The following is a 42,683-nucleotide window of genomic DNA, read 5'->3' as shown; positions in this document are numbered from 1 at the left end:
CGCAACGCCCGATCCGACGCCCACTGGCGACGCGCACCAACCGGCACGCCACGCATCTGCTTCTTACCGCGCCCCATCGCAAACCTCCGTGGTCGAGGTGTTGCGACGATCAGTTGAATTCGCCTTGGGCGCCCCTGTCCGAGTGGAAGATCACGTCGTCGACTCGGCCGCCGCGGGCGGCGACCGCGGCGTCGAGGGCGTCGATGATCAGGTCGGTGCGCATGTGGATGTTGATCGACCAGCCGATCAGCCGTCGGGTGGCGATGTCGATGACCGTGGCCAGATACAACCAGCCGGCACCGACGCGCAGGTAGGTGATGTCGCCGCACCACCGCTGGTCCGGTGCGGTGGCGGTGAAGTCCCGGCCGATCAGGTCCGGCGCCGGCGGGACGGCAGGATCCGGGATCGTGGTCCGCTTGCGGCGGCGCAGGTGCCGACCCACGACATCCCGTTGCCGCATGATCCGCTCGACCCGTTTGCGGTTGACCCGCACACCCCGCTCGTGCAGCTCGACGGTCACCCGAGGGGATCCGTAGGTGCCACCGGAGTCGGCGTGAATCCTGGTGATCTGCTCGGCGAGGGCATCCTCGTCGGCGGCGCGAGCCTGCCGGGCCGGCTCGCTTGCCGTCCAGCGGTAGAACCCGGAGCGGGACACCGCCAAGACCCGGCACAGCCGCTTGACGCCGAACGCGGCACGGTGGGCGGAGATGAACCGGAAGCGGCTGGTCACCGATCCATCTCCTTCGCGAAATAGGCGGCTGCCTTGCGCAGGATCTCCTTCTCCTGCCGCAACTCCGCGTTCTCACGCCGCAGGCGGGCGATCTCGGCGTCCTTGTCGGCCACCGACAACCCGTCCCCACCCGAGACGGGCCCAGCGGCCTTGGTCTGGCGATCGGCGGCGCGGACCCAATTCCGCAGCGTCTCGTGACTCATCCCCAGCTCACGCGCCACCTGATTGATCGGCCGCCCCGACGAGCGAACCAGATCGACCGCGTCACGCCGGAACTCTTCCGTGTACTTCGATGGACGCCCCAACGGGGACACCCCTTCCTCTGGACCAACATCCAGTCTCAGGGTGTCCACATCTCAGGGGGAAGCCCACCACTTCGTGGTGGCCGATTTCGACGGGCCGATGGCGGTGCTCGACGCCCTCGCGTACGTGAAGGCGGCACGGGCCAGTGCGGTGCCCGCCGCGTTGGAGATTTCCCAGGCGGGTCGCGGCGCCCATGTGTGGGTCTTCCTCACCGGCGCTGTTCCCGCGGCCACCGCGCGGACCGTCGGCACCGTCCTGTTGCGTGAGGCGATGGTGCTGCGCGGATCGATGGACCTCCGCTCGTACGACCGGCTGTTCCCCAACCAGGACGTGCTGCCCGAGGGTGGCTTCGGCAACCTCATCGCCGCACCGCTACAGGGCCGCCGCCGCAAGGACGGACTCACCACCTTCCTCGACCTCGGCACCCTCGAGCCCCACGCAGACCAGTGGGCATTCCTGTCGACGCTGGACCGACTCACCCCCGGCGACGCCGAACACATCGCCCGGCAAGCCAAACAAGCCGTCACCGGTGCCGACATCGCCACAATGAGCCGGTCCGCCGCGACCCAGGTCCATCCTCCGCTACCTCCGGTGGTCCACGCGGAGGCCGGTGCCGGGCTGAGCATCGACGCCAGACAGCTCACCCCCGCCGCACTGGCGACGTTCAAACACGCCGCCGCCATGGCCAACCCGAAGTTCTACGAGCTGCAGCGACTCCGCAAATCCACCTGGGACACCCCACGCTTCATCCAGGGCTACGACCTCACCCTCGACGACCGCCTGATCCTCCCGCGGGGCCTGCGGCACACCATCGCCACCATCGTCGAACACGCCGGGTCACGGCTGGCCGTCACGGACGTACGAAACTCCGGGACCGAGATCGACACCGCGTTCACCGCCGAACTCACCGGCAAGCAAGCCAACGCGGTCGGCGCGCTTCTCGCCCACGACGACGGAATCCTGGTCGCCCCACCCGGCTCCGGCAAGACCGTCATGGCCTGCGCCGTGATCGCCGAACGCAACACCTCCACCCTCGTCCTCGTCGACCGCAAAGCCCTCGCCGACCAGTGGCGCACCCGCATCCAACAGTTCCTCGGCATCAAGCCCGGCCAACTCGGCGGCGGCCGACGCAAGCTCACCGGCACGGTAGACATCGCGCTGCTGCCCTCCCTCGCCCGGCACGACGACATCGCCACCCTGACCCAGGGGTACCGGCACGTCATCGTCGACGAATGCCACCACCTCGGCGCCGCAGCCTACGAGTACTCGGTTAAACGGATCGCCGCGCAGTTCTGGCTCGGCCTCACCGCCACCCCCACCCGACGCGACGGCCTCGGCCAACTCGTCACCTGGCAACTCGGACCCGTCCGCCACACCCTGACCGACGAGGAACACGGCACCCTCGCGGCCGCGATGCACACCGACGCCGGGCCCTCGTCGAACGCTGTTCATCCACGAGACCACCTTCCAGCCCGGCGACGTCGACCTGGACGCGCCCGGCGCACTCGCCGAGGTCCACCGAAGGCTGGCCCTCGACGAGCCCCGCAACACCCAGATCGCCGATGACGTCGCCGCAGCCCTGACCCGTGGCTGCAACTGTCTCGTCCTGACCCGACGGGTCGCCCAGGTCGAGGCACTCACCGCTCTGCTCGCCGCACGCGGACACCAGCCGCTCGTACTCCAAGGCGCAATGAGCACCCGCGAACGGCGAACCATCGTCGACCGGCTCGACGGCGCCAAGACCGGCGACGGCCTACTCGTCATCGGCACCACACCGTTCATCGGTGAAGGCTTCGACGCCCCCGCCCTCGACACCCTCTTCCTCGCCGGCCCGATCTCCTACGACGGCCTACTCGTCCAATGCGCCGGCCGCGTCATCCGCGCCGCGCCCGGCAAGGACCTCGCCGAGGTCCACGACTACCACGACCCGGCCGCACCCATCCTCGCCGCCTCACTCCCCCGCCGCATGCCCGGATACCGGGCACTCGGCTTCACGAGAACATGAGTGCATCCGATCGCGATCACCATGGCTGGTCCGCCAGTCACAGAGATACCACCAAGGCCAAGCGCGCTTGGCCTAGCGTAGTAGGCTGACAGGTATGGGTCGGTTCTCCGAGGATGAGCTGCAGGCGGTTGTCTCCCGGTACGAGGCGACGCGAGCGCAGGCGTTGACCGAGCGGGACGAGCAGCTGCGGGCGTTTCACGCGGCCGGCTGGCGGCCGGTGGATCTGCAGCGGGTCACCGGGTATAGCCGGGAGACGATCCGGCAGGCACTACGACCGGAAGTCCGGCAGGCGACCAACCTCAACCGGCGCAGGACATCCCCCCAACCGCCGGCGGACTACCGACCCTACGGCGACCGGAAGCCCTACGTGGTGGCCGAAACCCTTGCCGCGCTGCACGGTCCCACCGACGGCACGGTGACGCTTCCGCGCCATCTTGACTGGTCCGGGCACGCCGAGTACGACCTGAACCGGCCCGCACGCCTGGCCAGCATGTACAAGGTGGTGCTCACCGAAGCCAGCACGGTCGAGGACCTCAATGCCTGGCTCGACGCCGACCTCCTCCGGCGACTCTGGCCTACCCTCTGGCTGCCACCCCAACTCCGCCAGCGCTGGGAGGAAGCCTTCCCCGAACTCGCCGCCACCCGTAGCGACGCGGTGTAGCGGTGGACCCCTTCCACGAACGCCTCGCCCGTACCGGGCTCGGCGCGGCCGATCGATACGGCTTCGCGCTGGCCGGCGGTTACGCGGTCCAGGCCGCCGGGCTTCTGGAGCGGCCCAGCGAGGACGTCGACCTGTTCACCGCTTGGGACCGCCGGCAGGAGTTCACCGCCGCAGTCGCCGCCGTCGTGCACGCCTACCGAGACGACGGCCTGACCGTCGAGACCGAGCGGCAGTACGACACCTTCGCCCGACTGGCCGTCACCGACGGTGTGCGGACCTCCAAGGTCGAACTCGGCGTGGACTGGCGCGCCAACGAACCGATCCTCATGGCGATCGGACCGGTACTGCACCCCGACGACGCAGTCGCGAACAAGATGAGCGCACTCTACGGACGAGCGTTCGCCCGCGACTTTGTCGACATCGACGCCACACTCCGATCCGGCCGCTACACCCGCGAGAACCTACTCGCCCTCGCGCAGCGCGCCGACCGGGGCCTCGACCCACGCATCTTCGCCGACGCCCTCGAACAAGCCGCCCAACTCGATCCCGACGACTTCGCCCAGTACGGCGTCACCGGGCCAGCGCTGGACAATCTCCGAAGCCGATTCGCGGAGTGGCGCCGCGAACTGCTCGACGACGAGGAAGGGTGACTCGGTCCCGACTCGCGGCAACGTTAAGCTGCACCCGCAGGACCCACAACGTTCCAGCTGATCTTCGGCAAGCGATCGCAGCGAGCCCGCGAAGCGACCGGTACGCAACGGGGGACGGCAGGAAAGCCACAGGTCGTCGGCCCGTGGACGCCGGCAGACCGTCGGGTTAGGAAACCGTTGCTCTATCCCCTGAGCTACGAGGGCGCGAGCGCCCAGTCTAGCGACCTGGGGTTCGCCTCAAGTGGCAGGGCGCGGTCGCCCGCGTTGGCATCGGTTCACCCGGGTTGGCAGCGGCTCCCCAAGCGTCCGCACGTGGCCGATGAGCGGCACGTTGCGCCGCCTCTGCGAGGTTCAGGGGCGTGCGTCGAATTGGGCGCGTGCTTCGAAGACCCGCTCCATGTGCGTCTCTGCCCAGGTCTTGATCGCGATCATGACCGGAAACAGTTCATGGCCGAGCGGAGTGAGTTCGTAGTCGACGCGGACCGGTACCGAGGCCGTGACCGTGCGGGTGACCAGGCCGTCGCGCTCCAGCGTGCGCAGGGTCTGGGTGAGCATCTTCTGGCTGACGCCGGCGATGCGGGCGGCGAGTTCGCTGTGCCGCTGCGGGCCGTTGGCGAGGGCCGGGATCACCAGTGCGACCCACTTGTCGGTAAGCCTGCTCAACAGCTGGCGGGTCGGGCACTGTTCCAGGAACGCGTCGTAGTCACGTTTGGCCTGCTCGCGGCGTTGTGCGGCGGTCGTCGTCGCCATCCTGCCCTCCACCCGGTGCCCTAGGCACTTCACGGTACCTACTTCCGGACACCGCCCGCTGATTCCTACGGTCTTGGTGATCACGAGAGCCCACCAGGGAGACAGCGATGCGCGCAGTCAGGTATGCACAGTTCGGCGGGCCGGAGGTCCTGCACGTGGCCGACGTGCCGGTGCCCGAGCCGGGGCCGGGGCAGGTACGGGTGCGGGTCGCTGCGTCCGTCGTCCACCCGGTCGACCTGATGATCCGCTCCGGTCGGTTCCCGGCCCCGCTGCCGACCGGTCTGCCGTACACGCCCGGCTGGGATGTGGCCGGCACCGTCGACGCGGTCGACCCGGCAGTCGAGCAGTTCACGATCGGTGACCAGGTCATCGGCTTCTCGCCATGGCTGCAAACCACGGTCGGTGCCCACGCGGAGTACGTGATGCTCGACGCGGCCTGGCTGACCACCGCACCCGCTGGCGTCCCCGCCACCGAGGCGGCGACCCTGCCGACCAACGGCCTCGCCGCCGCCCAGGCCCTCGACCTGCTCGCGCTCCCGGCGGGTTCGACTGTGCTCGTCACCGGCGCCGCCGGGCAGGTCGGCGGCTTCGTCCTGGCGCTGGCCCGCGCGGCCGGTCTGCACGCCACGGGACTCGCCGGAACCGACGACCGTGCGTTCGTGGAGTCGCTGGGCGCGGCATTCCTGTCGCGCTCCGACGGCCCAAAAGGGACGTTCGATGCGGTCGTCGACCTGGCGGTGATCGGCCCCTCGCTGCTGGGCCTCGTCCGCGACGGCGGCGGCTACGTGGCCGCGTCGCCTCCGCTTCGCCCGGAGCCGGTGCGGAGCATCCGGACCGTCGCGCTGCAGGTACAACCGGACGGATCGCGGCTGGGTAAACTGGTCAAACTCGTTACCAGCGGCGACATCCCGCTTCGGGTCGCCGGCGTGTACCCCTTCGCCGACGCCGCGGCCGCTCACGACCGGCTGGCCCAGGGCGGCGTCCGCGGCGGCGTGGTGATCGTCCCATGACCCCCCATGCTTCCTACAGCGTCCACGCGGCCACCGCCGCGTTAATGGTGGCGATCAGCGTGCTCCTGCTCGTCGCGTGACCACGGGTCACGCCGCTTGGGCCGAAGATCGCACTCACTGAAGGGAACAGCTTCTCCATGCTCAGCTTCGAGATCCACCCGATCGGTACGGTCCGGAACGAACGGACGGATGCCCAGGACAGCGACCACTGGGGCGCCGTCCGCAGCACGATCACCATCGACGAGCGCTTCGGCGACGCGTGCCTGCAAGGGCTGGAGGGCTTCTCCCACGTCGAGGTCCTCTTCATCTTCGACCAGTTCTCAGAGCGCGACGACTACCGCGAACCCCGCCCGAACCGCGGCCGCGCCGACCTCCCGCCCGTCGGCGTCTTCGCCAGTCGCGGTCCCCGCCGGCCGAACCGGATCGGGGTGACGTGCTGCCGGGTCGAATCCGTGCGCGGTCGCGAACTGACGGTGGTCGGCCTCGACGCGGTGTCGGGCACCCCCGTCATCGACCTGAAGCCGACGATGACCGAGTTCCTGCCGGTGAACGTCCAGCAGCCGGAGTGGGTCAGCCAGCTGATGTCGGAGTACTTCCAGCCTTAGGGCATGCCACCACCGGGCCGCTGGTGCCTCAGGACGCCCCGGACCCGACGCCTCGTGCCGCTTCGATGATGGACTGGGCGACCTCGCCGGGCTGGGACACCGCCATTGCGTGGGAGGCGCCCACGATCTCCCGGACGCCGCGGGCACCGGCGCGTTCGGCCATGAAACGGTGCGCGGCGACCGGGATGTTGCGGTCCGCGTCACCGAACACGAACCAGGTGGGCAACGACCGCCACGGCGGAGCAGCCGTCGCCAGGCCGTCACCGAGCGCCTGCTCGGTCACCGGCCGCTGGGTCCGGGCCATCAGCGCGGCCAAGTCGCCGGGTACGTCGGCGGCGAACTGCGCGTGGTAGGCGTTCTGGCCGATCGCCACCTCGTTGCCGCCGGTGGCCACCGGATAGGAGACGAGGGTGTCGGCGAGCGTGCTGCCGGGGAACTTGCCGGACAGCGTCAGCGCCGACTCACCGGTGTCCGGGCAGAACGCGTTGACGTAGACCAGGGCACGCACCGCCGGGTCGTCCGATGCCGCCTCCGTGATCACCATGCCGCCGTAGGAATGGCCGACGAGCACAACCGGACCGCCGATCCCTCGTACCACGTCCCGCACGTAGGCGGCGTCCCCGGCGACGCCGCGTAGCGGGTTCGCAGCGGCCACGACGGAGTAGGCGGAGCCGAGCCGCTCGATCACACCGTTCCAGCTCGCCGACTCGGCGAACGCGCCGTGGACGAGGACGAGAGTGAGCTCCTGATCCGACACGACGACCAACTCCTTGCTTCGGACGACGTTGGGTGCGTACTGCGCTGGACCTGTACCGGGTGGGCTGATTACCCACGGTGCGACGGTGAAACGGCTGGTGGGGCTACTCGGTGGGTAGCCCTTGTCCGGCCTCAGCCTGGGCTTCGAGCGTTGCGTCGTACTACGGAGCTACCCGACGGTGCTACCGGGAGGTGACGCGGAAGCCGGGCGGTGAGCCCTACCGTCGCGCTCATGAAGAAGGCTCTCGTCGTCATCGGCACGGTGTTCGGTCTCTACCTCATCGCACGGGCGCTCGCCGAGCCGTTCGTGATCGACTTCGGTGACCCGGCCAGTTATCGCGACGACTGGGGTGGGCCCAGCCTGGGCGGGGTGCTGGCAGTCCACTGCGGACCGGGCGTGATCTCCGCCGTGCTGATCGGCCGGGCCGTCCGAACCCGCGTGCGGGCACGCCGCGGCCGGGCCGACGCGCGGGCGGCAGTTCACCGCGACTGACGCAACGGCGGCGGAGCGGTCGCCGACCGCTCCGCCGCGCTGCCGTGGTGCTGCCGCGGCGGTGCGAGGTCCACGTTTCAGGGGCCCGTCAGTGCCGCCACGATCGCCTTGACCACGCCCTGCCAGTGACGGCGCTGCTGCTCGCGTTCGGCGGCGTCGGCCAGCCGCTCCTGGTGGACCGTCAGCCGCGCCCGCCCCTCGCCCGCGGACGTGACCGCCAGTTGCAGCGTCGTGTCGTGTGTCCAGTCGGGCGGCTGCCAGGTGAGCCGGACCCGGTCCAGCTCGCGGAAGCTGCGGGTCTCGCCGCGCACACCGGCCGCGGTCTGGTAGCCCGCGCCGCGCTCCGACAGCACCGTGACGCCGTCGCCCAGCCAGATCGCGAGGCCCGCGGGCGAGGTGATGAAGGTCCAGACATCCTCGACCGGGCGGTCGATCGTCCTGGACACCCCGATCTGCCAGCCGGCGTCGCGGGTGCGCCCCACCTCGGCCCGCCGCCATCCGGCGCTCACCGGGTCACCGCCGCGACCGCGCTGACCTCGACCAGCGCTCCCGGCACGGCCAGCCCGGCGACCCGCGCGACCACAACCGGCGGCGCGGCCCCCGCCAGCTCGGCCGCCGCCACCGGATAGGCCGCGGCGAGGTCGACGCCGTCGACCAGCAGGATCGTCATCATCACCAGATCGTGGACCGTCGCTCCGGCGGCGGCCAGCGCGACGTGCAGGTTGCTCATCGTCTGGCGGACCTGGGCAGCCACGTCGCCATCGACGAGCCTGCCGTCGCCGTCGACGCCGTTCTGGCCACCGACGTAGACCGTCGTCGCACCGGGTGGCACGACAGCGACGTGGCTGAAGGCGGGCGACTGGACGAGTCCGGCGGGGCGGAGCAGCGACTTCTCTGTCATGCGGTCCAGCTTGCCCCGCCACCCGGACGGATAGTGTCAGGGTATGCGGTGGATCCTCGTCAGATGAGCACCACCAACCGCCGTCTCGAAACGCTCGCCCTACTTCAGGCGCACCCGGGCATCTCCGCCACCCAGCTCGCGGCCCGGCTCGGCGTCACCGAGCGGACCGCGCGGCGCGACGTCGCGCACCTGCGTGAGTTGGGCTACCAGATCGATGCCGAGGCCGGCCGGACCGGCGGCTACCGGATCGCGCCCGGCCGCACGATGCCACCACTGCTGCTCGACGCGGACGAGGTGACCGCCGTCGCCCTCGGCCTGCGCGCGGCGGTCGCCGTCGAAGGGTTCGACGCCGCCGCGACCACCGCCCTGGCCAAACTCACCCAGGTCGTGCCGGCTCGCTGGCGTACCCGGCTCAGCGCGCTCGCCGACGTGCAGACGCCGCCGGAGCGGTCCCGCCGCCGCGCCGGGCGCGACGTGCTGGTCCCGGTCGCGCTCGCCTGCCGGGCCGGTGAGGCCATCCGGGTCCGGCACCGCCGCCACGACAGCGCGCGGGCCGCCCCGGTCGAGGTGCAGCCGCACCGGCTCGTCACGCTGTACCGTCACTGGTACCTCGTCGCCTCCCCGCGAGACACCGGGCGCTGGCTGACCTACGCCCTCGACCGGATCGACCACGTCCAGCCGCTCGGCACCCGGTTCCCGGCGCCCGAGCCGCCCGCCGACGCCGCCGCTTTTGTCGCCGACACGCTCGCCCACGGGCCCTGGCGCCACCGGATCCGGGTACGGGTGCACACGTCGGCCGATCTCGTCCGCGACCTGGTCGACCCGAGCGTCGCCACCGTTGTCGACGACGGTGACGAGTGCGAACTCCACCTCGGCACCGACGACCTCGACTGGGCCGCTCGCTGGCTCACCTACCTCAACCTGGACCTCGACGTCGTCGAACCGGCCGCCCTCACCGACCGGTTGCGCGCCCTCGGCCGCTGGCTGCTGGACCGGTACTGAGCGCCCGCGCCGGCGGGCCCACCGGCGACCGCGAGGGCACGGGCGCCGGCCTGGCCACGGTGACGGATCATGGACGGATGTTCAGGCGTATCCGGGAGCAGGCCCGGGAGAACCGCAGGCAGTCGGCGAAGTTCTCGAAGTCGAAGAACCCGGACGGCTGCTGCGACTGCTGCGACCTGGGACTGTTCTCCACACTGCTGACCGTCGGCTCGCTCGCCGCGGCGGCGACCCGGGCACCGGTGCTGGACCGGGCGGGGGTGGCGGCGATCCAGGGCTACCGGAAATGGCTGTCGCCGCACTGGCCCGGGCGGTGCCGGTTCACGCCGACCTGCGGGGCGTACGGGTTGACGGCGGTGCAGCGGTACGGGTTGGCGGTGGGTGGCCGGCTGGCCGCCGACCGGGTCCGTCGGTGCCGGCCCGGGGTGCCGGGCGGCACCCACGACCCGGTGCGCTGAGGCCGCGCGAGGCCGCGCCACGGGCCGTGACCCGGGTGGTCACTCGGCGACGACGAGCGCCTGCGGGGCGGCCTGCTTCATCCGGGTACGCAGCCACTTCAGCTGGATCGCGGTCTCCCCCTCGCACCGCTTGACCACTGCGAGCAGGTCCTCGTCCCGGGCGCCGTAGGCGGCCTGGCCGACGACCGTCCAGCAGATGTCGCACTGGGCGGCCAGCAGGTAGAGGTCCTGGAGATCCCGCAGCAGGCCGATGCCGCCGGTACGGGTGCCGGTGAACAACTCGGAGTGCAGCCGGTCCGGCTCCGCCGGCGCCTCCGCCGAGTAGCGCTCGGCGAACGGCTTCAGGCGTTCGGCGTGCTCGTCGCAGCGCTGCGCCTGCTGCTGGCACAGGTGCTCTACGTCAGGCTCGTCGGAGTGCGCGGCGGCGACCTGGCGGAACGCGTCCGCGAGGTTTATCTGGGCACGGTGCAGCAGACCGAGGTAGTGGGCGAGGTGCACGGTCACTCCTTCCCGCTGGTGGCCTCGGCGGCCGGCCCGCCGACGGTCACCGGCACGTCGGTGCCGGGCACCGGCTCGCTGCCGCCGACCGCGGGCGCCGGTGACGGTACGCCGTCGCCGTCGGCCAGCTTGGCCACCGCGACCGCGGCGACCTTGAACAGCGGCTGCTTGGAGATCGGATCCCAGGCGGTGATGGTCAGCTCGTTCGCGGCCCGCGGGGTGCGCTCACCCGGATCCTGGTCGAAGTATCCGTAGTGGAACGGCAGGAACACCACCCCGGGCCGGATGCCACAGAGCCGGGCCCGGGCCTGCACGGCGCCCCGCGGTGAGGCGATGCCGACCAGGTCACCCTCGGCGATGCCGAGCCGCTCGGCGTCGGCCGGGTTGAGTTCCACCCACACCTCCGGCGCGGCGGCGTCGAGCTGCGCGGCCCGGCCGGTCTTGGTCCGGGTGTGGAACTGGTAGACCGTCCGGCCGGTGGTGAGCAGCAGCGGGTGCTCGTCGTCGGGCACCTCGGGCGAGGGCTGGTAGTCGACGGCGGGCAGGAACGCCCGCCCGTTCGGCTCCGTGGCCCGGTACTCCGACTCGGTGAACTCGGCGCCGGTGGACAGGTCCTGCCCGTAGGTCTCGCAGTAGTCGGGATCGGTGTTGAACACCCCGTCGGTGTAGAGCCGCTCGGTGCCGTCGGGATGCTCCTCGGTGCACGGCCACTGGACGCCGGACCCGCCGCGCAACTTGTCGTAGCTGATGCCGGTGTAGTCGCACGGCCGCCCGCGGGAGCACTCCTTCCAGGCCTCGAAGACCTCCTCCGGCCCGGCCCACGGGATCAGCGGGCCCCCGTCGCGGTCGCGGAAGTCCATCCGGCGGGCGTAGTCCAGGAAGATGTCCAGGTCCGGGCGGGCCTCGCCGGGCGGGTCGACCGCCTTCTCGCTGAGGTGCACGGTCCGGTCGACGCTGGTGAACGTGCCGGTCTTCTCCCCCCACGTCGCGGCGGGCAGCACCACGTCGGCGAGTTCCGCGGTCTCGGTCAGGAAGAGATCCTGCACCACCACGAACAGCTCCGGCCGGGCCAGGATGCGCCGGATCCGCGCCAGGTCGGGCAGGGAGACCGCCGGGTTGGTGGCGCTGATCCAGAGCAGCTTGATCGAGCCCTGCTCGGCGTACCGGAAGATCTGCATGGCGTGCGTCGGCGGCGCCCAGTGCGGGATGGTGTCGACGTCCACGTTCCACAGCCGGGCCAGCTCCGCGATGTGCTGTTCGTTGTTCCAGTTGCGCAGGCCGGGAAGGTCGCCGTCGGCGCCGGTCTCCCGGGTGTTCTGCGCGGTCGGCTGGCCGTTCATCTGGTAGATCCCGGCCCCCGGCCGGCCGATCATGCCCCGGATCAGGTGCAGGTTGTTCACCTGGCAGGCCGCGGCGGTGGCCTGGTTGGACTGGTAGAAGCCCTGCAGCACGGTGGAGAGCAGCCGCTGCGCCGAGCCGAGCAGTTCCGCGGCGCGTTCCACGTCGGCGGCCGGCACGTCACAGATCTCCGCCACCCGGCGGGGCAGGTAGCCGTCGACGATCCGGCACAGCTCGTCGAAGCCGAGGGTGTGCGCGTCGACGTAGTCCCGGTCGTACCAGCCGCGCCGGATGATCTCGCGGAGCAGGCCGTTCATCAGGGCCATGTTGGTGCCGTTGCGGACGGCCAGGTGCAGGTCGGCCTCCCGGGCCACCGGGGTGGCGCGGGGGTCGACCGCGAGCATCGCCGGCGGGTTGGGCCCGCGCCGCCGGTCGAGCATCCGCATCCAGAGCACCGTCTGGGTCTCCGCGACGTTGTGCCCCCAGAGCGCGATCGCGTCGCAGTGGTCCACGTCGGTGTACGAGCCGGGCTGCCCGTCGGTGCCGAAACTGGCCTTCAGCGCGGCCGCGGCCGTCGCGGTGCACAGCCGGGTGTTGCCGTCCATGTGCGGCGTGCCGAGGCCGGCCTTGCCGATCACGCCGAGCGCGTAGTACTCCTCCAGGAACAGTTGCCCCGAGGTGTAGAAGCCGAAGTGCCCCCAGCCGCCGGGGCCGTCGAGGAGTTCCTTCGAGCGGGCGACGATCCGGCCCAACGCGGTGTCCCAGTCGGTCTCCACCAGCCGGTTCCCGTCGCGCACCAGCGGCCGGGTGAGCCGGTCGGGGCTGTTGTTCGCCTGCCAGCCGTAGAGGTCCTTCGGGTCCAGCCGGCCCCGGTTGACCCGGTCCACCGCCCGGCCGCGCACCCCGACGATCCGGCCGTCGGCGACTGCGATGTCCAGCGCGTCGCCGTTGGAGTGCAGCACCGACGCCGACTGGACCCACCGGTCCACGTCCGCGTCGGTCAGGTCACCGTCGAGGAACCGGTCCACCCGCACCGGCCACGCCGCTGCCGGCCCGTACGGGGTCCTCGGCCCCCACGGATCGGCGATCCGGTCAACCACTGTCCGCTCCCTCCCGCCGGGCCGCCCAGATCGGCATGCCCCGGCCCGTCGCCCGGTTGTACGCCCAGTCCACGGCGGTCGGCGACGGCGCTACCCGCGAAGGCGTGGGCGGGGTTCCCGTCCCGGTCGGCGGCGCCCGCGTCATGAACCCGATCGTCACACCCCTGCCCCGCCCACCGGGTCTGAAACCGGTGGTACCCGCCGGAACGGGACGCCCCGCCCGGCCGGCCACGGACGCGACCGGTCGGGCCGGGCCCGGTTTGTGCCGGCCGGGCCCGGGAAGGCAGCGGGTTCGGACGGCGTGGGGACCACCCTCGCGCCGGGTTACAGGGAGGTTGACATGGCTGACCGGAGCCGACTCCACGACCTGCGCCAGCAAGCCCACGACAAGGGCATCCAGGGCAACTCGAAGATGACCGAGGGCCAGTTGCGCCAGGCCATGAAGAAGGTCGACAAGGGCGCCTCGCCGCAGGCCGCCAAGCGGGAGGCCCGGGGCTGACCCCAGCAGCGCCGGCGCCAGCACCCAGCACGGGTGCTGGCGCCGTGTCATGCCGGGACGCGCCCGGCGCGCGGGCGGCTCAGCTCATGGTGGCCAGCAGGTCCCGGCACGCCTGCTCGCAGGCCCGGCAGGCGTCCGCGCAGACGCGGCAGTGCTCGTGCGTGTCGGCGTGCCGGGCGCACTCGTCGCCGCAGGCTCTGCACGCGGTGGCGCAGGCCTCCAGCAGGCTGCGGCTGAGGTTCGCGTCGTAGCCGGTGTGCCGGGACAGCACCCGGGACGTGGTGGTGCAGATGTCCGCGCAGTCCAGGTCGGTCCGTACGCACTTGGTCAGTTCGGCGACCATGTCCTCGCTCAGGCAGGCGTCCGCGCAGGCGGTGCACGCCTGGGCACAGGCGTTGAGGGTGTCGATGGCGGCGGCCAGCTTGGCCCGGTCCAGGTTGATCGACTTCGGGTACGTCTCCAGCATCGACATGGTGATCGTGGACACGGTCGTCTCCTCTCGGTGGCCGTACTCCTGAGCCCCTACCCGCCGGGCCGGTCGGCATGCCGCGCACCGTCCCCGCTTCGGGCGCGGCCCGGCTGCCGGTACCGTCCGCGCTACTTGCTGTCGCGCAACGGTCGCGCCTGCGGAGAACCCCCGTATCCTGCCCGTATGCGGCCTGGGCAGGCGGACGGCGCCGAGCTGACGGACGGCGCGCCGGTGGGGGACCGGTCGGTGCCCCTGTGGGCGCACGCGTTCACCGCCGCGACCGCCACCGAGGTCCGCCACGCGCTGGTCCGGCACGTCGCGGACGCCGGCCTCGCCGGCGACGACGCCGAGGACTTCGTCCTGGCCGTGCACGAACTGGTGACCAACGCGGTACGGCACGGCGGCGGCTCTGGCCGGATCGAGCTGCTCCGTCAGGAGGACGTGCTGGTGTGCGAGGTGCACGACCACGGCACCGGCACGGACGCCGACGCGGTGCGGCTGCCCGCGGCGGACGTTCCCGGCGGGCGCGGCCTGTGGCTGGCCCGTGAGCTGACCGGCGGGCTCATGCTGACCCGCCGCCCGGACGGCCTGACCGCCACCGTGAGCGTCTGCCTGACCGGCCCTGACTCCGCGCATCCGGGCACGCCGGCCAGCGCGGACTGAGCACAGCCGGCGCTGACCGCACGCCCGAGGATTGGCGTACCGGCCGGCGGGTAGGCGCCGCCGTGACCGACTGGGGAAGCGTGTTCCGCCCGGACACGCCGCTGCTGGAGATCGTCGCCCGGGGCAGCGTGATGTACCTGTCGCTGTTCGTCCTGCTGAGGGTGATCCTGAAGCGGGAGAGCGGCACCACCGGCGTCACCAACCTGCTGGTCATCGTGCTGCTCGCCGACGCCGCGCAGAACGGCATGGCGGACGACTACCGGTCCGTCACCGACGGGGTGCTCCTGGTCGCGGTGATCATCGGCTGGTCGTACCTGCTGGACGTGCTCGCCTACTGGTGGCCGGCCGCGGCCCGGGTGATCCGGCCGAACTCACTGGTGCTCGTCCAGGACGGCCGGATCCTGCGCCGCAACCTGCGCCGGGAGTTCATCACCGACGAGGAACTCCACTCCGAGTTGCGGGAGCAGGGCATCGCCGACCTCAGCGAGGTACGCGAGGTCCGGATGGAACCGGACGGCCAGTTCAGCGTCATCCCGGCCGGCGGGGACAAGCCGCGGAAGAAGTCCCGGCGGGGCCCGACGGGGTGAGGCGGGACCCGGGCGCCCCGACCACCGCGCCGGAGCCGACGCGGGTCGAACGCCGGGTCAACCCGCGCGGGCACCCGGAGCGCCGCGCCGGAGCCGACGCGGGCCGGACGCCGGTCAGCCCGCGCGGCGGGCGCGCTCCTCGGCCACCAGTTCCCGGGTGGCCGGCACCACCTCGGCCGCGAACCGCTCGGTCGTGGCGGGGTCGTCGGTGGCGAGGATGAACGCGCTGACGCCGTGGTCGAGGGTCAGTCCGGCGAGGTCCTCCGCCCACTGCTCGGGTGGTCCGTCCAGCAGGGCCCGGCCGGTGTCGGCGAACCGCCCGGCGATGTTCAGCAGCCGGCGTACCGCCGAGGGCTGGCGACCGGCGGCGAGGGCGGCCTCGTCGATGACCCGGTTCGACTCGGCCAGGTCGGCCAACCCACCCGGCAGGTACGCCAGGCTCGGCAGCCAGCCGTCCGCCACCCGCCCGGTCAGCCGCAGCATCCGCGGCTTGTACGCGCCCAGCCAGACGTCGATCCGGTGGGCCGGCGCCGGACCCCGCTTGGCACCGTTGACCTGGTAGTACTCCCCCTTGACCCGGACCGCGCCGGGCTGCTCGGCCGCCCAGGTCGCGCGGATGACCTCGATCGCCTCGGCCAGCGCGCCGATCGCTTCGCCGGGGGCGAGTCGACGGCCACCCATGGCCTCGATGGCCTCCCAGAACGCGCCCGCCCCGATGCCGAGCTCGAACCGGCCACCGCTGAGCAGGTCGAGGCTCGCCGCGCTGCGGGCGAGCACCGCTGGCTGGCGCAGCGGCAGGTTGATCACGTTGCCGCTGAGACGGACCCGCTCGGTCCGCGCGGCCACGTAGCTCAGCAGGGTCCAGGTGTCGTGGAACCGGGACTGGTACGGGTGGTCCTGGAAGGTGACCAGGTCGAGCCCGGCGCGGTCGGCCAGCACGGCGAGGTCGACGGCCTGCCGGGCGGGCTGTGCGGTGGGCGTGACGAAGGTGCCGAACATCAACTCGTGCCCGTAGTCGGTCATGACGCCATCCTCGCTCGCCGCCCGGGCCGCCGGGTCGGCATGCCGCCCCCGCCGACGGGCTCGGCGAGGCCCGGGGCCGGCTGGTCGACCGCACCCGGCGGCCCCGCGCGCCCCGTGGCCCGGGTTTCGCCCGGCTGGCACCGGGAAGTCGGTCAGGACGGGACGCTCGGGGCGCTGGGAGGGATCAGATGCGGATCGGGCACCACGGTGCGGGATCGGCCGCGGGGCGCCGGCACGGCGGTACGGCGTGAACGGCCCGGTCGGCGGCGAGCCGGTCGGCGAGCTGGAACTGGTGCACACGTTCACCGGGCCGATGCCGACCGGGGTGACCGTCTCGCACACCGGCCGGGTCTTCGTGAACTTCCCGAAGTGGGGCGACGAGGTGGCGGCCACGGTGGTGGAGCTGCGCGGCGGCCGGGAGGTGCCCTTCCCCGACCAGCGGTGGAACAGCCCGAGCGGGAACGCCGACGCCGAGGCGTTCGTCTCGGTGCAGAGCGTCGTGGTCGACCCGGCCGACCGGCTCTGGGTGCTCGACACCGGCAGCCCGATGTTCCAGCCGACCGAACCGGGCGGGCCGAAGCTGGTCCGGGTGGACCTGGCCACCGACACGGTCGCCCAGGTGATCACGTTCCCGACGGATGTGGCGCTGACCACCACCTACCTCAACGACGTGCGGTTCGACCTGCGCCGCGGGGACGGTGGCGTCGCCTACGTCACCGACTCGTCGGACTCCGGTCCGAACGGGATCATCGTGGTGGACCTGGCCAGCGGCGCGTCCTGGCGGCGGCTGCACGACCACCCCTCCACCAAGGCCGAACCGCTGGCCACGTTCCGCCCGGTGGTCGAGGGCCGGCCCTTCCTGCAACGGCCGCCGGACGGCCCGCCCAGCCCGGTGGCGATGGGCTCGGACGGCATCGCCATCTCGGCCGACGGCACCCGGCTGTACTACTGCCCGCTGGCGTCGCGCCGCTGGTACAGCGTGGCGACGGACGCCCTGACCGACCGGACGGTGGCCGAGGCCGAGGTGGCCGCGACGGTGGTCGACGAGGGGGACAAGGGCGGCGGCTCGGACGGCCTGGAGACCGACGACGCCGGCCGGTTCTACCTCACCTCGTACGAGCACAACGCCGTGCTGCGCCGCCGCCCGGACGGCGAGTTCGAGACCCTGGTGCACGATCCCCGGCTGCTCTGGCCGGACACCATGTCGGTGGCCGGCGACGGGTACCTGTACGTGACCGCCAACCAACTGCACCGCCAGCCGACCTACCAGCGGGGCCAGGACCTGCGCCGCAGGCCGTACGCACTGTTCCGCACCCGGATCGACGCCGGACCGGTCCGGCTGCGGTGACCGTCACGGCGCGGACCAGGCCGGCCACCCGTGCGCCCTGCCCGCGCGCCGGTGGCGATCGCCGCCGGTCGGCCTACACTGGGCCGCGTGGGACGACCAGCATGATCGATGAGCAGCGGCCGGACGGGGCGTACGGTCACCTGTGCTGGGCCTACGACGATCCGACCACCTTCCGCAGGCACGCCGAGGCGTACCTCACCGCGGGCCTGACGGCCGGCGAACGGGTCTGGTACGTCACCCCGGACGAGCCGGAGGCGGTGCTGGCCCGGCTGCGCCGGGTCGGCGTGCTCGCCGACGCGCTGCGCCGCGGCGCCGCCGAGGTGGTCCCGCTCGACTCGACCTACGCCGGTGACCGGACCGTGGACCCGGCGGCGCAGGTGGCCGCGTACGCCGCCGCCACCGACCGGGCCCTGGCCGCCGGTCACACCGGGTTGCGGGTCGTCGCCGAGGCCACCGGGTTGGTGCGCACCCCGGCCCAGCTCGACGCGTTCGCCCGTTACGAGCACCAGGTCGACCGCTACATGCGGACCCGGCCGTTCCGCGCGATGTGCGCCTACCACCGGCCCGAGCTGGGCGCCCGGACGGTCGCCGAGCTGGCCAGCCTGCACCCCGAAAGCAACGTCGAGGACCTGCTGTTCCGGCTGTACGCGGTCGCCCCGGGCGAGGGGCACGCCGCGCTCGCCGGTGAGCTCGACCCGTCCCAGCACAAGCTGTTCGGCACCGCCCTGGCGCGGGCCGATCTGCGCCCGACCGAGGGCGAGCTGGTGCTGCGCGCGACCGGCCTGCGGTTCCTCGACCACCGCTCGCTGGTGCACCTCGACGAGTACGCGCACCGCCGCTCCGCCACCGCGGTGCTGCGGACCAGCCGCCCCGCCGTGGCCCGGCTGGTCGGCCTGCTGGACCTGCCGAGCCTGCGGGTGGAGGTGACCCGATGAGGACCGGAGCCGCCGCCGGCCATCAGGGCTACTACCACGAGGCCGTCCGCTACGACAGCGACGACGAGCTGCTCGCCGTTCTGCTGCCCTTCCTGATCGGCGGCGCCGAGGCGGGCGAGCCGACCTTCGTCGCGCTGGGCGAGCGCACCGGCGGGCTGGTCCGGTCGGCGTTGCCCCCGGGACTGAAGGTGGAGTTCCTGCCCGGCGGCGACGTGTACGCCCGGCCGACCGCCGCGATCCGGTCCTACCGGCGGCTGCTGGCCGAGCAGGTGGCCGACGGCGCCAACCAGATCCGGATCGTCGGCGAGCTGCCGCCGGTGGCGTTCGGCCCGACCTGGGACTGGTGGGCCCGGTACGAGGCGGCGATCAACCACGCGTACGACGAGTTCCCGCTGTGGAGCATGTGCGCGTACGACAGCCGGATCACCCCGGCGGCGGTGCTGGCCGACGTGGCCCGGACCCACCCCCGGTTCGCCACCCCGGACGGCCGGCACGTGCCCAGTCCGGCGTACGCCCCACCGGCCGACTACCTGCTGGAGAACCACCCGGTGGTGCCGGATCCGCTCCAGGCGGCACCGCCGGCGGTCGAGCTGACCGACCCGACGGCGGCCCAGGCCCGCGCCGCCGTGCACGCCGTCGACCGGGGCCTGCTGCCGGTCGACGACGTCGAGGACCTGGTGGTCGCGGTGAGCGAGACGGTCACCAACGCGCAGCGGTACGGCGTTCCGCCGGTCCGGGTCCGCCTCTGGCCCGGCGACGACCGGATCGTGGTGACGGTCAGCGACGGCGGCGTCGGGCCCCGGGACCCCTTCGCCGGCCTGCTACCGGTCGGCGACGGCGACCCGGGCGGCCTCGGCCTGTGGATCACCTACCAGTCCTGCAACCACGTGACCATGCGGCGTGGCGCGGACGGCTTCACGCTGCGGCTGACCGCCGGCAACCCGCACCACGGCGGCTGACCGCCGCCGGCACCATGCGGCCCGGCGGCCCGGTCAGTTGCCCTGGCGTGACTGGCAGGGCACGCAGAACCGGGCCCAGGGCAGGATCTCCAGGCGGGCCACCGGGATCTCGCCCGCGCACCGCTCGCAGAGGCCGTAGCTGCCCTCGGACATCCGCTGCAGCGCCTGCGCCGTGTCCGCGACCCCCTGCCGGGCGGTCTCCATCAGGCCGCGCAGCGTGTCGGGGTCGTGGCCGCCCTGCTCCGGCTGCCGGCTGTGGATGGTGAGTTCTGCGAGCTGGTCGGTGTAGCTCTGGAACTGCCGCTCCAGGAGGTCACGCAGGGCCTCGGTGCGGTTGCTGACGGTGTCCGTCATGGTCGTGTCTTCCTTTCGGTGGTGCACGGGATCCCCGGGATCGCCGGGGTGGATGCGGGGCGGCCGCCGCGTCGGCGGCCTGCGGGGTGAGATCGGATGCGACGGGACCGGCGACGTCGGGCCGGGGACGGAACTGCGCGTCGGCCGCCGCGGCTACAGCGCGGCGGCCGGGAAGGGCTGGTCGGTCCGGCGGAGCGTCAGGTCCCGGATCGGCGAGGCGATCCCGTGAACCCGGTCGGCGGACAACCGCCCGGACCGGCGATCACGCGCTTCCGGCGGCCAGCGGCCGGGACCGACGGCCGACCGGGTGGCGAAGGTGGCACAGCCACCACGCTGGTCGTCATCACCGCCTCCTCGCCGGTCGGGAACACCTCGGACCTCCAGAGTCGGCCGAAATCGACGGCCGGACAGTGCCCACCGCCGGCCAACAACCGGCCCTCAGATTGCCGGCCGTCGGACAGGTCGTCGCCCGCTGAACCGCCGGTCACCGATGGTCCCCGGCGTCGGTCCGGCGGCGGGGCCGCCCCGACCGCGCCCGGCCGGCTCAGGACGCGGGGCCGGGCAGCGGCTGCGCCGGCCAGTCCAGCGCCCGGGCGCCGAAGACCGCCGCCTGGAGGGTGAACCGGTCGCTGGGGTCGGTCGGGTCGTGCCCGGTCAGCGACCGGACCCGGGCCAGCCGGTAGGTCACCGTACGGACCGACACGTGCAGCCGGCGGGCCGCCTCGGTGGACACCCCACCGGTGGCGAAGTACGCGTCGAGGGTGTCCAGCAGCGGCTCCGCGCCGCCCCGGCTGCGACTCAGCGGGCTGAGCACCGCCCGTACCAGGTCGACCATGGCCGGCTGGTCGCGCAGCAGGACCCGGTAGATGAGCAGGTCGTGGGCGTCGACGACGGCGGTGTCGGCGTGCAGCCGCTGCGCCATGGTCAGCGCCTCCCGGGCCTCCTCGTAGGAGCGGGCGATGCCGTACAGCCCGGGGTGCGGCCGGCCGACCGCCACCTGCCAGGGCCGGCCCCGCGGCAGCCGGTCCAGTTCGGCGTGCATCAACCGGCCGAGATCGGCGACCGGAGCGCCCCCGACCGCCCGGTCGGCGGCCACCGAGTCGGCCGGGGCGATCACCACGAGCAGCCCCTCCTTGGTGGCGACCAGCACGTCCCGGTCGCCCAGCCGGTCGAAGATGACCGCCTCCAGGGCGCTGATCGCGGCGTCCGTGTCGGGCAGCCGGCGGCGCGGCGCGGCCAGCGCCACCTGGTGCACCCGCGCCAGGTCCAGCCCGAACGGCTCGGCGCGCTCCACCAGTCCGCCGAGGTCGGAGTCGCCGCGCAGCAGGTCGTCGACGAGTTCCCGGCGCAGCGCCTCCTCCCGGCGGACCAGTTCCCGGCGGGCCACCGCGAAGCCCTCGGCCAGGGTGGCCACCGCGGCGTCGACGACGTGCAGCACCGCCTCGGCCGCCGCCCGTACCACCTCGCTGTCGGTGGCGCGCGCCAACTGCGGCGACTGCTGCCACAGCCGGCGCGCCGCGGACAGGTACAGCTGCACCGCGCGACCCGCCGACACGCCCTGTTCGGCGGCCCGCCGGCCCAGCGCGCCGACCGCGTCGAGTTCACCGCGCCGGGGCCGGCGGCCGGTCACGGCGGCCTCCGCCAGCAGCGGCAGGTAGTCGCCGAGCAGCTCGACCGGCACCCCGCCGGCGTCCGCGCTGGCACCCCGCGCGACCTCCGCCAGCCAGGCGTCGTCGTGACCCGCGCCGGTCCACCGTCCCGGGCCGGGCCGCCGGACTGCGCCGGTCATCCACCGACTCCCTCGGACCTGGTCTCGGCGCCCACCGCCGATCCGGGACACCCTAACCCGACGGCCACCCCGCCCGGGCTCAGCGCCGGGACAGCCGGCCGGCGAGCGTGGCCCGCAGCTCGTCCATCCCCGCGCCGGTGAGCGCGGAAACCGCTACCGCGCCCTGGTGCACCCGCAGCAACGCGTCCAGCCACTCGACCGGCGTCACGTCGATCTTGTTGAGCACCAGCAGCTCCGGCACGTCACCGGCGCCGATCTCGTACAGCACCCCGTGCACCGTGGTGATCTGGTCCAGCGCGTCCGGCGCCGACGCGTCCACCACGTGCAGGGCCAGGTCGGCCCGGCTGACCTCGTCCAACGTCGAGCGGAACGCGTCGACCAGCTGATGCGGCAGGTGCCGGACGAAACCGACAGTGTCGGTGACGGTGAACAGCACGTCGTCGGCGCGTACCCGGCGCACCGTCGGGTCGAGGGTGGCGAACAGCACGTCCTGCACCTGGGCATCGGCCCCGGTGAGCCGGTTGAGCAGGGCCGACTTGCCGGCGTTGGTGTAGCCGGTGATGGCCACCGACGGCACCTGGTTGCGGGCCCGCCGCTCCCGGTTCCGCTCCCGGCGACGGGTCAGCTCCGAGGCGCTGCGGCGCAGCCGGGTGGCGCGCTGACGCAGCCGGCGCCGCTGGGTCTCCAGCCGCATCTCACCGGGACCGCGCACACCCATGCCCGCGCCGCCGGCCATCCGGCCACCACCGACCCGGGACATCGAGCGCCCGTCACCACGCAGCCGGGGCAGCTGGTACGCGATCTGCGCCAGTTCCACCTGCAGCCGGCCCTCGCTGGTGCGGGCGTGCTCGGCGAAGATGTCCAGGATCAGCGCGGTCCGGTCGACCACCCGCACCCCGACCCGCTCCTCCAGGTTGCGCACCTGGCCGGGGGTCAGCTCGCCGTCGGCGATCACCAGCTCGGCCCCGGTACGCTCGGCCAGGGCGGCCAGCTCGTCGACCTTGCCGGAGCCCACGAAGGTGGCCGGATCGGGACGTGGCCGGTTCTGCACCACCTCGTCGACCACGGCCAGCCCGTCGGTGTCCGCAAGCCGCCGCAGCTCGGTCAGCGAGACCTCGGTACCGGGGCCGGTGTCGCCCGCCTCGTCCTCCCGGTGCACCGCGACGAGCACCGCCGTCGGCCGCCGCGCCGTCGTGCCAGCGCCGTTGCCCAGCAACCACGAACCCGCCATCGCGCACCTCGCCTCGCTCCCGTCGGCCACCGATCTACCCGGGAGCGGGCGAAGCATGCCGGAGCCGGCGGGGCGCCGGTACCGCCGGTGTCGCCGGTCACGACCGACGGACGCCGGCCCCGCGCGGCGGTACGTTCGGCGGGCGGGCGACGGTCATTTCCTTCGCACCCGGAGCACAGCGACGAGGAGGGGCGCGGCCGTGCCGGACGCCGAGGAACTGATCACCGACGCGGTGGCGGCGGCGCGCGGCACCGACGTACGCCTCGCCGAACGGCAGCTGGACCGGCTGGTGGTCGGCGCCGGCGCCCCGGACGTCGACGCGGTGCTGCTGCGCCGCCTGGTCCGCCGGTTCGGGCTGCTCGCGGCGCGCGGCTGGCAGCCAGTCGACCTGGCCCGGATCGCCGCCCGCCGGCTCGGCGCCCGGCCGGCCCGGCTGGCGGTGGACGTGCTCGCCGCCCGCCGGCGCGACCAGACCGGCCCGGTACCCGGCTGGTGGGACGCCCAGCTCGCCGAGCTGGGGGCGCGGGTGTGGTGGCCGGCGGACGGCCGTTACCTGCCCGACTGGGCCGGCCGGGAGGGGCTGGACCGGATCACCGCGCTCCGCGAGGCGGTGGACGTGCTGGCGCTGGCCGAGGGGCTGCCGCCGATCGCTGTGCTCCGCCCGCCGCCCGGGGTGGCCACCGCCCCGGCGGCTCCGGCCAGTGGTCGCGGCGACGCCGCCTCCCGGATGCTGGAGCGGGTCCGCGCGCTGCTGGCCAAGGCCGAGTCGACCACCTTCCCGGCGGAGGCCGAGGCGTTGACCGGCAAGGCCCAGGAGCTGATCGCCCGGCACAGCGTCGACCAGGCGCTGCTCGCCGCCGGCTCCGACCGCGACGACCTGCCCGGCGGCGTACGGCTGAGCACCGACCCCCCGTACGCGGGCGCGAAGGCGCTGCTGGTGCAGGAGGTGGCGGCGGCCAACCGGTGCGAGGCGGTCTGGTCCGACGATCTGGGCTTCACCACCGTGCTGGGCTGGCCGGCCGACCTGGAGGCGGTCGAGCTGCTCTACACCTCGCTGCTCGTCCAGGCCACCGCCGCGATGCTGCGCGGCCGGGGTGAGCGCCGGACCCGCACCTCAGGCCGGCGGACCCGCGGCTACGACGAGTCCTTCCTGAACGCCTTCGCCCTGCGGATCGGCGAGCGGCTGCGGGCCGCCACCGAGGACGCGGACCGGCGGGCCGCCGAGACGGCCGGGCCGGACCGGCTGCTGCCGGTGCTCGCCGCCCGCTCCGAGGCGGTGCGGGAACGCCTCGACACCCTCTTCCCCGGGGTCACCCGGCACCGGCTCACCGTCCGCGACGCCGAGGGTTGGCACTCGGGCACCTCCGCCGCCGACCGGGCGTCGCTCAACCCGGGCCGGCCGGCCGGGCCCACCCGGCAGGTACGCGGCCGCCGCCGCTGACGCCGGAAAATTTTCTCCCCGCGGCTGTCGGGTACGGGGGGTCGGCTCCGACCTACCCGCGAGAAGCGCCACGATGGGCGCGACATCGACGCGAGGAGCACCCGATGAAGTACATGCTGCTGATCTGGAACCGCCCCGGGTTCGCCGAGTCGCTCTCCGAGTCGGAGCGCACCGCGCTCTTCGGCGAGGTCGACGAGATCATGAAGGAGCTGACCGAGTCCGGTGAGCTGGTCGGCGGCCAGGCACTGGCCGACCCGTCGCAGACCCGTACCGTCCGGCTCGGTGGCGGCCAACCGGAGGTCACCGACGGCCCGTTCATGGAGAGCAAGGAGCAGTTCGCCGGCTACCTGATGGTGGACTGCGACAGCTTCGAGCGGGCCGTCGAGATCGCCCGGCGCTGGCCGGACGTGCGGCTGGGCGGCGCGCTGGAGGTCCGGCCGGTGATGGACGAGGCCGGGACGGAGATGTGACGGACCGGGCCGTCGAGGACCTGCTGCGCACCGTCGCGCCGCAGGTCCTCGGCCTGCTCGTGCGCCGGCACGGCCAGTTCGACCGGTGCGAGGACGCCGTCCAGGAGGCCCTGCTCGCCGCCGCCACCCAGTGGCCCGAGCAGGGCGTGCCGGACAATCCGCGGGCCTGGTTGCTGACCGTCGCCACCCGGCGGCTCACCGACGAGTGGCGCAGCGAGCGGGCCCGCCGGGAGCGGGAGGTCGCGGTGGCGATCCGCGAGCCGGCGTACGCGGCGGTGGCCCCGCCAGCCGACGCGGAGCCGCCGGCCGAGGACGACACGCTGACGCTGCTCTTCCTCTGCTGCCACCCGGCGCTGGCCCGCTCGGCCCAGGTGGCGTTGACGCTGCGCGCCGTCGGCGGCCTGACCACGGCGCAGATCGCCCGGGCCCACCTGGTGCCCGAGGCGACCATGAGCCAGCGCATCCGGCGGGCCAAGCAGCGGGTCGAGGCCGCCGGGGCGACGTTTGCCATGCCGTCGGCCGCCGAGCGGGACGAGCGGCTGCGCACCGTGCTCCAGGTGCTCTATCTGATCTTCAACGAGGGCTACACCGCCTCCAGCGGCCCGGACCTGCACCGGGCCGAGCTGACCAGCGAGGCGATCCGGCTCACCCGCATCCTGCACCGGCTGCTGCCCGACGACGGCGAGGTGACCGGACTGCTGGCGCTGATGCTGCTCACCGACGCGCACCGGGCGGCGCGTACCGGGCCGGACGGGGAACTGGTCCCGCTCGCCGAGCAGGACCGCGGCCGGTGGGACCGGGCGGCCATCGAGGAGGGGATCGCCCTGGTCACCGCGGCGCTGACCTGGTCACCGCCGGGGCCGTACCAGGTGCAGGCGGCGATCGCCGCGGTGCACGCCGAGGCACCGTCGGCCGAGCGGACCGACTGGCGACAGATCCTGGCGCTCTACCGGCTGCTGGCCCGGCTGGCGCCGAACCCGATGATCACCCTGAACCAGGCGGTGGCGGTGGCCATGGTGGACGGTCCCCGGGCCGGACTGGCGCTGCTCGCCCCGCTGGACGCCGACGAGCGCACCGCCGGGCACCACCGGCTCGCCGCCGTCCGCGCTCACCTGCTGGAACTGGCCGGCGAGCCGGCCGCCGCGCGGGAGGCGTACCGGGCGGCGGCGCGGGCGACCACCAGTCGCCCGGAACAGCGCTACCTGGAGCTGCGCGCGGCCCGGCTGGCCGCCCCGCCCAACCCGACGAAGTAGCGACCGTGAGCACGGTGACCTGCCACATCTCGATGTCCCTGGACGGCTACGTGGCGGGACCTGAGCAGAGCCTCCACGACCCGCTCGGCAAGGGCGGCATGCGGCTGCACGACTGGGCCTTCCCCGCCGACGGCGAGCGGTCCGAGGTGGACGCCCGGGTGCTCGACGAGGTGACCCGCGACGTCGGGGCGTACGTGATGGGGCGGCGGATGTTCGGCGGCGGTGACGGGCCGTGGGACGAGTCCTGGCGCGGCTGGTGGGGCGAGGATCCCCCGTTCCACACCCCGGTGTTCGTGCTGACCCACCACCCGCGGGACCCGCTGCCGATGGCCGGCGGGACGGAGTTCCGGTTCGTCACCGACGGCATCCACTCGGCGCTGGCGCAGGCCCGGGCGGCGGCCGGCGACCGGGAGGTGGCTATCGCCGGCGGCGCGAGCACCGTGCGGCAGTACCTCGCCGCGGGCCTGCTCGACTCGCTCCACCTGCACATCGTGCCGATCGTGCTGGGCGCCGGCGAACGGATCTTCGACGGCGTGGGCGACCCCCGGCTGGAGCAGGTGGCCGTGGTCGCCGGCCCCACGGTCACCCACGTCCGCTACCGGGTGCTGCGCTGACCTCGCCGGCCGAGGATCCCCCCCAGCCACCACCCCGCCTGTCGGGACCACCCTTCCACGACCTGGAACCACAAGAGATCTTGGTAGGAAATGGCCCCTATAGGGGCGACTTCCTACCAAGATCTCGTGGGCCGGGCGCGGAACCGCCGGGCCGGTGGGAGCCGGCCCGGCGGTCACGGGCGTACGTGAGCTCAGCTCTTGAACGCGTCCTTGACCTTCTCGCCGGCCTGCTTCAGGTTGGCGGCCGCCTGGTCGTTGCGGCCCTCGGCCTCGAGCCGCTCGTTGTCGGTGGCCCGGCCGGCACCCTCCTTGAGCTTGCCGGCGGCGTCCTCGGTCGCGTTGTTGATCTTGTCCTCGACACCCATGTCAAACCTCCGCTCAGCGTTCCGGTACGTCCCGGATGTACCCCGTGACCCGGTCCGCCAACCGCCGGCGCCGGTCAGCCGACCGGCCGGAAGCCGCGCAGCCGGAGGCTGTTGGCCACCACGAAGACCGAGGAGAAGGCCATCGCGGCACCGGCGATCATCGGGTTGAGCAGCCCGGCGGCGGCCAGCGGCAGGGCTGCCACGTTGTAGGCGAAGGCCCAGAACAGGTTGCCCTTGATGATGCCGAGGGTGCGCCGGGAGAGCCGGATCGCGTCGACCGCGGCGGTCAGGTCGCCGCGCACCAGGGTCAGGTCGCTCGCCTCGATCGCGACGTCCGTGCCGGTCCCCATGGCCAGGCCCAGGTCGGCCCGGGCCAGGGCGGCGGCGTCGTTGACCCCGTCGCCGACCATCGCCACGACCTTTCCCTCGGCCTGGAGCCGGGCGACCACGTCCACCTTGTCGGCCGGCAGCACCTCGGCGATCACCTCGTCGATGCCCACCTCGGCGGCCACCGCCCGGGCCACGGTGGCGTTGTCGCCGGTCAGCAGCACCGGGGTCAGACCGAGCGCGCGCAGCCCGGCGACGGCCGCCCGGCTGGTCGGCTTGACCACGTCGGCCACCGCGAGGACGCCGCGGGCCTGCCCGTCCCAGCCGGCCAGCACGGCCGTCCGGCCGGCGGCCTCCGCCGTGGTCGCCGCCCGCTCGACCTCCTCCGGTACGTCGTACCCGCGCTCGCGCAGCAGCCGGAGCCGGCCGACCAGCACCTCGCGGCCCTCGACCGTGCCGGTCACGCCGAGCCCTTCGACGTTGGCGAAGCCGGTCACCGGGGGCAGCGCCCCGGCCTCGGCGGCACCGGTGGCGACCGCCCGGGCGATCGGGTGCTCGGAGGCGGCCTCCAGGGCGCCGGCCAGCCGGAGCAGTTCCGCCCGCTCCTCGCCGGCCGCCGGCAGCACGTCGACCAGGGTCATCCGGCCGGTGGTGACCGTGCCGGTCTTGTCCAGCACCACGGTGTCCACCTGCCGGGTGGACTCCAGCACCTCCGGACCCTTGATCAGGATGCCGAGCTGGGCACCCCGACCGGTGCCGACCAGCAGCGCGGTCGGCGTGGCCAGGCCGAGCGCGCACGGGCAGGCGATGATGAGCACGGCCACCGCCGCGGTGAACGCGGCGGTCGGGCCGGCTCCGGTGCCGAGCCACCAGCCCAGCGTGCCGGCGGCCAGCGCGATCACCACCGGGACGAAGAACCCGGAGATCCGGTCGGCCAGCCGCTGCACTGCCGCCTTGCCGGTCTGCGCCTCCTCCACCAGCCGGGCCATCTGCGCCAGCTGGGTGTCGCCGCCGATCCGGGTCGCGGTGACCACCAGTCGTCCGCCCGCGTTGATGGTGGCGCCGACCACGGTGTCGCCCGGGCCGACCTCGACCGGCACCGACTCGCCGGTCAGCATGCTGGCGTCGACGGCCGAGGTGCCCTCGTCGACCACACCGTCGGTGGCGATCTTCTCGCCGGGGCGGACCACGAACCGGTCCCCCACCGCGAGCTGGTCGACCGGGATCCGGGTCTCGGTGCCGCCGCGCAGCACCGCGACGTCCCGGGCGCCGAGCTCCAGCAGGGCGCGCAGGGCGGCGCCGGCGGTCCGCTTGGAGCGGGCCTCGAAGTAGCGGCCGGCGAGGATGAACACGGTCACCCCGGCCGCCGCCTCCAGGTAGATGTTGCCGGCGCCGTCGGTACGGCTGATGTCGAAGCTGAACGGGTGGGTCATCCCCGGCGTGCCGGCGGTGCCGAGGAACAGCGCCCAGACCGACCACCCGAACGCGGCCAGGGTGCCGAGCGAGACCAGGGTGTCCATGGTCGCCGCACCGTGCCGCAGGTTGATCCAGGCCGCCCGGTGGAACGGCAGGCCGCCGTAGACCACGACCGGGGCGGCCAGGGTCAGTGACAGCCACTGCCAGTAGTCGAACTGCCAGGCCGGCACCATGGCCAGCACGATCACCGGGACGGTCAGCACGACCGAGACCCAGAGCCGGGTACGCAGGGCGCGCAGCTCGTCCACCGGCTCGGCGGCCGGTTCCGTACCCGCCGGTGCGGGCGGGGGCGGCACAACGGCGGTGTAGCCGGTCTTCTCCACCGTGGCGATCAGGTCCGCCGGGCTGACCTCGTCCACGTACTGGACGGTGGCCTTCTCGGTGGCGTAGTTGACAGTGGCGGTGACGCCGTCCATCCGGTTCAGCTTCTTCTCGATGCGGGCGGCGCAGGAGGCGCAGGTCATCCCGCCGATCGCCAGCTCGATCCGGTTCGGTGCCATCGGTAGCGGCTTGCTCGTGGTGGTCATCACGGTCCCGTCAGTCGTGCCCGTGGCCGGGGGTGCCGTGGTCGGCACCGGCGGTCGGTGCGGGGGTGCTCGTGCCGGAGGGCGCCGGGACGGCCGGCGGGCCGCCGGCCGGGGCGCCGGGGTTCCCGGCGACGACGGTGAACTCGGCGGTGTGCACCGTCCCGCCGTGCTTGAAGTCCAGGTAGAGCCGGTAGGCGCCGGCCGAGGGCACCTCGGCGAAGAAGGTCACCTCGGGGCCGGACCGGGTCCGCCCGTCGCCGGGCGCGCCGTCCGGGTGCACGTGCAGGTACGCCAGGTCGCCCTGGCGCAACGCCACCAGGTGCCCGTACGCGCCCAGGTAGGGCTCCAGGTCGGTGACCGGGGCGCCGTCGCGGCTCACGGTCAGGGTCAGCTCGGCGGTGCGGCCGGGCTGCGGGGTGCCGGCGAGGGTGACGGTGTAGCCGTCGACAGTGGTGCTGGTCGCCGGCGCCGGCAGCGGCACCTCGGTCAGCGCGCCCGGGACGGTCACGTCCACGCCGAGCGTCAGCGGCTCGGCGCCGGTGGGCGTGAAGTCGGCGAACGCCCGCCAGACGCCCGGGCCGGCCAGCGGCGAGGCGACCCGCCAGGTGCCGTCCGGCGCCATCTCGGGGTGCACGTGCCGGAAGCCGGAGAGGTCGCGGCGGGCCACGATCAGGTGCATCCGCTTGTCGTGCGCCACGTCGTAGGCGGTGACCGGCGAGCCGTCCGGGCCGGTGACCCGGAAGGCGAACTCGTCCGCCGGGGCGGCCACCCGTTGCAGGGTGTAGCCGCGGTCGGAGACCAGCAGGCCACCGGGGAGGTGCTCCGCCGGCCCGGCCGGGTCGGCGTGGCCGCCCCCGTCGGCGGCCGCGTGGCCACCGCCGCTGTCGTCGTGACTGGTCTCGGCGGCGGGGGCGACGGGACCGGCCACCTGGCCGATCCCGTACGCCGCGCCGAACACCGCCGCGAGGCCGAGGGCGAAGCCGCTCAGCTTCGTCGCCGTGTTCATCGTGGTTACCTCGGTTTCCTGGGCCGGCGACCGGTCACGCGCCGACGAGGTCGTAACCGGCCTCGTCGACCGCGGCGCGCACGGTGTCGGTGTCCAACGGCTGCTCACTGGTGACGGTGACCTGGCCGGTGGCCAGGTCGACCTGGACGTCGGTGACGCCCGGCACGGCGCCCACCTCGGCGCTGACCGAGCTGACGCAGTGCCCGCAGGTCATGCCCTGCACCTGGTACGTCGTGGTGACCATCGGAGTTCTCCTCTCGCCACCTCCACCATATACCCCTGGGGGGTAAGACGGAGGCAGACTGCTGCCATTGCTCTGTTACCGATACCCGGTGGGGGTACCCGGACAACAAGGACCGTACCATACCCCCCAGGGGTAGGCTATCCTTGTCCCCATGACCTCACCCACGCCCGTCCGGGGCTACACCGCCAGCAAGGACCAGCTCCTCGCACGGCTCCGCCGCGTCGAGGGGCAGGTGCGCGGCATCGAGAAAATGGTCGACGAGGACCGCTACTGCATCGACGTGCTCACCCAGATCTCCGCCATCCAGGCGGCGCTCGACAAGGTCGCCCTCGGCCTGCTCGACGGGCACGCCCGGCACTGCATGCACGAGGGCGCCGCCGAGGGCCGCGCCGACGAGATGGCCACCGAGATGATGGCCGCCGTCGGCCGCCTCATGAAGCGCGGCTGACCCGTCCCGCCGCCGGCGCCCATGAAGCACGGCTGACCCGGGTGCCGCCGGCCGGCCGGAGCCCGGGCCCGGCCACCGGAACGGCGCGCGGGCCCGGGCGTCGGCGTCAGAGCCGGGCCAGGATCTCCCGCATCGTGGTGATCTCGGCCCGCTGAGCAGTGATGATCTCCTGGGCGAGCTTCTTCGCGTCCGGGTTCGCGCCCTCGGCGAGCTCGTCCTCGGCCATCGTGATCGCACCCTCGTGGTGGGCGATCATCATGGTCAGGAACTGCCGGTCGAATTCCCGACCGGACACGGCCGCCAACCGCGCCATGTCGGCCGCGGACATCATGCCGGGCATGCCGTGGTCCATGTGTGGCATCTTCCCGCCCGGGGACGGCATCGGCCGGCCCCAGGCGGCCAGCCACCCGCTCATGGTGGCGATCTCCGGCGCCTGGGCCGCCTTGATCTGCCCGGCGAGCCGCTTGACCGCCGGGTCGGCGGCCCGGGTGGCGGCCAGGTCGGCCATCTCCACGGCCTGCTGGTGGTGCGGGATCATCATCTGGGCGAACATGACGTCGGCCGGGCCGAACGCGGACGCGTCGGCGGACGCGCCGCTGGCGGTGGATCGGGGCTGGTCGTGCCCCATCCCGGAGGGCGAGTGGTCCCCGGCACAGCCGGTCAGGGCGAGTACGACGGTGGCGGCGCCGGCCAGGGCGGCCCGGCGCGCGATGGTAGGAGTGAACACGGTTCGACCCTTCGGATTCGGTGTCTACGCAGCAGGGCGGGGACGCGGAACCGGAACCGTTCCGCGCCGGGCTCGCCTATCTGCGCAGCACCGCGACCGTGCTGAGCCGTAGTCCGATCGGCTCTGGTGGCGGGGCCCGCGGCGGAGAGGTGGATCGGTGCGCTCGCCGCCCACCCGGCCCCGCAGACCGCCAACCGGTGAACAGCAGCACCGCGACCAGCAACGACACCGCGAGGGTGCCGAGCACGGCCAGGCAGACCGCCCAGCCGGGCATTTCCTCGCCCCCGGCACCGCCGGACGGCAGCAGCCGGTCGGTCTGGCAGCCGTCCGGACAGCCACCGGCGTCCGTGGCGGCGACGACCGTACGCCCGGTCGCGTGGACCGCGCCGAGCCCCACGGTGGCGGTCCCGCCGGCTCCGGCGGCGACTGCCGCGTGGCCCGCGGCGGCCTCGGGTCCGTCGGCCAGCGGGCCGATGCGGGCGGCTGAGTCGTGGTCAGCGGCGGCTGAGCCGTGGCCGGCGGCACCGGCGCCGTGATCGGCGTGCCTGTCGTGGCCGAGGGTGTGCATGGCGGCCAGCCCGAAGAGCGTCACGAACAGCAGGAGCCGGGTCCACCGCCCGAGCGACACCGCCGCCATCGTCCGCACGGCTACCACGCTAGCCCGCCGCGCGATCCGCCGCGGCGGCACCGGCCGGTTCGCTTCCGGGGCCGACCGGCCCCGTCGGGCCGAGTTGGACCCGGCGCAGCAGTTGGGCGTTGAGCGCCACCACGATGGTCGAGGCGGACATCAGCACGGCCGCGAGCGCCGGGCTCAGCGCCAGCCCCGCCCAGGCCAGCACCCCGGCGGCCAGCGGCAGCGCGACCACGTTGTAGCCGGCCGCCCAGGCCAGGTTCTGCAGCATCTTCCGGTACGACGCGCGAGAGAGCCGGATCACGCCGGTCACCCCGCGCGGGTCGGACGAGGCGAGCACCACCCCGGCCGACTCGATCGCCACGTCGGTGCCCGCGCCGATCGCGATCCCGACGTCGGCCCGAGCCAGCGCCGGGGCGTCGTTCACCCCGTCACCGACCATCGCCACGGTCAGCCCGCGCCGCTGCAACTCGGTCACCTTGCCGTCCTTGTCGGCCGGCAGCACCTCGGCGAAGACCTCGTCGACGCCGGGAGTGAAGCCGAGGTCGGCGGCGACCGCCTCGGCGACCGGCCGGGCGTCCCCGGTGATCATGGCGATGGTCCGGACGCCCTGGGCGCGCAGCTCGGCGATCGCCTCCCGCGCCTCGGGGCGCACCTCGTCGGTGAGGGCGAAGGCGCCCAGCGCGGTGTCCGGCAACCGCACCAGGTACAGCACCGCCGCACCCCGGGCCGACCAGCGGTCGGTCGCCGTCGCCAGCTCGTCCGGCAGCCGTACGCCCAGCTCGCGCAGCAGTGCCGGGCCGCCCACGGCGTACTCCCGCCCGGCGACGGTGGCCTGGACGCCGCGGCCCGGCAGCGAGCGGAACCCGGTGGCCGGGGCCGGACCGCCGCGTGGGCCGGCGGCGGCGACGATCGCCCGGGCCAGCGGGTGCTCGCTGTCGGACTCCACCCCGGCGGCGACCCGCAGCAGGTCGTCGGGGTCGGAGCCGGCCGCCGCCGCCCGATCGGTGACCGCGTGTTCGCCCCGGGTCAGCGTGCCGGTCTTGTCGAACAGCACCGCGTCGACGGTGCGCATCCGCTCCAGCGCCAGCCGGTCCTTGACCAGGATGCCGGAGCTCGCGGCGAGCCCGGTGGAGAGCGCGATCACCAGCGGAATGGCCAGGCCCAGCGCGTGCGGGCAGGCGATCACCAGCACCGTGACGGTCCGGACCACCGCCTCGTCCCGGTCGCCGAGCGCGGTCCAGACCAGCACGGTGAGCACGGCGGTGGCGGTGGCGACGTAGAACAGCCCGGCGGCGAACCGGTCGGCCAGCACCTGGGCCCGTCCGCTGGACTGCTGGGCCTGGGCGACCATGCGCTGGATGCCGGCGAGCGTGGTCTCCTCGCCGAGCGCCTCGACGCGGACCCGCACCGCCGAGTCGGTGGCCACCGTGCCGGCCACCACCCGGTCGCCGACCGAGCGTGGCACCGGCCGGGACTCGCCGGTGATCATCGACTCGTCCAGCTCGGCGGCGCCGTCCACCACCCGGCCGTCCGCCGGCACCCGGCCGCCCGGCCGGACCAGCACCACGTCGGCGACCCGCAACTCGGCCACCGCAACCCGCTCCAGCCCGCCGTCCCCGGTGACCCGCTCGGCGTCGTCGGGCAGCAGCGCGGCCAGCGCGGCCAGGGCGCCGCGGGCCTGCCCGATCGCCTTCATCTCCTGCCAGTGCCCGAGCAGCATGATGGTGACCAGGGCGGCCAGCTCCCACCAGAAGTCCAGGTCGAAGGCGCCCAGACTGGTGGCCAGCGAGGCGGCGTAGGCGACCGTGATCGCCATGGCGACCAGCAGCATCATCCCCGGCGCGCGGTCGCGCACCTCGCGCACGGCACCGACCAGGAACGGCCAGCCGCCCCACCAGAAGACCACCGAGCCGAGCACCGGCCCCACCCAGGACCGGCCCGGGAACTCCAGCGGGTAGCCCAGCCAGTCCATCACCATGTGGCTGGTGGCCACCACCGGCAGGGTGAGCAGCAGGCAGAGCCAGAACCGGCGGCGGAACATCTCCGGGTCGTGCCCGGCGTGCTTGTCGTGCCCACCGTGCCCACCGTGCCCGCCGTGCCCGCCGTGCTCGGCGCGCCCGCCGCCCCGCTGGGGCCGGCCGTGGCCGGCGCGCGGCGCGCCGTCGTGGCGGGGCGGGGTCTGCTCGGCCATGCCTCCAACATCCCCGACCGGGGCCGCCCGCGCGGGCCAACCGGCGGGTCCGGTGCCCGACACCACCCCGCGCGACCAGCGACCGGATGCCGGGATGGCTACGATTCGGCACGATGGCCCTTCGGATCTCGCACCATCCGACCCGCCGCCGGGCACCGGCGCCGCCGACCGCACGGGGCCGGCCGGCCGCCGGGCCGACGGTACGTGGTCGCGTCGCCACCCTCGGGCGATCCCACCCACGATTCCGGCCGGCCCGACGGCGGCACTGAACCGACCGGCCCGCCGACACGTACCACGCCCCGGATTCGTTGGGAGACACTCAATGGGCGCCGACCACAACCGTCCCGCTCCGTCCGCCCCGCCCGGGGTGCGGCGGATCCTCGTCGCGACGGTGGTCCCGCTCGTCGTGGTCACGGTGGTCGCCGCCCTGCTGCTCTGGCCCCGCGACTCCCCCGGGGTCGACCAGGGCACCGATCCGCCCCGCTACCACGGCACCGTCACCCGCGTGGTGACCGAGGCCTGCCCGCCGACCCCGGAGACGCCGGAGGGCGGCAGCGCCGCGGGGCCGTGCGGCACGGTCACCGTCAAGGTGGCTGACGGCCCGGACACCGGCCGCGAGGTGCAGACGCCGGTGCCGAGCGGCCCCGGCGCCCCGGCCGTCGCGGTGGGTGACGAGATCATCCTGGTCGAGCTGACCGACCCGGCCGACCCGACGGCGAGCAGCTACAACATCGCCGAGCACCAGCGCGGCAAGCCGCTGGTCTGGCTGGTGCTGCTCTTCGCCGCCGCCATCGTGGCGTTCGGCCGGTGGCGCGGGCTGGCCGCGCTGGCGGGCCTGGCCGCCAGCTTCGCCATCCTGCTCGCCTTCGTGCTGCCCGGGATCAGCGCCGGCGGGTCGCCGCTGCTGATCGCGATCGTCGGCGCCGCGCTCATCATGTTCGTGGTGCTGTACCTGACCCACGGGGTGACCGCGCAGACCTCGGTGGCGGTGCTCGGCACGCTCGGCAGCCTGGTGCTCACCGGGGTCCTGGGCACCCTCGCCACCGCCGCCACCCACCTCACCGGGTACGGCTCCGAGGACGCGACCACGCTGTCGATGTTCCAGGCCGACGTGGACCTGCACGGGCTGCTGCTGGCCGGGATCATCATCGGCTCGCTCGGCGTGCTCGACGACGTCACGGTGACCCAGGCCGCCACGGTCACCGAACTGGCGCACGCCAACCCGGGCCTGTCCCGGCTCCAGCTCTACCGCGCGGCGACCCGGGTCGGCCGGGCGCACATCGCCTCGACGGTGAACACCATCGTGCTGGCGTACGCGGGCGCGTCGCTGCCGCTGCTGCTCCTGCTCACCGCGGACTCCCGGTCGGTGACCCAGATCCTGACCAGCGAGTTCCTCGCCCAGGAGATCGTCCGCAGCGCGGTCGCCACCCTCGGGCTGATCGCCGCCGTGCCGCTGACCACCGCGCTCGCCGCGCTGGTGACCACGGCCGGCCGCGCCACCGCGCGTACCGGCGACGGCGACGGCGGCGATGGCGGCGGTGCCGGTGACGAGCCGTCGCGTACCCGGGAAGGTTCCCGGCCGGTCCCGGACCGGGCCGAGGCGCTGCGGGCGCTGACCGCACCGCGTGCCGGAAACACGTCCTCCGCCACCTCCACCGGGTGGCCCGATCCGGACAGGAGCACGGACGCCACATGGTGAGACTCCGTAGCGTGACCGTCCAGGCCGGCGAGCTTGATAAACGCGTCACTGGTCACCCTCCGCCGTTACGAAATAACGCATTTAGTCGGCTTCGGGACGTAGATCCACCGGTGGACTCTCGGGTAACCTCGCTGCCGGTCACCGCCGAAGGCGCGCAGCGGCGCCTGCGGTGCCGCCGCCCAATCGCCGCCAGGCGAGCCGGGGACCCAGGTACGTGGGGTGAGTCCGCGACAGCGGTAGGGGCCACTTCCGCCCCGAACCCGTCAGCTAACCCGGTCGGCGGTCGACGGAAGGGAACACTGTGACGGCACCCCTACGCCGCTGGTTGACACCTGTGGTGGCCGTGTTCGCCGCCTTGGCCGTCCTTGCCGGGCCCCTCCCGGCGTCGGCCGCACCCGCCACCCCCAAGCCCTCGGGGCACGAGGACGGCGACTCGAAGCTGATCACGGATGTGATCGAGTCGACCAACCGGAACTACTCGCAGGCGAAGTCCCGGCTGGAGAAGTCCAAGAAGCGCCAGCTGGAACTCGCGCTGGAGGTCGACCGGGCCCAGGCCGAGCTGAACGCGCTCGCCCCGCAGGTCAGCCAGCTCGCCACCCAGTCGTACCGGACGGGACGCATCGGCGCCGTGGCCATGCTGCTGGAGGCCAACAACCCGGACACGTTCGTCAAGCGGGCCACCGCCCTGGACGAGCTGAACATGGTCAACGCCAAGAAGCTCGCCGAGATCAACGAGGTGAAGACCCGCGCCGAGCAGGCGAAGCTGGCGCTCGAGGCGGAGATCCGCGAGCAGCAGAAGCAGACCAACCTGATGGCCAAGAACAAGCGCGACGCGGAGAAGGCGCTGGCGCTGGTCGGCGGGCTGGGCTTCACCGGCGGCCTGGTGTCGGCCACCTCGCCGGTCGCCCGGATCGCCCCGGGCCGCACCGCCGACGGCGACTGGAAGGCCGAGTCGTGCAGCGAGAACGACCCGACCACCTCCGGCTGTATCACGCCCCGGACGCTGCACATGTACAAGGAGGTCAAGCGGGCCGGGTTCAACCGGTTCGTCGGCTGCTACCGCCCCGGTGGCCCCTGGGAGCACCCGAAGGGCCGGGCCTGCGACTGGTCGCTGCAGAAGAGCGGCTTCTCCCCCTGGCACAACAAGGACACCCGGATGTACGGCAACAACCTCGCCGCGTTCCTGATCCGGAACGCGGACCGGCTGGGCGTCTACTACGTGATCTGGAACCGGCAGATCTGGTTCCCGGCGACCGGCTGGAAGTCGTACAGCGGGCCGTCGAACCACACCGACCACGTGCACGTCTCACTGCTGTAGCGACAGCCTGAGATCGCGCGACGCGAGGGCCGCTCCCGGTGGGACGGCCCTCGCACCGTCTTCGGCGACGGGGTGCGGTCAGGCGGCGGCCGGGGTCGGGTCCGCCGCCTGGTCGGGCAGGTCGCCGGCGGCGGTCACCGTCCGCACCTCGCCGGCGGCCAGCCGGTACGACATCCCGACCACCGCGCAGCGCCCGGCGGCCACCTCGGCGGCCAGTACGGCCGAGCTGCCCAGCATCGCCTCGACGGTGTGCGCGATGTGGATGTCGACGATCCCGTTCACGTCGGTCACCCCCTCGGCCTCGGCCCGACGCAGGCTGGGCATCATGGCGTCCACCACCGCCCCCAGGTGACCGGCCGGGGACGTGTCCGTCTCCACCGCGGTCCTGGCCGCCTGCACCGCGCCGCACGAGTCGTGCCCGAGCACGACCACCAGCGGCGTGCCGAGGACGGTCACCGCGTACTCGACGCTGCCGAGCACCTCGGGGCCGGTGGTGTGCCCGGCGGTCCGGACCACGAAGAGATCGCCGAGGCCCCGGTCGAAGATGATCTCGGCGGCCAGCCGGGAGTCGGAGCAGCCCACGATCACCGCGAAGGGGTGCTGCCCGTCGGCGACCGCGGCACGGTGCCCGGCATCCTGATTGGGATGGCGCGGGATTCCGGAGACGAATCGCCGGTTGCCGGCGGACAACTCGGCCAGCGCCTGCGCCGGGGTGGTCGGTGTGACCACCGGCCCCGTCGACTCCGGTGGCGGACCCGGCTGGGCGCCGGGCGAACCGGGACGGCTCATCCCCTCACCTCGTCCCTCGACGTACGTGACCTGGGCAATCCCGGCCGACGTCGGACGCGGGCTGCCACCACGGTCACACTCTGCACAAGATACGTCAAGATATACGTGATATGCGTTTCATGTATTCCGGAACGCTTGCGCGCGGGCGACGACCCGTCCGAGCGTCCGCGGAAGTCGTCAGCGCCGGTCGGTGGGCGGGCGAGGGCGTGCCGGTGGATCGGCGCGGCGGGCCATACGATGGCGGACATGGCGACGACGAGCGGCGAGAACGGGAGCAACCGGAACTGGACGTTCCTCACCAACCACGGGCACGTGCTGCTCGCCATCGCCCGCAATCCCACCGCCCGGCTGCGTGACGTCGCCGACGAGGTGGGCGTCACCGAACGGGCCGCCCAGGCGATCGTCGCCGACCTGGAGGCGGGCGGCTACCTGCGCCGCACCCGGGTGGGCCGGCGCAACGAGTACACCCTCAACCCGGCCGGCCGGTTCCGCCACCCCGCCGAGAACGATCGCCAGGTCGGTGCCCTGCTGGCGCTCTTCACCGAGGAACCGGTGGCCGGCGGCGCCAACCCGTCCTGACCGGCGGGTGGTCGGGCCGCACCGGAGCCGACTCGGGGAGCCCGGCCGCCCGGGGACCGGCACCGTCGTTTCCGGGTCGATGCGAGCGGGTGCTCCCGTCACCGCACAGCGGGCGGCGCGGCGGTAGTCTCAGCGCGTGCGCGAGAGCTTCCGACCGGATGGGACAGCGCCGGTCCGCAGTGCCGGGCGGGCGGTCCGCGCCCTCCTCAGTGGAGCGGCCGCGGTGCTGCTCGCCACCCTGGTCGTACCACCGGCTCCGGCCGCCGCGGCGCCCCGCTGCGGCCCGGCCGGCCAGACTGCCCCCGCCGAGCTGCCCTGGCCGTTACGCCGGCTGGAGCCGTCGTCGGCCTGGCGGCTCTCCCGCGGCGCCGGCGTCACGGTCGCGGTGATCGACTCGGGCGTCTCGGCCATCCACCCCGTCCTCAAGGGACAGGTCCTTCAGGGCCGTGACTACAACGGGCTGGAGCAGCAGCAGGGCCAGTGCGACCGGGCCGGACACGGCACCATGGTGGCCGGCATCATCGCCGGCCGGGAGGGCACCGGGCAGCCGTTCAGCGGCATCGCGCCGCAGGCGCGGATCCTCCCGGTACGGGTGCTGCCGGACACCCGGCGCACCAACGACGAGGCCCTGCCCGGGCAGATCGCCCAGGCGATCCGGTGGGCGGTGGACAACGGCGCCGACGTGCTGAACCTGTCGCTGGTGACGCTGCCCCGGCCGGAACTCGCCGACGCCATCGAGTACGCGCTGGACAAGAAGGTGGTCGTGGTGGCGGCCGCCGGCAACCGGCAGGAGCAGCAGCAGGACCAGCCGGCCTACCCGGCCGCGTATCCCGGGGTCATCGCGGTGGCCGGGGTGGACGAGCAGGGCGGGCACGTGGGCAGTTCGGTCAGCGGCGACTACGTCGACATCGCCGCCCCGGGGCTGAACATCATCGGCCCAGCTCCGGGCGGCGAGGGATACCTCGCCGAGCCGCAGGGCGGCACCAGCTTCGCCGCCGCCTACGTCTCGGGGGCCGCCGCGCTGGTCCGCGCCGCCTACCCGGACCTGACCCCCGAGCAGGTCGCCGAGCGGCTGACCCGCACCGCGGACAGCCCACCGGACGGCCACAACGCCCAGGTGGGGTACGGGGTGGTCAACCCGTACCGGGCGGTGGCGAGCCTGCTCGGCACCCGGAGCGACCCGCCGGCCGGCGCGCTGCCGGCGCCGCCGCCCGCCGACGATCCGCTCGGCTGGCAGCGCACCGTGGCGATCTGGGTCGCCGCGATCGGGGCGCTGCTGGCCACCGTGCTGCTCGCGGTGAAGCCGATCCTGGTCCGGGGGCGGCGTCGGAGCTGGCGCCCGGGCCGTCGCCCGGCCGGCACCGACCCGGCAGCGACCAGCTGACGCTCCGCCAGCCCGCCCTGCGGGCCCAGGCGGTGGCGTGCCGCCCGTCCGGACACTCCGGCCCGCCCGGATACGCCGAGCGCCGCCCAGCCGCCGGGTGGCGGTGGACGGCGCTCGGGCCGAGGTCAGGTCAGCGCAGCACGCCGGGCGTGCCGTCGCCGTCCGCGCCCCAGACGTCCTCGTCCTCCTCCAGCCAACTGTTGCGCGGGGCCTCCTCCTCGCCGTAGCCGGCACCGCCGGCCCCGCCCATTCCGGCGACCCCGCCGCCCCGGACGCCCGCACCGCGCGCCCCGGCACCGGCGCCGGCGGCACCGGCCCGGCCACCGCCACGCGCGCCACCGGCCATGCCGCCGCCCATGGCGGGAGCCATCCCGCCGGCGAGCCGCCCACCGCGGCCACCACCCCGACCGGCGCCGGCCGCGCCGCCGCCGCCCATCATCGGCGGCATGCCGGCCGCCACCGGACGGCCGAGGGCGCCGCCGCCGGGGATCATGCCGCCGCCGGCCAGGCCGGCGCCACCGCCGCCCATCCCGCCGCCCGCGCCGAGGCCGGACGTGGCGGGCAGGCCGCCGCCGAAGCCGCCACCACCCAGGCCGGGAGCTCCGCCGCCACCGGCACCGGCCAGCCCGCTGCCGTAGTCGTCAGCGAGGCTGCCGGAGCCGGGGTAGCCGCTGCCACCCGAGCCGTACCCGCCGGAGAGGTCGGGGTGCGCGCCGGAACCGATCCCCGGGGAGCCGGTGTCCGGCATGCCGCTGGTGCTCAACGACGGGCTGCCACCGAGACCGCCGGTCGACGGCGATCCGCCGAGGCCCGGCACGCCGCCGGTCTTGCCGGCGCCGGGACCGCCACTCAGATCCGGCGTGGTGACCGTCGGGTCCGTCGAGGTGAACGGACCGGACTCGCCCGGGGTGCGCGAGTCGACGGTGGTGTAGTCGCCCCTGACCTGGTTGTAGACCTTCGCCGCTTCCTCGGACTTGTCGTTGATCCAGTCGGCGAGCGAGGTGAGCGGGTCCAGGAAGCCGAGGAAGTCCGGCTTCACCTTCATCTCGAAGAACCCGGTGTCGATCACCAGCCGGCCGTTGCGGGCCTCCAGCACGTCGTTGACGCAGCTGGCCGGGATCGGGAACTCGCGCTGGGCGGCGGTGAGCTTGTCAGCGGCCTCGTTCAGCGACCGGACGATGCCGTTCTGGCTCTCCGCGTCCTCGACGAGCTGACCGGCCCGCTTGGCGAGCCCGGTGATGTGGGTCTTGAAGGCCTCGTACGCCGGGCCCTTCCACGCGTCGCCCAGGTCCTTGACGTTGGTCTCCAGGCTCTCCTTGACGGTTCGCAGGTTCTTCAGCAGCTGCTCCCAGCCGAGCGCGGCGCTGGCCACGTCGCCTGGCCGACCGTCGATGACGATCTGCTTGCACATCTCTTCCCAGCTCGGCACGGCCACCCTCCCCGTCTACGCCTTGCCGCGGTTGCTGGACGCGGTGTTGAAGGCGTTCTGCATCTCGGCCGCCGACATCGCATTGGCGCCCTCGGCCGTCTCGTAGTTCTCCTTGACCTTCTGCAACGCGTTCGCCGCCTTGTAGAGATCCTTCGCGAGCTGGCGCATGCCCTGCTGGGTGCTGGTGTACAGACCGCTGTGCTTGCGCGCCAGGTCGCCGGCACGGTCGAAGCTGCCGAGCGGGCTCGTGCCCCCGCCCATCTCGCCGCCGCCGGCCCCCGCGGCGGTGCCGCCCATCTTGTCGGAGATCTCCACCATCTCGTACGACTGGCTGTGGATGAAGTCGGCGGTCTCCTCCAGCCACTTCTTGGCCTTCTCCAGGCTGGAGGCGTCCCACTCGGTCTTGGCGCCGGCGTCGCCCGCCCCCGGGACCAGACCGGACGGCACCTCGGCCCGGTTGACGTTGTCCATGGTGACGGCGTCCAGCGTCACGAATGGCGGCACCATGTGCGGTGGGCCGATCGGCACGTTCGGCGTGTCGATCCGGACCTCGTCCGGCTGGTCGGTCCTGTCCTTCGTCATCGGTTCCTCCCCGTCGCCGACTGAAGATCTGGCTTACTGCTGGTGCCCGCCCGGCGGGGGCGGGGG

48 protein-coding genes and 1 riboswitch are annotated in these 42,683 nt (G+C 73.6%); of the genes, 24 read left to right on the top strand and 24 right to left on the bottom strand.

From position 1 onward, the window contains the following. Nucleotides 1–109: 109 nt before the first annotated feature. Nucleotides 110–730 carry an IS3 family transposase gene (locus DLJ47_RS10965; protein ID WP_109899928.1) on the bottom strand — a complete coding sequence of 207 codons (621 nt, stop codon included), beginning with the start codon at nt 728–730 and terminating at the stop codon, nt 110–112. Then, a complete protein-coding gene (locus tag DLJ47_RS10960) occupies nt 727–1,035 on the bottom strand; it encodes a transposase (protein ID WP_158289810.1) in 309 nt (102 codons plus the stop codon). The genes DLJ47_RS10965 and DLJ47_RS10960 overlap by 4 nt, the downstream gene beginning before the upstream one ends. 40 nt (nt 1,036–1,075) lie before the next feature. On the opposite strand from DLJ47_RS10960, the gene DLJ47_RS10955 reads away from it, so the two are divergent. The 4 genes from DLJ47_RS10955 (at nt 1,076) to DLJ47_RS10945 (ending at nt 4,349) form a co-directional block, all read left to right on the top strand. Further along, nucleotides 1,076–2,599, top strand: coding sequence for a TOTE conflict system archaeo-eukaryotic primase domain-containing protein (locus DLJ47_RS10955; RefSeq protein WP_233257772.1), 1,524 nt, complete (start codon nt 1,076–1,078; stop codon nt 2,597–2,599). Beyond that, nucleotides 2,484–3,038, top strand: coding sequence for a DEAD/DEAH box helicase (locus DLJ47_RS37735; RefSeq protein ID WP_342447631.1), 555 nt, complete (start codon nt 2,484–2,486; stop codon nt 3,036–3,038). Before DLJ47_RS10955 ends, DLJ47_RS37735 begins: the two co-directional genes overlap by 116 nt. Before the next feature lie 94 nt (nt 3,039–3,132). Further along, the gene (locus DLJ47_RS10950; RefSeq protein WP_109899927.1) at nt 3,133–3,699 is read left to right on the top strand and encodes a hypothetical protein; all 567 of its coding nucleotides are present in this window, start codon (nt 3,133–3,135) and stop codon (nt 3,697–3,699) included. Between the two features lie 2 nt (nt 3,700–3,701). After that, nucleotides 3,702–4,349 carry a nucleotidyl transferase AbiEii/AbiGii toxin family protein gene (locus tag DLJ47_RS10945; RefSeq protein WP_109899926.1) on the top strand — a complete coding sequence of 216 codons (648 nt, stop codon included), beginning with the start codon at nt 3,702–3,704 and terminating at the stop codon, nt 4,347–4,349. A gap of 351 nt (nt 4,350–4,700) precedes the next feature. Here DLJ47_RS10945 and DLJ47_RS10940 read toward each other — a convergent pair whose 3' ends face one another. After that, nucleotides 4,701–5,099 (bottom strand): winged helix-turn-helix transcriptional regulator, encoded by a 399-nt coding sequence (locus DLJ47_RS10940; RefSeq protein WP_109899935.1) that lies wholly within the window; start codon nt 5,097–5,099, stop codon nt 4,701–4,703. Nucleotides 5,100–5,206: 107 nt separating this feature from the next. Here DLJ47_RS10940 and DLJ47_RS10935 point away from each other — a divergent pair, with 107 nt between their 5' ends. Continuing rightward, a complete protein-coding gene (locus DLJ47_RS10935; RefSeq protein WP_109899925.1) occupies nt 5,207–6,109 on the top strand; it encodes an NADP-dependent oxidoreductase in 903 nt (300 codons plus the stop codon). Between the two features lie 13 nt (nt 6,110–6,122). Here DLJ47_RS10935 and DLJ47_RS37470 read toward each other — a convergent pair whose 3' ends face one another. Next, nucleotides 6,123–6,248, bottom strand: a complete 126-nt coding sequence (locus DLJ47_RS37470) for a hypothetical protein (RefSeq protein WP_255562307.1) — start codon at nt 6,246–6,248, stop codon at nt 6,123–6,125. Between DLJ47_RS37470 and DLJ47_RS10930 the strand changes: the two genes are divergently transcribed. Beyond that, nucleotides 6,247–6,714, top strand: coding sequence for an SAM-dependent methyltransferase (locus tag DLJ47_RS10930; RefSeq protein ID WP_109899924.1), 468 nt, complete (start codon nt 6,247–6,249; stop codon nt 6,712–6,714). The two genes, DLJ47_RS37470 and DLJ47_RS10930, sit on opposite strands and share 2 nt — an antisense overlap. Nucleotides 6,715–6,742: 28 nt before the next feature. Here DLJ47_RS10930 and DLJ47_RS10925 read toward each other — a convergent pair whose 3' ends face one another. Next, nucleotides 6,743–7,471 carry an alpha/beta fold hydrolase gene (locus DLJ47_RS10925; protein WP_109899923.1) on the bottom strand — a complete coding sequence of 243 codons (729 nt, stop codon included), beginning with the start codon at nt 7,469–7,471 and terminating at the stop codon, nt 6,743–6,745. A 231-nt stretch (nt 7,472–7,702) separates the two neighbouring features. Here DLJ47_RS10925 and DLJ47_RS10920 point away from each other — a divergent pair, with 231 nt between their 5' ends. Continuing rightward, the gene (locus tag DLJ47_RS10920) at nt 7,703–7,963 is read left to right on the top strand and encodes a hypothetical protein (RefSeq protein ID WP_199235781.1); all 261 of its coding nucleotides are present in this window, start codon (nt 7,703–7,705) and stop codon (nt 7,961–7,963) included. 77 nt (nt 7,964–8,040) lie between these two features. Here DLJ47_RS10920 and DLJ47_RS10915 read toward each other — a convergent pair whose 3' ends face one another. Both DLJ47_RS10915 and DLJ47_RS10910 read right to left on the bottom strand, forming a co-directional pair. Further along, on the bottom strand, nt 8,041–8,472 hold the full coding sequence (locus DLJ47_RS10915) for an SRPBCC family protein (RefSeq protein WP_233257771.1): 432 nt from the start codon (nt 8,470–8,472) through the stop codon (nt 8,041–8,043). After that, nucleotides 8,469–8,864, bottom strand: coding sequence for a RidA family protein (locus DLJ47_RS10910; protein WP_109899922.1), 396 nt, complete (start codon nt 8,862–8,864; stop codon nt 8,469–8,471). Before DLJ47_RS10910 ends, DLJ47_RS10915 begins: the two co-directional genes overlap by 4 nt. Before the next feature lie 63 nt (nt 8,865–8,927). On the opposite strand from DLJ47_RS10910, the gene DLJ47_RS10905 reads away from it, so the two are divergent. After that, a complete protein-coding gene (locus DLJ47_RS10905) occupies nt 8,928–9,866 on the top strand; it encodes a helix-turn-helix transcriptional regulator (RefSeq protein ID WP_109899921.1) in 939 nt (312 codons plus the stop codon). Between the two features lie 77 nt (nt 9,867–9,943). Beyond that, a complete protein-coding gene (gene yidD / locus DLJ47_RS10900) occupies nt 9,944–10,321 on the top strand; it encodes a membrane protein insertion efficiency factor YidD (RefSeq protein WP_109899920.1) in 378 nt (125 codons plus the stop codon). Nucleotides 10,322–10,360: 39 nt separating this feature from the next. Here the strand turns inward: yidD and DLJ47_RS10895 are convergent, their stop codons facing one another. Next, nucleotides 10,361–10,819: a hypothetical protein gene (locus DLJ47_RS10895; protein ID WP_109899932.1), complete on the bottom strand. Its 459-nt coding sequence runs from the start codon at nt 10,817–10,819 to the stop codon at nt 10,361–10,363. 2 nt (nt 10,820–10,821) lie between these two features. Next, the gene (locus tag DLJ47_RS10890) at nt 10,822–13,257 is read right to left on the bottom strand and encodes a molybdopterin oxidoreductase family protein (protein WP_109899919.1); all 2,436 of its coding nucleotides are present in this window, start codon (nt 13,255–13,257) and stop codon (nt 10,822–10,824) included. Between the two features lie 340 nt (nt 13,258–13,597). Here DLJ47_RS10890 and DLJ47_RS35695 point away from each other — a divergent pair, with 340 nt between their 5' ends. After that, entirely contained in the window at nt 13,598–13,756 is a 159-nt protein-coding gene (locus DLJ47_RS35695; RefSeq protein ID WP_157748350.1) for a hypothetical protein, read from the top strand. A gap of 79 nt (nt 13,757–13,835) precedes the next feature. Here the strand turns inward: DLJ47_RS35695 and DLJ47_RS10880 are convergent, their stop codons facing one another. Further along, nucleotides 13,836–14,243, bottom strand: a complete 408-nt coding sequence (locus DLJ47_RS10880; protein ID WP_233257770.1) for a four-helix bundle copper-binding protein — start codon at nt 14,241–14,243, stop codon at nt 13,836–13,838. Nucleotides 14,244–14,408: 165 nt separating this feature from the next. Between DLJ47_RS10880 and DLJ47_RS10875 the strand changes: the two genes are divergently transcribed. Further along, the gene (locus DLJ47_RS10875; RefSeq protein ID WP_109899917.1) at nt 14,409–14,888 is read left to right on the top strand and encodes an ATP-binding protein; all 480 of its coding nucleotides are present in this window, start codon (nt 14,409–14,411) and stop codon (nt 14,886–14,888) included. A gap of 62 nt (nt 14,889–14,950) precedes the next feature. Then, complete coding sequence (locus DLJ47_RS10870; RefSeq protein ID WP_109899916.1) at nt 14,951–15,475, top strand: DUF421 domain-containing protein; 525 nt, start codon at nt 14,951–14,953, stop codon at nt 15,473–15,475. Between the two features lie 114 nt (nt 15,476–15,589). Here the strand turns inward: DLJ47_RS10870 and DLJ47_RS10865 are convergent, their stop codons facing one another. Continuing rightward, nucleotides 15,590–16,498 (bottom strand): LLM class flavin-dependent oxidoreductase, encoded by a 909-nt coding sequence (locus tag DLJ47_RS10865; protein ID WP_109899915.1) that lies wholly within the window; start codon nt 16,496–16,498, stop codon nt 15,590–15,592. A gap of 247 nt (nt 16,499–16,745) precedes the next feature. Here DLJ47_RS10865 and DLJ47_RS10860 point away from each other — a divergent pair, with 247 nt between their 5' ends. The 3 genes from DLJ47_RS10860 to DLJ47_RS10850 all read left to right on the top strand — a co-directional run bounded on the left by DLJ47_RS10860 (nt 16,746) and on the right by DLJ47_RS10850 (nt 19,740). Then, entirely contained in the window at nt 16,746–17,846 is a 1,101-nt protein-coding gene (locus tag DLJ47_RS10860; RefSeq protein ID WP_199235780.1) for an L-dopachrome tautomerase-related protein, read from the top strand. Between the two features lie 101 nt (nt 17,847–17,947). After that, nucleotides 17,948–18,781 carry an MEDS domain-containing protein gene (locus DLJ47_RS10855; protein ID WP_109899914.1) on the top strand — a complete coding sequence of 278 codons (834 nt, stop codon included), beginning with the start codon at nt 17,948–17,950 and terminating at the stop codon, nt 18,779–18,781. Beyond that, the gene (locus DLJ47_RS10850) at nt 18,778–19,740 is read left to right on the top strand and encodes a sensor histidine kinase (RefSeq protein WP_109899913.1); all 963 of its coding nucleotides are present in this window, start codon (nt 18,778–18,780) and stop codon (nt 19,738–19,740) included. Before DLJ47_RS10855 ends, DLJ47_RS10850 begins: the two co-directional genes overlap by 4 nt. A 33-nt stretch (nt 19,741–19,773) precedes the next feature. Here DLJ47_RS10850 and DLJ47_RS10845 read toward each other — a convergent pair whose 3' ends face one another. From DLJ47_RS10845 to hflX, 3 genes are all read right to left on the bottom strand, one after another. Then, complete coding sequence (locus DLJ47_RS10845; protein ID WP_109899912.1) at nt 19,774–20,094, bottom strand: TraR/DksA family transcriptional regulator; 321 nt, start codon at nt 20,092–20,094, stop codon at nt 19,774–19,776. Nucleotides 20,095–20,638: 544 nt separating this feature from the next. Further along, a complete protein-coding gene (locus tag DLJ47_RS10840; protein ID WP_109899911.1) occupies nt 20,639–21,883 on the bottom strand; it encodes a PucR family transcriptional regulator in 1,245 nt (414 codons plus the stop codon). Nucleotides 21,884–21,962: 79 nt separating this feature from the next. Next, nucleotides 21,963–23,114, bottom strand: a complete 1,152-nt coding sequence (gene hflX / locus DLJ47_RS10835; protein WP_109899910.1) for a GTPase HflX — start codon at nt 23,112–23,114, stop codon at nt 21,963–21,965. Nucleotides 23,115–23,313: 199 nt separating this feature from the next. Here hflX and DLJ47_RS37630 point away from each other — a divergent pair, with 199 nt between their 5' ends. From DLJ47_RS37630 to DLJ47_RS10815, 4 genes are all read left to right on the top strand, one after another. Beyond that, nucleotides 23,314–24,555, top strand: a complete 1,242-nt coding sequence (locus DLJ47_RS37630; RefSeq protein WP_109899909.1) for a DUF2786 domain-containing protein — start codon at nt 23,314–23,316, stop codon at nt 24,553–24,555. A 104-nt stretch (nt 24,556–24,659) separates the two neighbouring features. Then, nucleotides 24,660–25,025: a YciI family protein gene (locus DLJ47_RS10825; protein WP_088997191.1), complete on the top strand. Its 366-nt coding sequence runs from the start codon at nt 24,660–24,662 to the stop codon at nt 25,023–25,025. After that, nucleotides 25,022–26,278 carry an RNA polymerase sigma factor gene (locus DLJ47_RS10820; RefSeq protein ID WP_109899908.1) on the top strand — a complete coding sequence of 419 codons (1,257 nt, stop codon included), beginning with the start codon at nt 25,022–25,024 and terminating at the stop codon, nt 26,276–26,278. Before DLJ47_RS10825 ends, DLJ47_RS10820 begins: the two co-directional genes overlap by 4 nt. A 5-nt stretch (nt 26,279–26,283) precedes the next feature. Further along, nucleotides 26,284–26,892, top strand: coding sequence for a dihydrofolate reductase family protein (locus DLJ47_RS10815; RefSeq protein ID WP_109899907.1), 609 nt, complete (start codon nt 26,284–26,286; stop codon nt 26,890–26,892). A gap of 191 nt (nt 26,893–27,083) precedes the next feature. On the opposite strand, the gene DLJ47_RS10810 is transcribed toward DLJ47_RS10815, so the two are convergent. The 4 genes from DLJ47_RS10810 to DLJ47_RS10795 form a co-directional block, all read right to left on the bottom strand. After that, nucleotides 27,084–27,257, bottom strand: a complete 174-nt coding sequence (locus DLJ47_RS10810) for a CsbD family protein (protein WP_109899906.1) — start codon at nt 27,255–27,257, stop codon at nt 27,084–27,086. A 74-nt stretch (nt 27,258–27,331) separates the two neighbouring features. Next, nucleotides 27,332–29,587 carry a heavy metal translocating P-type ATPase gene (locus tag DLJ47_RS10805; protein ID WP_109899929.1) on the bottom strand — a complete coding sequence of 752 codons (2,256 nt, stop codon included), beginning with the start codon at nt 29,585–29,587 and terminating at the stop codon, nt 27,332–27,334. A 10-nt stretch (nt 29,588–29,597) separates the two neighbouring features. Further along, a complete protein-coding gene (locus tag DLJ47_RS10800) occupies nt 29,598–30,593 on the bottom strand; it encodes a hypothetical protein (protein WP_109899905.1) in 996 nt (331 codons plus the stop codon). A 34-nt stretch (nt 30,594–30,627) separates the two neighbouring features. Next, a complete protein-coding gene (locus DLJ47_RS10795) occupies nt 30,628–30,837 on the bottom strand; it encodes a heavy-metal-associated domain-containing protein (RefSeq protein ID WP_109899904.1) in 210 nt (69 codons plus the stop codon). A 151-nt stretch (nt 30,838–30,988) separates the two neighbouring features. On the opposite strand from DLJ47_RS10795, the gene DLJ47_RS10790 reads away from it, so the two are divergent. Continuing rightward, nucleotides 30,989–31,285, top strand: coding sequence for a metal-sensitive transcriptional regulator (locus DLJ47_RS10790; RefSeq protein WP_088997186.1), 297 nt, complete (start codon nt 30,989–30,991; stop codon nt 31,283–31,285). A gap of 106 nt (nt 31,286–31,391) precedes the next feature. On the opposite strand, the gene DLJ47_RS10785 is transcribed toward DLJ47_RS10790, so the two are convergent. The 3 genes from DLJ47_RS10785 to DLJ47_RS10775 all read right to left on the bottom strand — a co-directional run bounded on the left by DLJ47_RS10785 (nt 31,392) and on the right by DLJ47_RS10775 (nt 34,837). After that, nucleotides 31,392–32,012: a DUF305 domain-containing protein gene (locus tag DLJ47_RS10785; protein ID WP_109899903.1), complete on the bottom strand. Its 621-nt coding sequence runs from the start codon at nt 32,010–32,012 to the stop codon at nt 31,392–31,394. Nucleotides 32,013–32,088: 76 nt separating this feature from the next. After that, on the bottom strand, nt 32,089–32,658 hold the full coding sequence (locus DLJ47_RS10780; protein ID WP_146228071.1) for a hypothetical protein: 570 nt from the start codon (nt 32,656–32,658) through the stop codon (nt 32,089–32,091). A 10-nt stretch (nt 32,659–32,668) separates the two neighbouring features. Continuing rightward, nucleotides 32,669–34,837 carry a heavy metal translocating P-type ATPase gene (locus DLJ47_RS10775; RefSeq protein ID WP_109899901.1) on the bottom strand — a complete coding sequence of 723 codons (2,169 nt, stop codon included), beginning with the start codon at nt 34,835–34,837 and terminating at the stop codon, nt 32,669–32,671. A 322-nt stretch (nt 34,838–35,159) separates the two neighbouring features. Between DLJ47_RS10775 and DLJ47_RS10770 the strand changes: the two genes are divergently transcribed. Both DLJ47_RS10770 and DLJ47_RS10765 read left to right on the top strand, forming a co-directional pair. After that, nucleotides 35,160–36,536, top strand: coding sequence for a YibE/F family protein (locus tag DLJ47_RS10770; RefSeq protein WP_109899900.1), 1,377 nt, complete (start codon nt 35,160–35,162; stop codon nt 36,534–36,536). 166 nt (nt 36,537–36,702) lie between these two features. Beyond that, a riboswitch (cyclic di-AMP (ydaO/yuaA leader) is annotated at nt 36,703–36,833 on the top strand. A 4-nt stretch (nt 36,834–36,837) separates the two neighbouring features. Then, the gene (locus tag DLJ47_RS10765) at nt 36,838–37,854 is read left to right on the top strand and encodes a coiled-coil domain-containing protein (RefSeq protein ID WP_109899899.1); all 1,017 of its coding nucleotides are present in this window, start codon (nt 36,838–36,840) and stop codon (nt 37,852–37,854) included. Between the two features lie 78 nt (nt 37,855–37,932). On the opposite strand, the gene DLJ47_RS10760 is transcribed toward DLJ47_RS10765, so the two are convergent. After that, complete coding sequence (locus DLJ47_RS10760) at nt 37,933–38,643, bottom strand: carbonic anhydrase (protein ID WP_109899898.1); 711 nt, start codon at nt 38,641–38,643, stop codon at nt 37,933–37,935. Nucleotides 38,644–38,880: 237 nt separating this feature from the next. On the opposite strand from DLJ47_RS10760, the gene DLJ47_RS10755 reads away from it, so the two are divergent. Together DLJ47_RS10755 and mycP are read left to right on the top strand one after the other, a co-directional pair. Beyond that, on the top strand, nt 38,881–39,222 hold the full coding sequence (locus DLJ47_RS10755) for a helix-turn-helix transcriptional regulator (RefSeq protein ID WP_088997179.1): 342 nt from the start codon (nt 38,881–38,883) through the stop codon (nt 39,220–39,222). Between the two features lie 136 nt (nt 39,223–39,358). Beyond that, nucleotides 39,359–40,606 (top strand): type VII secretion-associated serine protease mycosin, encoded by a 1,248-nt coding sequence (gene mycP, locus DLJ47_RS10750; RefSeq protein ID WP_233257769.1) that lies wholly within the window; start codon nt 39,359–39,361, stop codon nt 40,604–40,606. 130 nt (nt 40,607–40,736) lie between these two features. Here mycP and DLJ47_RS35690 read toward each other — a convergent pair whose 3' ends face one another. Beyond that, a complete protein-coding gene (locus DLJ47_RS35690) occupies nt 40,737–42,035 on the bottom strand; it encodes a WXG100 family type VII secretion target (protein WP_158289809.1) in 1,299 nt (432 codons plus the stop codon). Nucleotides 42,036–42,050: 15 nt separating this feature from the next. Then, a complete protein-coding gene (locus DLJ47_RS10740) occupies nt 42,051–42,617 on the bottom strand; it encodes a hypothetical protein (RefSeq protein WP_109899895.1) in 567 nt (188 codons plus the stop codon). Between the last annotated feature and the right edge of the window lie 66 nt (nt 42,618–42,683).

Origin of the sequence: Micromonospora sp. S4605 (genome assembly GCF_003176715.1) — a bacterium.
Lineage (GTDB): Bacteria > Actinomycetota > Actinomycetes > Mycobacteriales > Micromonosporaceae > Micromonospora > Micromonospora echinaurantiaca.
Note: the sequence above shows the minus strand (reverse complement) of the source record. Positions and strands in the feature narration are given on the sequence as shown.

Bases quoted from the DNA above. Each gene is read 5' to 3' on its own strand.
- DLJ47_RS10910 (WP_109899922.1), bottom strand. From the start codon at position 8,864: ATGACAGAGAAGTCGCTGCTCCGCCCCGCCGGACTCGTCCAGTCGCCC.
- DLJ47_RS10800 (WP_109899905.1), bottom strand. From the start codon at position 30,593: ATGAACACGGCGACGAAGCTGAGCGGCTTCGCCCTCGGCCTCGCGGCG.
- DLJ47_RS10805 (WP_109899929.1), bottom strand. From the start codon at position 29,587: ATGACCACCACGAGCAAGCCGCTACCGATGGCACCGAACCGGATCGAG.
- DLJ47_RS10795 (WP_109899904.1), bottom strand. From the start codon at position 30,837: ATGGTCACCACGACGTACCAGGTGCAGGGCATGACCTGCGGGCACTGC.
- DLJ47_RS10775 (WP_109899901.1), bottom strand. From the start codon at position 34,837: ATGGCCGAGCAGACCCCGCCCCGCCACGACGGCGCGCCGCGCGCCGGC.
- DLJ47_RS10825 (WP_088997191.1), top strand. From the start codon at position 24,660: ATGAAGTACATGCTGCTGATCTGGAACCGCCCCGGGTTCGCCGAGTCG.
- DLJ47_RS10760 (WP_109899898.1), bottom strand. From the start codon at position 38,643: ATGAGCCGTCCCGGTTCGCCCGGCGCCCAGCCGGGTCCGCCACCGGAG.
- DLJ47_RS10865 (WP_109899915.1), bottom strand. From the start codon at position 16,498: ATGACCGACTACGGGCACGAGTTGATGTTCGGCACCTTCGTCACGCCC.
- DLJ47_RS10930 (WP_109899924.1), top strand. From the start codon at position 6,247: ATGCTCAGCTTCGAGATCCACCCGATCGGTACGGTCCGGAACGAACGG.
- DLJ47_RS10845 (WP_109899912.1), bottom strand. From the start codon at position 20,094: ATGACGGACACCGTCAGCAACCGCACCGAGGCCCTGCGTGACCTCCTG.
- DLJ47_RS10855 (WP_109899914.1), top strand. From the start codon at position 17,948: ATGATCGATGAGCAGCGGCCGGACGGGGCGTACGGTCACCTGTGCTGG.
- hflX (WP_109899910.1), bottom strand. From the start codon at position 23,114: ATGGCGGGTTCGTGGTTGCTGGGCAACGGCGCTGGCACGACGGCGCGG.
- DLJ47_RS10790 (WP_088997186.1), top strand. From the start codon at position 30,989: ATGACCTCACCCACGCCCGTCCGGGGCTACACCGCCAGCAAGGACCAG.
- DLJ47_RS37470 (WP_255562307.1), bottom strand. From the start codon at position 6,248: ATGGAGAAGCTGTTCCCTTCAGTGAGTGCGATCTTCGGCCCAAGCGGC.
- DLJ47_RS10755 (WP_088997179.1), top strand. From the start codon at position 38,881: ATGGCGGACATGGCGACGACGAGCGGCGAGAACGGGAGCAACCGGAAC.
- DLJ47_RS10770 (WP_109899900.1), top strand. From the start codon at position 35,160: ATGGGCGCCGACCACAACCGTCCCGCTCCGTCCGCCCCGCCCGGGGTG.
- DLJ47_RS10905 (WP_109899921.1), top strand. From the start codon at position 8,928: ATGAGCACCACCAACCGCCGTCTCGAAACGCTCGCCCTACTTCAGGCG.
- DLJ47_RS10875 (WP_109899917.1), top strand. From the start codon at position 14,409: ATGCGGCCTGGGCAGGCGGACGGCGCCGAGCTGACGGACGGCGCGCCG.
- yidD (WP_109899920.1), top strand. From the start codon at position 9,944: ATGTTCAGGCGTATCCGGGAGCAGGCCCGGGAGAACCGCAGGCAGTCG.
- DLJ47_RS10935 (WP_109899925.1), top strand. From the start codon at position 5,207: ATGCGCGCAGTCAGGTATGCACAGTTCGGCGGGCCGGAGGTCCTGCAC.
- DLJ47_RS10920 (WP_199235781.1), top strand. From the start codon at position 7,703: ATGAAGAAGGCTCTCGTCGTCATCGGCACGGTGTTCGGTCTCTACCTC.
- DLJ47_RS10840 (WP_109899911.1), bottom strand. From the start codon at position 21,883: ATGACCGGCGCAGTCCGGCGGCCCGGCCCGGGACGGTGGACCGGCGCG.
- DLJ47_RS10810 (WP_109899906.1), bottom strand. From the start codon at position 27,257: ATGGGTGTCGAGGACAAGATCAACAACGCGACCGAGGACGCCGCCGGC.
- DLJ47_RS10940 (WP_109899935.1), bottom strand. From the start codon at position 5,099: ATGGCGACGACGACCGCCGCACAACGCCGCGAGCAGGCCAAACGTGAC.
- DLJ47_RS10850 (WP_109899913.1), top strand. From the start codon at position 18,778: ATGAGGACCGGAGCCGCCGCCGGCCATCAGGGCTACTACCACGAGGCC.
- DLJ47_RS10950 (WP_109899927.1), top strand. From the start codon at position 3,133: ATGGGTCGGTTCTCCGAGGATGAGCTGCAGGCGGTTGTCTCCCGGTAC.
- DLJ47_RS10740 (WP_109899895.1), bottom strand. From the start codon at position 42,617: ATGACGAAGGACAGGACCGACCAGCCGGACGAGGTCCGGATCGACACG.
- DLJ47_RS35695 (WP_157748350.1), top strand. From the start codon at position 13,598: ATGGCTGACCGGAGCCGACTCCACGACCTGCGCCAGCAAGCCCACGAC.